At 72.5% G+C, this 56,119-nt stretch carries 53 protein-coding genes and 1 riboswitch (2 of these 54 only partly in view); of the genes, 30 read left to right on the top strand and 23 right to left on the bottom strand.

Annotated elements, in window-relative coordinates:
• The 6 genes from IF61_RS0106860 to IF61_RS0106885 form a co-directional block, all read left to right on the top strand.
• Window positions 1–94 carry the 3' portion of a GuaB1 family IMP dehydrogenase-related protein gene (locus tag IF61_RS0106860; RefSeq protein WP_030365348.1) on the top strand. The gene continues 1,349 nt to the left of window position 1, outside the view, so only the last 94 of its 1,443 coding nucleotides appear in the window; the start codon falls outside the window, past its left edge; its stop codon occupies window positions 92–94.
• A 332-nt stretch (window positions 95–426) separates the two neighbouring features.
• Complete coding sequence (locus IF61_RS0106865) at window positions 427–2,205, top strand: amino acid permease (protein ID WP_245684429.1); 1,779 nt, start codon at window positions 427–429, stop codon at window positions 2,203–2,205.
• A 193-nt stretch (window positions 2,206–2,398) separates the two neighbouring features.
• Entirely contained in the window at window positions 2,399–2,854 is a 456-nt protein-coding gene (locus IF61_RS0106870; RefSeq protein WP_030365350.1) for an Lrp/AsnC family transcriptional regulator, read from the top strand.
• Between the two features lie 8 nt (window positions 2,855–2,862).
• Window positions 2,863–3,813, top strand: a complete 951-nt coding sequence (locus IF61_RS0106875) for a LysR family transcriptional regulator (protein WP_078660010.1) — start codon at window positions 2,863–2,865, stop codon at window positions 3,811–3,813.
• A gap of 428 nt (window positions 3,814–4,241) precedes the next feature.
• Entirely contained in the window at window positions 4,242–5,051 is an 810-nt protein-coding gene (locus IF61_RS0106880; RefSeq protein ID WP_030365352.1) for a carbon-nitrogen hydrolase family protein, read from the top strand.
• 62 nt (window positions 5,052–5,113) lie between these two features.
• Window positions 5,114–6,814, top strand: a complete 1,701-nt coding sequence (locus tag IF61_RS0106885) for a flavin monoamine oxidase family protein (RefSeq protein WP_030365353.1) — start codon at window positions 5,114–5,116, stop codon at window positions 6,812–6,814.
• 46 nt (window positions 6,815–6,860) lie between these two features.
• Here the strand turns inward: IF61_RS0106885 and IF61_RS0106890 are convergent, their stop codons facing one another.
• The 12 genes from IF61_RS0106890 to ribD all read right to left on the bottom strand — a co-directional run bounded on the left by IF61_RS0106890 (window position 6,861) and on the right by ribD (window position 17,168).
• Complete coding sequence (locus tag IF61_RS0106890; RefSeq protein WP_030365354.1) at window positions 6,861–7,553, bottom strand: DUF5995 family protein; 693 nt, start codon at window positions 7,551–7,553, stop codon at window positions 6,861–6,863.
• Window positions 7,550–8,281, bottom strand: a complete 732-nt coding sequence (locus tag IF61_RS0106895) for a polysaccharide deacetylase family protein (protein WP_245684430.1) — start codon at window positions 8,279–8,281, stop codon at window positions 7,550–7,552. Before IF61_RS0106895 ends, IF61_RS0106890 begins: the two co-directional genes overlap by 4 nt.
• Window positions 8,282–8,456: 175 nt before the next feature.
• Window positions 8,457–9,572, bottom strand: coding sequence for a hemolysin family protein (locus IF61_RS0106900; protein ID WP_030365356.1), 1,116 nt, complete (start codon window positions 9,570–9,572; stop codon window positions 8,457–8,459).
• Window positions 9,569–10,906 carry a hemolysin family protein gene (locus tag IF61_RS0106905; protein WP_211264836.1) on the bottom strand — a complete coding sequence of 446 codons (1,338 nt, stop codon included), beginning with the start codon at window positions 10,904–10,906 and terminating at the stop codon, window positions 9,569–9,571. The genes IF61_RS0106900 and IF61_RS0106905 overlap by 4 nt, the downstream gene beginning before the upstream one ends.
• 206 nt (window positions 10,907–11,112) lie before the next feature.
• Window positions 11,113–11,577 (bottom strand): PH domain-containing protein, encoded by a 465-nt coding sequence (locus tag IF61_RS0106910; protein WP_030365358.1) that lies wholly within the window; start codon window positions 11,575–11,577, stop codon window positions 11,113–11,115.
• Between the two features lie 36 nt (window positions 11,578–11,613).
• Entirely contained in the window at window positions 11,614–12,462 is an 849-nt protein-coding gene (gene hisG / locus IF61_RS0106915; RefSeq protein WP_030365359.1) for an ATP phosphoribosyltransferase, read from the bottom strand.
• Window positions 12,463–12,538: 76 nt separating this feature from the next.
• Window positions 12,539–12,808, bottom strand: a complete 270-nt coding sequence (locus IF61_RS0106920; protein ID WP_030365360.1) for a phosphoribosyl-ATP diphosphatase — start codon at window positions 12,806–12,808, stop codon at window positions 12,539–12,541.
• 34 nt (window positions 12,809–12,842) lie between these two features.
• Window positions 12,843–13,328, bottom strand: a complete 486-nt coding sequence (gene ribH / locus IF61_RS0106925) for a 6,7-dimethyl-8-ribityllumazine synthase (protein ID WP_030365361.1) — start codon at window positions 13,326–13,328, stop codon at window positions 12,843–12,845.
• A 43-nt stretch (window positions 13,329–13,371) separates the two neighbouring features.
• On the bottom strand, window positions 13,372–14,685 hold the full coding sequence (locus IF61_RS0106930) for a bifunctional 3,4-dihydroxy-2-butanone-4-phosphate synthase/GTP cyclohydrolase II (RefSeq protein WP_030365362.1): 1,314 nt from the start codon (window positions 14,683–14,685) through the stop codon (window positions 13,372–13,374).
• 91 nt (window positions 14,686–14,776) lie between these two features.
• Window positions 14,777–15,430, bottom strand: coding sequence for a nicotinamide mononucleotide transporter family protein (locus IF61_RS0106935; RefSeq protein WP_030365363.1), 654 nt, complete (start codon window positions 15,428–15,430; stop codon window positions 14,777–14,779).
• Window positions 15,427–16,047: a riboflavin synthase gene (locus IF61_RS0106940; RefSeq protein WP_030365364.1), complete on the bottom strand. Its 621-nt coding sequence runs from the start codon at window positions 16,045–16,047 to the stop codon at window positions 15,427–15,429. Before IF61_RS0106940 ends, IF61_RS0106935 begins: the two co-directional genes overlap by 4 nt.
• A 2-nt stretch (window positions 16,048–16,049) precedes the next feature.
• Window positions 16,050–17,168, bottom strand: a complete 1,119-nt coding sequence (gene ribD / locus IF61_RS0106945; protein WP_030365365.1) for a bifunctional diaminohydroxyphosphoribosylaminopyrimidine deaminase/5-amino-6-(5-phosphoribosylamino)uracil reductase RibD — start codon at window positions 17,166–17,168, stop codon at window positions 16,050–16,052.
• A gap of 163 nt (window positions 17,169–17,331) precedes the next feature.
• A riboswitch (FMN riboswitch) is annotated at window positions 17,332–17,462 on the bottom strand.
• Between the two features lie 341 nt (window positions 17,463–17,803).
• On the opposite strand from ribD, the gene IF61_RS0106950 reads away from it, so the two are divergent.
• Both IF61_RS0106950 and IF61_RS0106955 read left to right on the top strand, forming a co-directional pair.
• Window positions 17,804–20,188: a chitinase C-terminal domain-containing protein gene (locus IF61_RS0106950; protein ID WP_483855228.1), complete on the top strand. Its 2,385-nt coding sequence runs from the start codon at window positions 17,804–17,806 to the stop codon at window positions 20,186–20,188.
• A gap of 73 nt (window positions 20,189–20,261) precedes the next feature.
• The gene (locus tag IF61_RS0106955; protein WP_030365367.1) at window positions 20,262–21,479 is read left to right on the top strand and encodes an MFS transporter; all 1,218 of its coding nucleotides are present in this window, start codon (window positions 20,262–20,264) and stop codon (window positions 21,477–21,479) included.
• Window positions 21,480–21,808: 329 nt separating this feature from the next.
• Here IF61_RS0106955 and IF61_RS33950 read toward each other — a convergent pair whose 3' ends face one another.
• Window positions 21,809–22,279: a hypothetical protein gene (locus IF61_RS33950; RefSeq protein WP_030365368.1), complete on the bottom strand. Its 471-nt coding sequence runs from the start codon at window positions 22,277–22,279 to the stop codon at window positions 21,809–21,811.
• Window positions 22,280–22,501: 222 nt separating this feature from the next.
• Between IF61_RS33950 and IF61_RS0106965 the strand changes: the two genes are divergently transcribed.
• Window positions 22,502–23,923, top strand: a complete 1,422-nt coding sequence (locus IF61_RS0106965) for a uracil-xanthine permease family protein (RefSeq protein WP_030365369.1) — start codon at window positions 22,502–22,504, stop codon at window positions 23,921–23,923.
• A 177-nt stretch (window positions 23,924–24,100) separates the two neighbouring features.
• Here the strand turns inward: IF61_RS0106965 and IF61_RS0106970 are convergent, their stop codons facing one another.
• Entirely contained in the window at window positions 24,101–26,026 is a 1,926-nt protein-coding gene (locus tag IF61_RS0106970) for an AAA family ATPase (protein ID WP_030365370.1), read from the bottom strand.
• Window positions 26,027–26,519: 493 nt separating this feature from the next.
• The gene (locus IF61_RS0106975) at window positions 26,520–27,146 is read right to left on the bottom strand and encodes a uridine kinase family protein (RefSeq protein ID WP_052392456.1); all 627 of its coding nucleotides are present in this window, start codon (window positions 27,144–27,146) and stop codon (window positions 26,520–26,522) included.
• Window positions 27,147–27,334: 188 nt separating this feature from the next.
• Between IF61_RS0106975 and IF61_RS0106980 the strand changes: the two genes are divergently transcribed.
• From IF61_RS0106980 to IF61_RS0106995, 4 genes are all read left to right on the top strand, one after another.
• Window positions 27,335–28,732 carry a peptidase C39 family protein gene (locus tag IF61_RS0106980; protein ID WP_030365372.1) on the top strand — a complete coding sequence of 466 codons (1,398 nt, stop codon included), beginning with the start codon at window positions 27,335–27,337 and terminating at the stop codon, window positions 28,730–28,732.
• A 70-nt stretch (window positions 28,733–28,802) separates the two neighbouring features.
• Window positions 28,803–29,447 carry a GNAT family N-acetyltransferase gene (locus IF61_RS0106985; RefSeq protein ID WP_052392457.1) on the top strand — a complete coding sequence of 215 codons (645 nt, stop codon included), beginning with the start codon at window positions 28,803–28,805 and terminating at the stop codon, window positions 29,445–29,447.
• Between the two features lie 237 nt (window positions 29,448–29,684).
• Complete coding sequence (locus IF61_RS0106990; RefSeq protein WP_030365374.1) at window positions 29,685–30,509, top strand: SAM-dependent methyltransferase; 825 nt, start codon at window positions 29,685–29,687, stop codon at window positions 30,507–30,509.
• A gap of 407 nt (window positions 30,510–30,916) precedes the next feature.
• Window positions 30,917–33,088, top strand: a complete 2,172-nt coding sequence (locus IF61_RS0106995) for a putative bifunctional diguanylate cyclase/phosphodiesterase (protein WP_030365375.1) — start codon at window positions 30,917–30,919, stop codon at window positions 33,086–33,088.
• Here IF61_RS0106995 and IF61_RS0107000 read toward each other — a convergent pair.
• Window positions 33,025–33,504 (bottom strand): DUF779 domain-containing protein, encoded by a 480-nt coding sequence (locus IF61_RS0107000; protein ID WP_078660012.1) that lies wholly within the window; start codon window positions 33,502–33,504, stop codon window positions 33,025–33,027. The genes IF61_RS0106995 and IF61_RS0107000 overlap by 64 nt on opposite strands.
• Before the next feature lie 212 nt (window positions 33,505–33,716).
• Here IF61_RS0107000 and IF61_RS0107005 point away from each other — a divergent pair, with 212 nt between their 5' ends.
• Window positions 33,717–34,391: a GGDEF domain-containing protein gene (locus tag IF61_RS0107005; protein ID WP_078660013.1), complete on the top strand. Its 675-nt coding sequence runs from the start codon at window positions 33,717–33,719 to the stop codon at window positions 34,389–34,391.
• A 113-nt stretch (window positions 34,392–34,504) separates the two neighbouring features.
• Window positions 34,505–36,049: an outer membrane protein assembly factor BamB family protein gene (locus IF61_RS0107010; RefSeq protein ID WP_030365378.1), complete on the top strand. Its 1,545-nt coding sequence runs from the start codon at window positions 34,505–34,507 to the stop codon at window positions 36,047–36,049.
• Window positions 36,050–36,080: 31 nt separating this feature from the next.
• Here the strand turns inward: IF61_RS0107010 and IF61_RS0107015 are convergent, their stop codons facing one another.
• Window positions 36,081–36,425, bottom strand: a complete 345-nt coding sequence (locus tag IF61_RS0107015) for a branched-chain amino acid transporter permease (RefSeq protein WP_030365379.1) — start codon at window positions 36,423–36,425, stop codon at window positions 36,081–36,083.
• Window positions 36,418–37,164 (bottom strand): AzlC family ABC transporter permease, encoded by a 747-nt coding sequence (locus IF61_RS0107020; protein ID WP_107042991.1) that lies wholly within the window; start codon window positions 37,162–37,164, stop codon window positions 36,418–36,420. The genes IF61_RS0107015 and IF61_RS0107020 overlap by 8 nt, the downstream gene beginning before the upstream one ends.
• An 80-nt stretch (window positions 37,165–37,244) precedes the next feature.
• Between IF61_RS0107020 and IF61_RS0107025 the strand changes: the two genes are divergently transcribed.
• Window positions 37,245–37,685 carry an Lrp/AsnC family transcriptional regulator gene (locus IF61_RS0107025; RefSeq protein ID WP_030365381.1) on the top strand — a complete coding sequence of 147 codons (441 nt, stop codon included), beginning with the start codon at window positions 37,245–37,247 and terminating at the stop codon, window positions 37,683–37,685.
• A gap of 7 nt (window positions 37,686–37,692) precedes the next feature.
• Here IF61_RS0107025 and IF61_RS0107030 read toward each other — a convergent pair whose 3' ends face one another.
• Both IF61_RS0107030 and IF61_RS0107035 read right to left on the bottom strand, forming a co-directional pair.
• Entirely contained in the window at window positions 37,693–38,142 is a 450-nt protein-coding gene (locus IF61_RS0107030) for a GNAT family N-acetyltransferase (protein WP_078660014.1), read from the bottom strand.
• Entirely contained in the window at window positions 38,142–38,909 is a 768-nt protein-coding gene (locus IF61_RS0107035) for a 2OG-Fe dioxygenase family protein (RefSeq protein WP_052392459.1), read from the bottom strand. Before IF61_RS0107035 ends, IF61_RS0107030 begins: the two co-directional genes overlap by 1 nt.
• 631 nt (window positions 38,910–39,540) lie before the next feature.
• On the opposite strand from IF61_RS0107035, the gene IF61_RS0107040 reads away from it, so the two are divergent.
• From IF61_RS0107040 to IF61_RS0107105, 14 genes are all read left to right on the top strand, one after another.
• Complete coding sequence (locus tag IF61_RS0107040) at window positions 39,541–41,217, top strand: 2-isopropylmalate synthase (RefSeq protein WP_052392460.1); 1,677 nt, start codon at window positions 39,541–39,543, stop codon at window positions 41,215–41,217.
• Window positions 41,214–41,747, top strand: coding sequence for a MaoC family dehydratase (locus tag IF61_RS0107045; protein ID WP_030365385.1), 534 nt, complete (start codon window positions 41,214–41,216; stop codon window positions 41,745–41,747). Before IF61_RS0107040 ends, IF61_RS0107045 begins: the two co-directional genes overlap by 4 nt.
• 14 nt (window positions 41,748–41,761) lie before the next feature.
• Window positions 41,762–42,715, top strand: coding sequence for an isopenicillin N synthase family dioxygenase (locus IF61_RS0107050; protein ID WP_030365386.1), 954 nt, complete (start codon window positions 41,762–41,764; stop codon window positions 42,713–42,715).
• Complete coding sequence (locus IF61_RS0107055; protein WP_030365387.1) at window positions 42,712–43,560, top strand: HpcH/HpaI aldolase/citrate lyase family protein; 849 nt, start codon at window positions 42,712–42,714, stop codon at window positions 43,558–43,560. The genes IF61_RS0107050 and IF61_RS0107055 overlap by 4 nt, the downstream gene beginning before the upstream one ends.
• A 61-nt stretch (window positions 43,561–43,621) precedes the next feature.
• The gene (locus IF61_RS0107060; protein WP_078660028.1) at window positions 43,622–44,551 is read left to right on the top strand and encodes a hypothetical protein; all 930 of its coding nucleotides are present in this window, start codon (window positions 43,622–43,624) and stop codon (window positions 44,549–44,551) included.
• 8 nt (window positions 44,552–44,559) lie between these two features.
• On the top strand, window positions 44,560–45,519 hold the full coding sequence (locus tag IF61_RS0107065; protein WP_052392461.1) for an alpha/beta hydrolase: 960 nt from the start codon (window positions 44,560–44,562) through the stop codon (window positions 45,517–45,519).
• Complete coding sequence (locus IF61_RS0107070) at window positions 45,516–46,781, top strand: aminotransferase class I/II-fold pyridoxal phosphate-dependent enzyme (protein ID WP_030365390.1); 1,266 nt, start codon at window positions 45,516–45,518, stop codon at window positions 46,779–46,781. The genes IF61_RS0107065 and IF61_RS0107070 overlap by 4 nt, the downstream gene beginning before the upstream one ends.
• A complete protein-coding gene (locus tag IF61_RS33205; RefSeq protein WP_245684431.1) occupies window positions 46,778–47,770 on the top strand; it encodes an ornithine cyclodeaminase family protein in 993 nt (330 codons plus the stop codon). Before IF61_RS0107070 ends, IF61_RS33205 begins: the two co-directional genes overlap by 4 nt.
• A 35-nt stretch (window positions 47,771–47,805) precedes the next feature.
• Window positions 47,806–49,314 carry an aminopeptidase P family protein gene (locus IF61_RS0107080; protein WP_043188068.1) on the top strand — a complete coding sequence of 503 codons (1,509 nt, stop codon included), beginning with the start codon at window positions 47,806–47,808 and terminating at the stop codon, window positions 49,312–49,314.
• Entirely contained in the window at window positions 49,304–49,573 is a 270-nt protein-coding gene (locus IF61_RS0107085; RefSeq protein WP_030365393.1) for a hypothetical protein, read from the top strand. The genes IF61_RS0107080 and IF61_RS0107085 overlap by 11 nt, the downstream gene beginning before the upstream one ends.
• Window position 49,574: 1 nt before the next feature.
• Entirely contained in the window at window positions 49,575–51,026 is a 1,452-nt protein-coding gene (locus IF61_RS0107090; protein WP_078660015.1) for an amidase, read from the top strand.
• Window positions 51,023–51,850 carry a class I SAM-dependent methyltransferase gene (locus IF61_RS0107095; RefSeq protein ID WP_030365395.1) on the top strand — a complete coding sequence of 276 codons (828 nt, stop codon included), beginning with the start codon at window positions 51,023–51,025 and terminating at the stop codon, window positions 51,848–51,850. The genes IF61_RS0107090 and IF61_RS0107095 overlap by 4 nt, the downstream gene beginning before the upstream one ends.
• Entirely contained in the window at window positions 51,847–53,343 is a 1,497-nt protein-coding gene (locus tag IF61_RS0107100; protein ID WP_030365396.1) for an MFS transporter, read from the top strand. The genes IF61_RS0107095 and IF61_RS0107100 overlap by 4 nt, the downstream gene beginning before the upstream one ends.
• Window positions 53,344–53,348: 5 nt before the next feature.
• On the top strand, window positions 53,349–54,605 hold the full coding sequence (locus IF61_RS0107105) for a hypothetical protein (RefSeq protein ID WP_157848548.1): 1,257 nt from the start codon (window positions 53,349–53,351) through the stop codon (window positions 54,603–54,605).
• A gap of 25 nt (window positions 54,606–54,630) precedes the next feature.
• On the opposite strand, the gene IF61_RS0107110 is transcribed toward IF61_RS0107105, so the two are convergent.
• From IF61_RS0107110 to IF61_RS0107120, 3 genes are all read right to left on the bottom strand, one after another.
• On the bottom strand, window positions 54,631–54,882 hold the full coding sequence (locus IF61_RS0107110) for a hypothetical protein (RefSeq protein WP_157848549.1): 252 nt from the start codon (window positions 54,880–54,882) through the stop codon (window positions 54,631–54,633).
• Between the two features lie 11 nt (window positions 54,883–54,893).
• Window positions 54,894–55,931, bottom strand: coding sequence for a hypothetical protein (locus IF61_RS0107115; RefSeq protein WP_030365399.1), 1,038 nt, complete (start codon window positions 55,929–55,931; stop codon window positions 54,894–54,896).
• Window positions 55,932–55,995: 64 nt separating this feature from the next.
• Window positions 55,996–56,119: the end of a hypothetical protein gene (locus IF61_RS0107120; RefSeq protein ID WP_157848550.1), read on the bottom strand. The gene runs 254 nt beyond the window's last position; the window shows 124 of its 378 coding nt (coding positions 255–378); the start codon falls outside the window, past its right edge; its stop codon occupies window positions 55,996–55,998.

Raw genomic sequence — 56,119 nt, forward strand, 5'->3', positions numbered from 1 at the left:
CTCCCTGGCCGAGTTCGCCGAGCGTGCCGTCGTCGGCGTCCAGAGCGCCGCCGGCTACGCCGAGGGCAAGCCGCTGCACGCCAGCTGGCAGTAATCCTCAACCCCTGAGAGGGGCGTGACCCGGTTCGCCGGGTCACGCCCCTTTTTTGCTGCCCCTGTACCGATTCATAACGCGACGTGCAACGATCACCCGTTTCGGAACCCCGGACGCAATGATCAGCCGGGCATACGCAAGAATGGTGCATTACGAGCGTGGGCCCTGACCTCGTAGGGTCTGCGCAGAACGTGGAGTGGCGGGTACCGCTTGCTCGGCGGTACCCCCTCGCTACGGGTTTGCTCTGTCATGCCCGCGTGCCCCGGTGCCGCCGTGGGCCGCCGCTTCCTGACCGGCATCCCCCGACCGGCAGTCATGAACGGAGCACCCCCGTGTTGGACCAAGGCACCGCGCCCCCCGTCACCGGTGACAAGCGGCGCACCCCGCCGCAGGCCGCCGGCTTCGGCGCCCGCCTGATGCGCCGCAAGCCCGTCGAGCGACTGGTCGCCGAGGGCGGCCAGGGCGAGGGCGGCACCCTGCGCCGTTCGCTCGGCATGTGGCAGCTGACCATGATCAGCATCGGCGCCACCCTCGGCACCGGCATCTTCGTCGTGCTCGGCGAGGCCGTTCCCGACGCCGGCCCGGCCGTCGTGATCTCCTTCGTGCTCGCCGGTGTCACGGCGCTGTTCTCGGCCCTGTCCTACGCCGAGCTGGCCGGCACCATCCCGGTCTCCGGATCCTCGTACTCCTACGCCTACGCCACCCTGGGCGAGGTCATCGCCTGGGTCTGCGGCTGGTGCCTGATCCTGGAGTACGGCGTCTCCGTCGCGGCCGTGGCCGTCGGCTGGGGGCAGTACCTCAACGAGCTCCTCGACGGCACCATCGGCGTCACCATCCCGGCCGCCCTGGCCAACCCGCCCGGCACCGACGGCGGCATCTTCAACCTGCCCGCCCTGCTCGTCGTGCTGCTGTGCATGGCCTTCCTGATCGGCGGCGCCAAGGAGAGCGCCCGCGCCAACACGATCATGGTCGGCGTGAAGATCGTGGCCCTGCTGCTCTTCTGCGCCGTGGCCTTCACCGGCATCCGCGCCGGCAACTACACGCCCTTCATGCCGCTCGGCCTCGGCGGCGTCAGCGCCGCGGGCGCCACGCTCTTCTTCTCGTACATCGGCTTCGACGCCGCCTCTACCGCCGGTGAGGAGGCCAAGAACCCGAAGAAGGACCTGCCCAAGGCGATCATGCTGTCGCTGCTGATCGTCACGGTGCTGTACGTGCTGGTCGCCGCCGTCGCGGTCGGCGCCATGCCGTGGGGCGACTTCCAGGGCTCCGAGGCCGCCCTCGCCGGGATCATGAAGGACGTCACCGGCCAGAGCTTCTGGGCCGTCCTGCTCGCCGCCGGCGCCGTCATCGCCATCGCCAGCGTCGTCCTCACCGTCCTCTACGGGCAGACCCGCATCCTCTTCGCGATGTCCCGCGACGGCCTGGTCCCCAAGGCCTTCGCCAAGGTCAACCGCAAGGGCGTGCCGCTGGCCAACACCGTGATCGTCTCGCTGTTCTGCGGCGTCCTGGCCGCCGCGATCCCGCTCGGCCAGCTCGCCGACGCCACCAGCATCGGCACGCTCTTCGCCTTCGCCCTGGTGAACGTCGCCGTCATCGTGCTGCGCTTCACCCGCCCCGACATGCACCGCAGCTTCCGGGTGCCGTTCTCGGGCGTGCGCGTCCAGCTGGGCGGGACGCAGGTGCCGCTCGGCCTGATCTTCCCGGTCCTGGGCTTCGCGATGTGCGTCTACATGATGCTCAGCCTCGACGTCATCACCTGGGAGGTCTTCGGCGGCTGGATGCTCGTCGGCCTGGTGATCTACTTCGCCTACGGCATGCGCCGCTCGCGCCTGGCCACCGACGGGCCCGCCGGGGTCGCCCTGGTGAAGGAGCCGGTGACCGAGAAGGCAGGCGCCAAGACGGGCGCCAAGGGAGGCGTGAAGGCGGGCGTCAAGGCCGGAGCGAAGACCGGCGCCAAGGCCGGGGCTCAGACGGCCAAGAAGGCCGCCGCCCCGGCGGCGAAGGCGGCGAAGGCCGGGAACGCGGCCGGGTCCGGGGCCGCACCCCGCACGAAGGCCACCGGCAAGGGCCGGCCGCAGCCGCGGAAGAAGTCGCGCGGCAAGAAGAAGTGACCTCCCGCCCGTCACTCCCGTGATCCTGCCCGCCGGGTACGCCGTCCGCGGACCCGGCGGGCAGGACGGGATCAGCGCACCGCCTCCGGCTACCGGGGGCGGTGCGCTGCGTTCGGGTCGGGAACACGGCCGGGGACGTGATCTACTGCTCATAGAAGCAGCTGGTTACCCGTAGAAAAGTGATCCACCCGCCGTGCGATTGAATGAGCTCGACGAACGCATCGTGCATGCCCTGGCCGAGGACGCCAGGCGCTCCTACGCCGACATCGGCGCGGAGGTCGGCCTGTCCGCGCCGGCAGTGAAGCGGCGCGTGGACAGGCTGCGCGCCGAGGGCGCCATCACCGGTTTCACCGTCCGCGTGGACCCCGCTGCCCTCGGCTGGGAGACGGAAGGCTTCATCGAGATCTACTGCCGCCGCAACACCTCGCCCGAGGCGATCCACCGCGGCCTGTCGCGCTACCCCGAAGTGGCCTCGGCGTCCACCGTCACCGGCGAGGCGGACGCCCTCGTGCAGGTCTTCGCCTCCGACATGCGCCACTTCGAGCGCGTGCTGGAGCGCATCGCCGGAGAGCCGTTCGTCGAGCGCACCAAGTCGGTGCTCGTCCTCTCCCCGCTGCTGCGCCGCTTCAGCTCCGGCGCGCCCTCCTGAGCCCCGCCGTGCCCGAAGAAGCGCCCCGGAGACCCGGACCGGGATCGCCGGCCGGGCAGCTGGCCAAGGCCGACCTGAACCTGCTCGTGGCCCTCGACGCCCTCCTCGACGAGGAGAGCGTCACGGCCGCCGCCGACCGCCTCGGCCTGTCCGGCCCCGCCATGAGCCGCACCCTCGGCCGCATCCGCCGGGCCCTGGGCGACCCCGTGCTCGTCCGGGCCGGCCGCCACATGGTGCCCACGCCGCGCGCCCTCGCCATGCGGGCCGAGGTGCGGCGCGTCCTCGCCGACGCCCGCGCCCTCTTCACCACCCCGGCCCCCTGCGACCCGGCCGCCCTGGAGCGCGCCTTCACCCTCAGCGCCCACGACAGCCAGGTGCTGGCCTTCGGCGCCCCGCTCCTCGGCCGCGCCGCCCGCGAGGCCCCCGGCGTCACCCTCCGCTTCCTCACCGAGGGCGCCACCGGCGTCCCCTCCCTGCGCGACGGCACCCTCGACCTGGAGATCGGCGTCATCGACCGCAGCGAACCCGAGATACGCGTCGAACCCCTCCTGACGGACCGCATGGTCGGCGTCGCCCGGCCCGGCCACCCGCTCCTCGACGGGCCCGTCACCGCGCGCCGGTACGCCGCCGCCGGCCATCTCCTCGACTCCCGGCGCGGCCGCCTCTCCGGGCCCGTCGACGAGGCCCTAGCCGCGCACGGGCTGCGCCGCCGGGTCGTCGGCACGGCCCCCACCTTCGCCTCGGCCCTGTTCGTCATCGCGGGCAGCGACGCCGTCGGGCTCGTCCCGGAGCGGGCCGCCCGGCCGGCCGCGACCGCCCTCGGGCTCGTGACCTTCGAGGTCCCCCTCGACCTCCCGCCCCTGCACTTCTCCATGGCCTGGCACCCCCGCCAGGAGGAGGACAGCGGGCATCGCTGGCTGCGGGACGTCGTGCGCGACGTCGCCTGCGGCACGGCTTGAGCCCCCACGGCTCACGGTAGGGCTGCGCCGCGGGGGCTGATCGCCGTGGCGGCGGATGGTGAAGGGCGGAGCCCACGGTCCGGGCGCCGGCGCACGTGCGCCGGGCCGCGCACCCTCTTCCGCCGCAGCGGTCCGCCACCCCCGCGGCGCAGCCCGGCGGTGCCGGACCCGCCTCGGCGCTCCGTCCCCCGGAAGCGGCCCCGACGGCCCCCGCCGTACCCCCCAGTAAGGACCACGCAACGAATCGCGCCGAAACGACAGAAAGGCGCAACGAATCGCTCACCCTCGCGCAACGGACGCGCCTTGTCCGGTCAGGACGGCGACCCGTACCGTCAAGGCGTCTTAACGCACGTCCCCGCAAGGGCAACCCGCACGCCCCCCGCAGGGGCACCCGCACCGCCCCCTCCGACCAGGTGAAGTGAGGCCGCATGACGCCGTCGCGTATCGCGCTGTACCAGGGCCCCGCCGGCGTTCCCTCCTCCACCTCGGACAGCCTCGCCGCCCTCGACGGCGCCGCCCGCCGGGCCGCCGCCGCAGGCGCCCGGCTGCTGCTCACCAACGAGCTGTTCCTCACCGGCTACGCCCTCGGCGCCTCGGTCGCCGACCGCGCCGAGACGGCCGACGGCCCCGGCGCCCGCGCCGTCGCGCGGATCGCCGCCGAGCACGGCCTGGCCGTCGCCTACGGCTACCCCGAGCGCGACGCGGACGACCCGGCCACGGTCTACAACGCGCTGCAGCTCGTCGCCCCCGACGGCGCCCGGCTCGCGAACTACCGCAAGACCCACCTCTTCGGCGCGTACGAGACCGCGCAGTTCCGGCCCGGCAGCGACGCCGTCGTGCAGGCGGATTTCGACGGCCTCCGCCTCGGCCTGCTGATCTGCTACGACGTCGAGTTCCCCGAGCCCGTGCGGGCCCACGCCCTGGCCGGCACCGAGCTGCTGCTCGCGCCGACCGCGCTGATGCGCCCGTACGAGATCGTGCCGCAGAGCGTGATCCCGGTGCGCGCCTGGGAGAGCCAGCTGTACATCGCCTACGCCAACCGCTGCGGCGACGAGGGGGACTTCTCCTTCGCCGGCCTCAGCTGCCTCGCCGCCCCCGACGGGACCGTACGGGCGCGGGCCGGCCACGGCGAGGACCTGATCACCGCCGACGTGGACCCGGCGCTGCTGAAGGCCTCGCGCGCCGAGAACACCTACCTGAGCGACCGGCGGCCGGAGCTGTACACCTCGCTCGTCTGACCCCCCACCCCGCCCCGCGTCACAGAGCCGCAAACCCCCACTTCCGCAGGAGAGTTCAGCCGATGACGTCCATGGTGCCCACCGCCGCCCACGACGAGCCGTCGGAGCCGGTCCTGCCGCCGATCACGATGGTCGGCCCGGACTTCCCGTTCCCCTACGACGACTTCCTCGCCCACCCCGCGGGACTGGGCCAGATACCGGCGACCGAGCACGGCACCGAGGTCGCCGTCATCGGCGGCGGCCTGTCGGGCATCATCGCCGCGTACGAGCTGATGAAGATGGGCCTCAAGCCCGTCGTCTACGAGGCCGACAAGATCGGCGGCCGGCTGCGCACCGTCGGCTTCGAGGGCTGCGACCCCTCGCTGACCGCCGAGATGGGCGCGATGCGCTTCCCCCCGAGCTCCACGGCGCTCCAGTACTACATCGACCTGGTCGGCCTGGAGACGAAGCCGTTCCCCAACCCGCTGGCCCCCGACACCCCGTCGACCGTCGTCGACCTCAAGGGCGAGTCGCACTACGCGAAGACCATCGACGACCTGCCGCCGGTCTACCGCGAGGTCGCCGAAGCCTGGAGCGCCTGCCTGGAGGAGGGCGCGGACTTCTCCGACATGAACCGCGCCCTGCGCGAGCGCGACGTGCCGCGCATCCGGGAGATCTGGGCGAAGCTGGTCGAGAAGCTCGACAACCAGACCTTCTACGGTTTCCTGTGCGAGTCGGAGGCGTTCAAGTCCTTCCGGCACCGTGAGATCTTCGGCCAGGTCGGCTTCGGCACGGGCGGCTGGGACACCGACTTCCCCAACTCCATCCTGGAGATCCTGCGCGTCGTCTACACCGAGGCGGACGACCACCACCGCGGCATCGTCGGCGGCAGCCAGCAGCTCCCGGTGCGGCTGTGGGAGCGCGAGCCGCAGAAGATCATCCACTGGGCGCCGGGCACCTCGCTGTCCTCGCTGCACGGCGGCGACCCGCGCCCGGCCGTGACCCGCCTGCACCGCACGGCCGGCAACGGCATCACGGTCACCGACGAGACCGGCGACATCCGCACGTACAAGGCGGCGGTCTTCACCGCCCAGTCGTGGATGCTGCTGTCGAAGATCGCCTGCGACGACTCGCTGTTCCCCATCGACCACTGGACGGCGATGGAGCGCACCCACTACATGGAGTCTTCCAAGCTGTTCGTGCCGGTGGATCGGCCGTTCTGGCTGGACAAGGACGAGGAGACGGGCCGGGACGTCATGTCGATGACGCTGACCGACCGGATGACGCGCGGCACCTACCTCCTGGACGACGGGCCGGACAAGCCGGCCGTCATCTGCCTCTCGTACACCTGGTGCGACGACAGCCTCAAGTGGCTGCCGCTGTCGGCGAACGAGCGCCTGGAGGTCATGCTGAAGTCGCTCGGCGAGATCTACCCCAAGGTCGACATCCGGAAGCACATCATCGGCAACCCGGTCACCGTCTCCTGGGAGAACGAGCCCTACTTCATGGGCGCGTTCAAGGCGAACCTGCCGGGCCACTACCGCTACCAGCGGCGCCTGTTCACCCACTTCATGCAGGACCGCCTGCCGGAGGACAAGCGCGGGCTCTTCCTCGCCGGCGACGACATCTCCTGGACGGCGGGCTGGGCCGAGGGCGCCGTGCAGACCGCGCTCAACGCCGTGTGGGGCGTGATGCACCAGTTCGGCGGCGCGACCGACGCGACGAACCCGGGCCCCGGCGACCGCTACGACGAGCTCGCGCCGGTCGAGCTCCCGGAGGACTGAGGTCCTCCACCCCCGACCGAGGCCCCCGGCCCCCCAGCCGGGGGCCTCACCCCAGCGGCGTGAGCAGGCAGCGCCCCACCAGCCCGATGCCCGCGTCGATCCGCTCCGTCAGGTCCTCGGCGACGTCGGGCAGGCCGCGCACCGCCCACAGTGCGCGGAAGGACGCCCACGCCCCGCGCCGCGCCGCCTGCAGGGACCACGAACCCACCAGGTGCGTCAGCGGATCGGCGACGTCCAGCAGGTCCGGGCCGGGCATGAGGTCCTCGCGGATCCGCTCCTCCATGGCGACCAGCAGGCCGCCCACCCGGTCGAAGTCCGCCTCCAGCGCGTACGGCTGGAGACGCAGCGCCCGGCACGTGTCGACGAGGGCCAGCGCGAGGTCGTGCCCGATGTGGGCGTTGATGCCCGCGAGCGCGAACTGCAGCGGCCGGACGGCCGGGTGGCCGCGCAGCTGGAACAGCGGCTGCCAGCACGCCGGCGGCCGGCGGCCCGCCGCCACGTGGTCGACGGCGGCCAGATAGCGGGCCGCGAACCGCACGGCGAGCTCCGTGGCCGCCGCGCCCTCCCGGAACCCTCCGGCCTCCGCCTGCTCCCCGACCCGCTGCGTGACCGTCATATACACGCGGTTGAAGACATGCACCCCGTCCCGCGGGGGGAGCGCTCCGTCCAGCATCCGCATCTGCGCCAGCACGTCCTCGATCCCGGCCGGCGCCGCGGGCTTCGCCCAAGTCAGCGTCATACACACAGAGTGACACGTGAATACGCAGAGTAGGGGGCCGGGTGCGGTAGTTGACCGGAACGGATGAACGGGCAGGGCCTCCCGGCATATGCCCTCCCGGCGTACGCGCGCAGGTCCGCGAAGCCGTACCCCCGTGCCCGCGCCCCCGCGACGATCCGCGGAAGCGCGAGCGCGTCGAGCACCGGACCGCCGTCGTCGCTGCCCACGTGCATCTGGATGACGGCGCCCGGCGTCAGGGCGTCCAGGGCCCGCCGGACGGCCTCGTCGGCCGTCATGCCGCGCGAAGCGCCGAGATATCCCTTGGTGTCGGCCGTGAACTCCAGGTCCGCGAAGCCCAGTGCGTTGACCGCCTCGATCCCGCGGGGCGTGGTCTCGCTGTAGGGGAAGCGGAAGAACGGCAACGGCTCCGTGCGCCCCGCCGCGCGGATCGCCCGGTCCGCCCGCAGCACCTCCGCGGCCGCCTCCCCGGGGTCCAGCCGCTCGAAGTGCGGGTGGCTGTACGAATGGTTCCCGAGCCCGAACCCCTGCGCGGCCATTGCCCGCACCGCCCCCGGATGCCGCTCGGCGAAGTCCCCGGTCGGGAAGAACGCCGCCGGCACCCCTTCCCGCCGCAGCGTCGCCAGGACGTCCCCGATCCCGGCCTCGTCCCACGCCGCGTTGAACGTCAGCGCGACGACGGGCCGGGTCTCCGGCAGGACCTTGACCTTCCTGCCGAAGAGCTCGCTCACGGGGCGTGGTTCCGCCCCGTGAGCCGGGCGCGCCGGCGCCCCCGGAAGGAGCGCCGCAAGGGCGAGCAGGGCCGCCGCGCAACCGAGCAGTCCGCGCGGAACGGGGCCGGTGAAAGGTCTCATACCGGCTCAACGCGGGTGCCGGCCGGGCGATACGGCGGCGGCCGGCGGACCCTCAGCCCGCCATGACCTCGGCCTCCTGCTCCTCCGGGACGCGCGGGTCCGTCAGCCGGCCGCGCGGAGCCGCCGAGGGCACCGGAGTGCGGCGGTGCGCCGGGTCGCGGACCTCGCCCACCAGCTTCTCCAGCACGTCCTCCAGCGCCACCAGGCCCAGCACCCGCCCCGACGCGTCCGTGACCGCGGCCAGATGGGAGGCGGCCCGGCGCATCACGGTCAGGGCGTCGTCCAGCGGCAGCTCGGCCCGTACGGTCTCGACCCGCCGCCAGACCCGCTGCGGCACCGCACGCTCGCGGTCCTCCAGGTCCAGGACGTCCTTGACGTGCAGGTAGCCCATGACCGCGCCGCCCGCCGCGCACACCGGGAAACGGGAGTAGCCGGTCCGCACCGTCAGCTCCTCGATCTGCCGGGGCGTGACGGACGGGGCGACCGTGACCAGCGACGCCGGGTCGAGGAGGACGTCGGTGACCGGGCGGCTGCCCAGCTCCAGCGCGTCCTCCAGGCGCTCCTGCTCGGCCCGCTCCAGCAGGCCCGCCTGGCGCGAGTCCGCCACCAGGTGCGTCAGCTGCTCGCTGGTGAACACGGCCTCCACCTCGTCCTTGGGCTCGACGCGGAAGAGCCGCAGCACGCCGTGCGCGCACGCGCCCAGCAGTCGGGTGACCGGCCGGCAGACCCGTGCAAAGGCCACCAGCCCCGGCCCCAGCCACAGCGCCGCCCGGTCGGGCGCCGACATGGCCAGGTTCTTCGGCACCATCTCGCCGATCACCAGGTGCAGGAAGACCACGACCGCGAGCGCGATGACGTACCCCAGCGGGTGGATCAGCCCCGCGGGCATCCGCACCGCCTCGAACACCGGCTCCAGCAGCGCCGCCACCGTCGGCTCGGCGACCGCGCCGAGCGTCAGCGAGCAGACCGTGATGCCGAACTGGGCGGCCGCCATCATCTGCGGCAGGTTCTCCAGGCCGGTCAGGACCGTACGGGCCCGCCCCGAGCCCTCGGCCGCCTTCGGCTCGATCTGGCTGCGGCGCACGGACACCAGCGCGAACTCGGCGCCCACGAAGAAGCCGTTGGCGAGCACCAGCAGCGCCGCGAAGAGGAGTTGCAGCACGCTCATCGCGCCTCACCCCTGACCGCGAGGGCGCGCGCGAAGCGCACCCGCTCGGCCCGGTGGTGGGCGACCCGGCGCACCGAGATCCGCCACCCGGGCAGCTCGGCGGTGTCGCCCGCCGCCGGGATGCGGCCCAGCAGGTCCGCGACGAGACCGGCCACGGTCTCGTACGGCCCGTCCGGCGCCTCCAGGCCTATGCGGCGCAGCGCGTCGAGCCGGCAGCCGCCGTCGGCCTCCCACGCGGGCCGCCCGTCCTCGCAGGCCACGGGGGCCAGTCCGGGCCGGTCGGCGTCCTCGGCGTCGTGCTCGTCGCGGACCTCGCCGACGAGCTCCTCGACGATGTCCTCCAGGGTCACCACCCCCGCCGTGCCGCCGTACTCGTCGACGACCACGGCTATCGGCTGCTCGCTGCGCAGCTGCTCCAGCAGCGGCTGCACCGGCAGCGTCTCCGGCACGAGCACCGGAGGGACGGAGATCCGCCCGACCGGCGTGCGCAGCCGCTCGCCGGACGGGACCGCCAGGGCGGCCTTGAGGTGGACCATGCCGACGATGTCGTCCAGGCGCTCCCGGTAGACCGGGAAGCGCGAGAGCCCCGTGGCACGGGTGAGGTTGAGGACGTCCTCGGCGGTCGCCGAGGACTGCAGCGCGCTGACCTTCACGCGGGGCGTCATCACGTGCTGCGCGGTGAGGTCGCCGAGGGAGAGGGTGCGGACGAACAGGTCCGCGGTGTCCTGCTCCAGGGCGCCGGCGCGCGCTGAGTGCCGGGCCAGGGAGACGAGTTCGCCGGGGGTGCGGGCGGAGGCGAGCTCCTCGGCGGGCTCGACGCCGAGCGCCCGGACGAGCCGGTTGGCGACCGCGTTCAGCAGGGTGATCACGGGCCGGAAGAAGTGGGCGAAGGCGTGCTGCGGCCCGGCGACGAACCGCGCGACCTGCAAGGGCCGGGAGACCGCCCAGTTCTTGGGCACCAGCTCGCCGATGACCATCTGCACCGCGGACGCCACCAGCATGCCGGTCACGACCGCGGCGCCCGGCGCGGCCCCGGCGGGCAGGCCCGCCGTGGCCAGCGGCCCGGTGAGCAGCCGGCCCAGGGCGGGCTCGGCCAGCATGCCGACGACCAAGGAGGTGATGGTGATGCCGAGTTGGGTCCCGGAGAGCTGGAAGGAGAGCTCGCGCAGGGAGGCGACGACGGTGCGGGCCCGGCGGTCGCCGCCGGCCGCGGCCCGTTCGGCCTCCGGCTTCTCGACGGTCACCAGGCCGAACTCGGCGGCGACGAAGAAGCCGTTCGCCAGGATGAGGAGGAGTGCTGCCGCGAGCAGCAGCAGGGACACGGTGATGCTCATGCCGCCGCCTCCGCGAAGTGGGCGGCGGCGCGGGTACTACAGGACGATCCGTCCATTGCCGGAGGGAGTCACTCCTCGGGTCGCAGGTGTCCCGCGGGCCGGGCTGGTGCCACGGCCGGTTCCTCGTGCGGGACGGGGCACGTGTGTGCCCGTGGCACCAGAGTAATCAAGGAACCGCGCCCACCGCCGGGCCTGCCTGCCGCCGGTCAGGTGGTGGAGTGCCCCGTGCCGTGCTCCTCCACCAGGGCCCGCAGCGCCCGGGCCTGGGCGATGGCCTGCTCCTTGGCGATGCCGGGCTGGATCCCCATGGCCGGCAGGGTCGTGCCGTCGGCCAGGTCGAGCTGGACCCAGGCGTCGCCCGGGCGCAGCGTGACGCGGACGACCTGGGCCCACTCCAGCCGCCGTTTGGTGGTCAGGTTCACCACCGTGACCCCGTCCTGAGCGGCGATCACCTTGGGCCGGCTGAGCAGCCCGAGGAACGCGAAGACCAGCAGGCCGGTGCCGATGAAGGAGGCCCGGTCCCCGGCCGTCGCCGCGTCGAGCAGGAAGGACACCGCCGTGAGGACGACGAGCAGGGCGGTGCCCAGGCTCATCAGCACGACCCGGGTGCGGGTCGGGCGGAAGGTGACCGGGAGCGCGGGCGGGCCGGACGGGGTTACGGGCGTGGACACGTCGCTGGTGGCTCTCGCTGGGTGGGGCCGGGCCGGTCAGAGGCGGCAGGCGTGGATGTTGGTGGTGAGGATGGCGCGGGCGCCCAGCTCGTACAGCTCGTCCATGATGCGCTGGGCGTCGCTGGACGGGACCATCGAACGGACGGCGACCCAGCCCTCGTGGTGCAGCGGGGAGACGGTCGGCGACTCCAGGCCGGGGGTGAGGGCGACGGCGCGCTCCACGTGCTCGACGCGGATGTCGTAGTCCATCATCACGTAGCGGCGGGCGACGAGGACGCCCTGCATGCGGCGGAGGAACTGCTGGACCTTCGGATCGCCGGCCGGCGCGCCGGAGCGGCGGATGACGACGGCCTCGGACTCCAGGATCGGCTCGCCGATGATCTCCAGGCCCGCGTTGCGCAGGGTGGTGCCGGTCTCGACGACGTCCGCGATGATCTGGGCGACGCCGAGCTGGATGGCCGTCTCGACGGCGCCGTCGAGGTGGACGACGGAGGCGTCCACGCCGTTGTCGGCGAGGTGCTTGGTGACCAGGCCGGAGAAGGACGTGGCCACCGTCATGCCGCCGAACTCGCTCACGTCCTTGGCCGTGCCCGGCCGGGTGGCGTAGCGGAAGGTGGACCCGGCGAAGCCGAGCTGCATGATCTCCTCGGCCTGCGAGCCCGAGTCCAGCAGCAGGTCACGGCCGGTGATGCCGATGTCGAGCTTGCCGGAGCCCACGTAGACGGCGATGTCGCGGGGGCGGAGGAAGAAGAACTCGACGTCGTTGGCCGAGTCGACCAGCACGAGCTCCCTGCGGTCCTTGCGCTGGCGGTAGCCGGCCTCATGGAGCATCGCCGACGCAGGCTCGGAGAGAGAACCCTTGTTGGGAACGGCGATGCGCAGCATGAGGTCGGTTTCCTTCGTGCGTTGAGGATGTGGTGCAGGGGATGTGCGGGGTGGTGCGGTACTGCGGTGGTGCTGATCAGAGGTGGGCGTAGACGTCGTCCAGGGAGATCCCGCGGGCGACCATCATCACCTGAACGTGGTACAGCAGCTGGGAGATCTCCTCGGCGGTGGCGTCGGCGCCCTCGTACTCGGCGGCCATCCACACCTCGGCGGCCTCCTCGACCACCTTCTTGCCGATGGCATGGACGCCCTTGCCCACCAGCTCGGCGGTGCGGGAGACGGCGGGATCGCCGGTGGCCTTCTGCTGGAGCTCGGAGAAGAGCTCCTCGAACGTCTTCTTGGACATGGTGCGTCCTACCCTACGGGGTCCGCCCCCGCCGTCAGTGCCAGGGCTCGGACACCGAGCGGAGGAGCACCGCGGTGGCGACCGCGGCGGTCACGGCCTCGTGGCCCTTGTCCTCGTTCGAGCCCTCCAGACCGGCCCGGTCCAGGGCCTGTGCGTCGTCGTCACACGTGAGGACGCCGAAGCCCACCGGGACCCCGGTGTCCACGGCCACCTGAGTGAGGCCCTGGGTGACGCCCTGGCACACGTAGTCGAAGTGGGGCGTGCCGCCGCGGATGACGACGCCGAGGGCGACGATCGCGTGGTAGCCGCGGCTCGCGAGGACCTTGGCGGCGACCGGCAGCTCCCAGCTGCCGGGGACCCGCAGCAGCGTGGGCTCGTCGATGCCGAGGTCGTGCAGTGCGCGCAGGGCGCCGTCGACCAGGCCGTCCATGACCTTCTCGTGCCACTGCGCGGCGATCACGGCCACTCGCAGGTCCTGGCAGTTCTTCACACTCAGCTCGGGGGCGCCCTTGCCGCTCACGTTCTCGTCTCCTCGGTCGGTGTGGTGATCGGTCGGTGTGGTGTCACTGGTTGCCGCAGGCGGCCACGGGCCCGCCGTCCAGCCAGGGCAGGTCGTGGCCCATGCGGTCCCGCTTCGTGCGCAGGTACCGCAGATTGTGCTCCCCGGCCTGGACGGGCACGGGCTCCCGGCCGGTGACGGTCAGGCCGTGGCGGACCAGGGCCGCGCTCTTGTCGGGGTTGTTGGTCATCAGGCGCAGCGAGCGGACCCCCAGGTCGGCGAGGATCTCCGCGCCCGCCGCGTAGTCCCGGCCGTCCGCGGGCAGGCCCAGCTCCAGGTTGGCGTCCAGCGTGTCGCGGCCGTCCTCCTGCAGCTCGTAGGCGCGCAGCTTCGGCAGCAGGCCGATGCCGCGGCCCTCGTGCCCGCGCAGGTAGAGGACGACGCCTCCCTCGGCGGCGATACGCTCCATGGACGCCTGCAGCTGCGGGCCGCAGTCGCAGCGCAGCGAGCCGAACACGTCGCCCGTGAGGCACTCGGAGTGGACGCGCACCAGCACGTCCTCGCCGTTGCCCAGGTCACCGGCCACCAGAGCGATGTGCTCGACGCCGTCGGCCACCGAACGGTAGCCGTGGGCGCGGAAGTCGCCGAAGGCGGTGGGCAGCCGCGTCACGGCCTCGCGGCGCACGGCGGGCACCGCGGGGTCCCCGGGCGCCCCGGGGGCCGCCGCCTCCGCGGCGCGGCGGTGGGCGATCAGGTCCTCGATGGAGATGATCGCGAGGCCGTGCTTGCGGGCGAACGGGACCAGCTCCGGCAGCCGCAGCATCGCGCCGTCCTCGCCGGCGATCTCCACGATCGCGGCGGCGGGCCGCAGGCCGGCCATCCGGGCCAGGTCGACGCCGGCCTCGGTGTGGCCGTTGCGGACCAGGACGCCACCGGGCTTGGCGCGCAGCGGGAAGACGTGCCCCGGACGGACGAAGTCGCCCGGGACGGCCGCCGGGTCGGCGAGCAGCCGGATGGTGGTGGCCCGGTCCGCGGCGGAGATGCCCGTGTCCGTGCCGTGCGCGCGGGAGGCGTCGACCGAGACGGTGAAGGCGGTGCGCATCGACTCGGTGTTGTCCGCGACCATCTGCGGCAGGTCGAGCCGCTCGACCTCCTCCTCCTCCAGCGGTACGCAGATCAGCCCGCGGCACTCGCTCATCATGAAGGCGACGATCTCGGTGGTGACCTTCTCCGCGGCGACGACGAGGTCGCCCTCGTTCTCGCGGTTCTCGTCGTCCACGACGACGACGGGCCGGCCGGCGGCGATGTCGGCGACGGCGCGCTCGACGGAGTCGAGGACGAGCTCGCCGAGCGGGGTGAAGCTGTCGAGGACGGTCATGCCCCTGCTCCCTTGTTCGCTTCTCCGCCCGGACGGCGCAGAGGTGCGGGTGTCGTTGTCGGCTGCAGCCCGGTGGCCGCCCGCGCGTCGCTCACGAAAGTGCTCCTTCCAGGGCGGCGGCAGTGCTCGTACGCGAGCGCAGCCACCAGTCGCGCATGCCCCACAGGACGAGGGCGAGGTAGAAGACGTAGACGAGGCCGGAGAAGGCGAGACCGCTGCTGAACGCGAGCGGGACGCCCACGACGTCGACCAGCAGCCAGGCCACCCAGAACTCGATCAGCCCGCGGGCCTGGGCCACCATCGCGGCGAGCGTGCCGACGAAGATGTACGCGTCCGGCCAGGGGTTCCAGGACAGCTCCGGCACGGCCGTGAACAGGCCGCCCACGGCGAGGGTGCCGAGCGCCGTGCCGGCCAGCAGCGCCGCGCGCTCGCGCCAGGTGGCGAAGCGGACGGCGATGGAGCCGTCCTGCGCCTCCTGCCTGCCGCGGTGCCACTGCCGCCAGCCCCACACGGCCACGCCGATGACGAGGAGCTGCTTGCCGACCCCGCCGCTGAGGTGCGCGGAGGCGTACGCGGCGACGAGGACGACGCCCGAGAGGAACTGCACGGGCCAGGTCCATATGGAGCGCCGCCAGCCGAGGGCGAGGGCGGCGAGCCCGATGCTGTTGCCGATCAGGTCGGACCAGATGACGTGCTGCCCGAAGACGCTGAACGCCTCGGCGGTGAGCCAGTCCAGGGCGCTCATGCGACGGGACCCCCGGCCGCGCCCGCGCCCGCGCCGCCGAGCAGCCGCTCGACGTACTTGGCGAGGACGTCCACCTCCAGGTTGACGAGGTCGCCGGGCTGCTTGATGCCGAGCGTCGTCAGTTCGAGGGTGGTGGGGATGAGGCTGACGGTGAAGAAGTCGTCCCCGGCCTCGACCACGGTGAGGCTGATGCCGTCGACGGTGATGGAGCCCTTGTCGACGACGTAGCGGGCGAGCCCCGCCGGCAGGCCGATCTTCACGATCTCCCAGCGCTCGCCGGGGATCCGCTCCAGCACCGTGCCCGTGCCGTCGACGTGGCCCTGGACGAGGTGGCCGCCGAGGCGCCCGCCGAGCGCCATGGGGCGTTCGAGGTTGACGCGCGAGCCCGGGACGAGAGCGCCGAGGCTGGAACGCTTGAGGGACTCGGCCATCACGTCCGCGGTGAACTCGCCGCCGGCGGTTTCCACGACGGTGAGGCACACGCCGTTGACGGCGATCGAGTCGCCGTGCTTGGCGTCCTCGGTGACGATCGGGCCGCGGAGCCGGAAGAGGGAGCTGTCGCCGAGGTTCTCGACGGAGACGACCTCGCCCAGTTCTTCGACGATTCCGGTGAACACTGTCAGTTCTCCTCAGGGGCGGTGGCGGGAGCGGTGGGGACTGCGGTGATCCGCAGGTCGGGCCCGAGCCGGGCGACGTCGGTCACCTCTAGGCGCAGGGCCCCGGCGATGGTGCCGACGCCGGCGTCGCCGAGGGCGGCCGGCCCGGCACCGAGCAGGGCGGGAGCGAGATAGCCGACGACGCGGTCGACGGCGCCTGCCGCGAGGAACGAGCCGGCGAGGGCGGGACCGCCTTCGAGCAGGACGGAGCGGACGCCGCGCCCGTACAGCTCGGCGAGCAGCGCGGGCACGTCCAGCCCGCCGCGGCCGGCCCCGGCGCGCGGCAGGCGGACGACGTCCACGCCCGGCAGGTGGCCGGTGTCCGCGTCCTCGCCGACGGCGATCAGGGTCGGCGCCGCGTTGTCGAGGACCCGCGCACCGGGCTTGACGGAGGCACGGGTGTCGACGACGACGCGCAGCGGCTGCACCGCGCCGTCGCGGTCCCGGGCGGCGAGGTGCGGGTCGTCGGTGCGCAGGGTGCCGGAGCCGACCACGACCGCGTCGGCCTCGGCGCGCAGCCGGTGGACGTCGGCGCGGGAGGCGGCCGAGGTGATCCAGCGGCTGGTGCCGTCGGCGGCCGCGCTGCGCCCGTCGAGCGTGGCGGCGTACTTCCACAGCACGAAGGGGCGCCCGCGGCGGACCGAGGTGAGCCAGGCGGCGTTGCCGGCGGCGGCCTCGTCTTCGAGGAGGCCGCCCTCGGTGGCGACACCGGCGGCGGCCAGGGTGGCCGCGCCGCCGGTGGCGGTGTCCGTGGGGTCGGCGACGGCGTAGACGACGCGGCCGATGCCGGCGTCGACGAGGGCCTGCGCGCAGGGGCCCGTGCGGCCGGTGTGGTTGCAGGGTTCGAGGGTGACGACGGCGGTGCCGCCGCGCACGTCGTGGCCCGCGGCGGAGGCCGCGGCGAGGGCTTCGACCTCGGCGTGCGGCCCGCCGGCCCGGCGGTGCCAGCCCTCGCCGAGGACGGTGCCCTGCGGGCCGAGGATCACACAGCCGACGACGGGGTTGGGGCTCGTCGCGCCAAGGGCGCGAGCGGCGAGCGCAACGGCGCGTCGCATCGCGTCTGCTTCGGTCGCGGTGGCCACCGGGTCCTCCTGCCTCTTCGGGCACGGACTCCGGGGCTGTCGTACGGGACGACGAAGAAGCGGGTACATCGCAACGGGGGACACCACGGCCCCTGACGGAGCCGTACGGGAGGGGCGCCCGATGAGGGGCCGCCGCCTGCGACGGTGTGCCGATGCGTGCCCGCCGCGCACTGCCTCCCATCCGGACTTTAACCGTCGGTCCAGGAATTTCACCTGGTCAACCGGCCGCTGGCTGCGGACGGGTCGCGGACTATAACCGCCGGTTCGGAATTTCACCGACCCCGGAGTGCGCTGCGTATCAGTAATTTCAGGTCATGCTACATGCGGCCGGCCGGCGGCTTCTCAAAACCGCTGGTCGACGGGACGAGCGTACGCCGGGCGGCGGCGCGGTGTCCACGGCGATGTGACGCACTGGGCACCGGCCGCGAGGGCCCGTGCGGGCGGCCGCGACGGAGTCTCGGACTCCAGTTCCCGGACTTGGTCCGTACCTGTTGACGCACTGGTCTAGTCCTCTTAACCTCTGCCACACCTCCGAGGAGTACGGCCCGGCGGTGGGCGCACACCGGCGGGCCACAGCACGACGTACGCACCCCCCGCCGCCCGGCCGTGCCGGGCCCCCACTGGAGGACCTGATCGTGTTGTTCCGAGAGAAGCCCGCCCGGGAGCCACTGTCCCGGGCGAGATCCTGTACCGGCTCCCGCACCCGCCGCGGGATCACCCTCGCCGCGGCCGGCACCGCCCTGGCCGGGCTGCTGATCGGCACCGTCACAGCGGCCACGTCGCACGCCGAGGACAACACCGGCTGCCGCCCCGACGGCCTCTACGCCACCCCCGGCACCGACGTCCCCTACTGCTCGGTCTACGACTCCGCCGGCCGCGAGAAGATGGGCGCCGGCCACCAGCGCCGCGTCATCGGCTACTTCACCGGCTGGCGCACCGGCAAGGACGGCACCCCCGCCTACCTCGTCCCCGACATCCCCTGGGACAAGGTCACCCACCTCAACTACGCCTTCGCGCACGTCGGCCCCGACGACAAGATCTCCGTCGGGGCGGACGGCCCGGGCAACCCCGCGACCGGCATGACCTGGCCCGGCACCGCCGGAGCCGAGATGGACCCGGCCCTGCCGTACAAGGGCCACTTCAACCTCCTGACCACGTACAAGAAGCAGCACCCGGACGTGAAGACCCTCATCTCCATCGGCGGCTGGGCCGAGACCGGCGGCTACCTCGACGAGAACGGCAAACGCGTCGACTCCGGCGGCTTCTACAAAACGGCCACGAACGCCGACGGCTCGGTCAACCAGGCCGGCATCGACACCTTCGCGGATTCCACCGTCGCCTTCCTCAGGAAATACGGATTCAACGGCGCCGACATCGACTACGAGTACCCGACGTCGATGAAGGACGCCGGAAACCCCAAGGACTGGGCCCTCGCCAACGCCCGCCGAGGCGGCCTCAACAAGGGCTACGCGGCCCTCATGAAGACGCTCCGGGAAAAGCTCGACCGGGCCGGGGCGGCCGACGGAAAGCACTACCTCCTCTCCGTCGCCGCGCCTTCCTCCGGATATCTGCTGCGCGGCATGGAGACCTATCAGGCCACGCAGTACCTGGACTACGTGAACGTGATGTCGTACGACCTGCACGGCGCCTGGAACGAATTCGTCGGGCCCAACGCCGCGCTCTACGACGACGGAAAGGACGCCGAACTCGCCAAATGGGGCGTCTACACCACTCCCCAGTACGGCGGCACCGGCTACCTCAACGGCGACTGGGCGTACCACTACTTCCGCGGCGCCCTGCCCCCGGGCCGCATCAACCTCGGCCTGCCCTACTACACGCGCGGCTGGAAGAACGTCACCGGCGGCACGAACGGCCTGTGGGGCACCGCGAAGACCACCGCGTGCCCGGCCGGGTCCGGCCTCACCACCTGCGGCGACGGCGCCGTCGGCATCGACAACCTCTGGCACGACAAGGACGACGACGGCAAGGAGTCCCCGGCCGGCTCCAACCCGATGTGGCACGCCAAGAACCTGGAGAAGGGCGTCGTCGGGGACTACGCCGCTAAGTACGGCTTCCCGGCCGGCACCAAGCTGACCGGCACCTACGCCCGCAACTACGACGCGACGCTCACCGCGCCCTGGCTCTGGAACGCCGAGAAGAAGGTCTTCCTCTCCACCGAGGACGAGCAGTCGGTCAAGGCCAAGGCCCAGTACGTCGTCGACAAGGGCCTCGGTGGCACCATGATCTGGGAACTCGCCGGCGACTACGGCTGGAACGCCGCCAAGGGCCAGTACGAGCCCGGCAGCACGCTCACCACCGCGATGGACGACGCGTTCAAGGCGGCACCCGCCTACGGGGCCCGGCGCGCGACGACCGAGCTGCCCGCACAGGCCCTCGACATCGACGTGAGCCTCACGAACTTCCCGCTCGGCGACAGCAACTACCCGATCAACCCGAAGATCCGCATCACGAACCGGACCAAGACCACCCTCCCCGGCGGCACGGAATTCCAGTTCGACTACGGAAATTCCGCGCCCGGCAATGCCAAGGACCAGTCGGGCTGGGGACTGAAGGTCATCCGCAGCGACCACACCGCCGGCAACAACATCGGCGGCCTCAAGGGCGACTACAACCGGGTCTCCGTGCAGCTCCCGGCCTCCCAGCCGCTCGCCCCCGGCGCCTCGGCGGACCTCGACTACGTCTACTACCTGCCCGCGGCGACCCCCTCGAACTGGAGCGTGACCTTCGGCGGGAAGACGTACGCCCTCGCCGGCGACCTGGCCCGCGGCACGACCGTCGTCGACCCCGGCGGCACCACCCCCACCCCGACGGGCACCCCCACCGGCAAACCGACCGGCGGCGCCTGCACCGCACCGCAGTGGGACAAGGCGGCCGTCTACAACGGCGGCGCCACCGTCTCCTGGAAGTCCCGCTCCTGGAAGGCCAAGTGGTGGACCCAGGGCGACGAGCCCGGCACCACCGGCGAATGGGGGGTGTGGCAGGACCAGGGCGCCTGCTGAGTCCCGGGCCGTAAGGCGACCGGGCCCGCGCGGGGTCGACCCGCGCGGGCCCGGTCCGGAAGGATGTCGGCCCATGGGCGCCGGAGAACGGGACACGGGCCGCACCGACGAGGGCCGGCTGCGCCGGGCACGGTTCGCCGTGGCCGCGGTGTTCGCCGTGCACGGCGCGGTCACCGGCAGCTTCGCCACCCGCATCCCCTGGATCCAGAGCCACCTGGACCTCGGCTCCGGTGCGCTGGGCCTCGCGCTCGTCCTCCCCGCCATCGGCTCCTCGTGCGCCATGCCGCTCGCGGGCCGCATCAGCCACCGCCTCGGCTCCCGGGCGGCGCTCCGCGTGCTCATCGTGCTGTGGTGCGCCTCCGTGGCGCTGCCCGCCCTGGCGCCGGGGCTGCCCGCGCTCTGCGGGGCGCTCGCCGTCTACGGCGCGACGTCCGGCATGGCGGACGTCGCCATGAACGCACTCGGCGTGGAGACCGAGGAGCGGCTGGGCCGCTCGGTCATGTCGGGCCTGCACGGGATGTGGAGCGCGGGCACGCTCGTGGGATCGGCCGCCGGCACGGCCGCCGCGCACGCGGACCTCGACGCCCGGATCCACCTGGGCGCCGCGGCCGCCGTGCTGGCCGTGCTGGGCGCGGCGGCCTGCCACGGGGTCCTCGACCTGCGCGCCGCCGGCGACGAGCGCCCGCCTCCCCGGTTCGCGCTGCCGCCGCGCGCGGCGCTGGTCATCGGCGTCGTGGGCTTCTGCGCGGTCTTCGCCGAGGGCGCGAGCCTGGACTGGTCGGCGGTCTACCTCCGGGACGTCGCGGGTTCCGACCCGGGTGTGGCCGCGGCCTGCACCGCGGCCTTCACGTGCACGATGGCCCTCGCCCGGTTCGCGGGCGACCCGGCCGTGCGGCGCTTCGGGCCCGTACGGACCGTGCGCGCGAGCGGGGTGCTGGCCGCGGCCGGCGGGCTGCTGGTGGTCACGGCGCAGGGCGCGCCGTCCGCCATCGCCGGGTTCGCCCTCATCGGCGTGGGCGTCGCCGTCGTCGTCCCGCTGGCCTTCGCGGCGGCGGGGCGCAGCGGGCCGGCGCCGAGCCAGGCCATCGCGGGTGTCGCGACGATCACCTACACCTCGGGGCTCGTCGCCCCGGCGGCCATCGGCCAGATCGCGGAGGCCAGTTCGCTCGTCACGTCGTTCGGCCTGGTGACCGCCCTGGCGGTGGGACTGGTGGCGGGGGCGGGGGTGCTGCGCGTCCCGGAGCGGACGGCGGCGGCGGCCCCCCTGCCGGCGCCGTCGGCATCCGAGTGACGACAGGACCCGGCGCCGCCGGACTCCCTGTCGCGGTGTCGCGCCATTGCGGCCGCTGTCGCCGGGGCTCTGTGACGCCGGTGGCCCCGCCACGGACTCCGGACGCCCGGCAGGAGGAGCCGTCCAGCCGGGAAGCCGCCCGGTCGACAGGCATGTCCGCCGCGACGGCGATGTGCCGCGACGGCGAGGGTCCGGCGGAATGTGCAGCCACCGCACCCCGTACGTTCGCCGCCACCTGCCCGGAGGGCAGAACGCCGGAACGGGCCGGGCGGCGGACCACGAGGGTCCGTCGCCACAGCCCGTGCCGTGGTTGTGCTGTGCTGCTGTGGTTAGAGGATGCCGCCGAGGATGCCCCAGCCGCCGCCCCAGCCGCCACCCCAGCCGCCCCAGCCGCCGTGGTGGCCCCAGCCGCAGCTGCGGTTGCAGTCGTCCCAGCCCCAGCCGCCGTGGCCGCCGCGGTGGTGGCCCCAGCCGCCGCCCCAGCCGCCGCCCCAGCTCCAGTCGTCCCAGCCCCAGCCGCAGTCGTCGTCGCAGTCGCGGTGGTGGCCCCAGCTGCCGTGGTGGTCGTGGCCTCGGCCGTGGTGGTCGCGGCCGTGGTCGCAGTCACGGTCGCGGCCGTGGTCGCGCCCGTGGTCGCGGCCGTGGTCGCGGCCGTGGTCATCATCGTCGCGGTCGTGGTCGTGGTCCCAGGCCTGGACCGCCGGCGTGGCCGGGGCGGCCTGCGCCACCCCGGCGGCCGGGACGATGGCGACTGCGGCGATGATGGCAGCGGCCGCTGCGCGGCCGGCGAGCTTACGCATATGTGTCTCCTGAGTTGCAGGAATCGGACAATGACACCGATACCGTGTGGAGACCTGAGAAAAGCATGAGAAGCCGGTCATACAGTCCTACGGGCGATGGATTGCGCCGGTTGCAGCAAACCCCCGCGGCGGCGGACGGGTCCGGGTGGACCGGAGCACCGTCCGGCCCGGCTTAGCATGAACCGGATCATCACCCCCCCACACGACCTTTCGGGAGCTTCCATGGGCCTCGGCGTGCGCTGGACCCTGCACGGTGACGGGCGCACCCCCGCCCCTGGGGCCGTCGTCCGGCCCGACGAGCGGCTCTCGTGGCCGCGCACCGCCGGCCTCGGCGCGCAGCACGTGGTCGCGATGTTCGGCGCCTCGTTCGTCGCCCCGGTCCTCATGGGCCTGGACCCGAACCTCGCGATCATGATGTCGGGCGTCGCCACGATCCTGTTCCTCCTCGCGACCCGCGGCCGGGTACCCAGCTACCTGGGGTGCAGTCTCTCCTTCGTCGGCGTCGCCGCGATCATCCGGGCGCAGGGCGGCGGCAGCGCGGCCGTCACCGGCGCGATCTTCGTGGTCGGCGGGGCGCTCCTGCTGAGCGGCCTGGTCGTACAGAAGTTCGGGGCGCGCATCATCCACGCGGCGATGCCGCCGGTGGTCACCGGCGCCGTGGTCATGCTGATCGGCTTCAACCTGGCCCCGGTCACGGCGCGTACGTACTGGCCGCAGGACCAGTGGACGGCGCTGCTGACGATGCTCTTCACCGGCCTGGCCGTGGTGTGCCTGCGCGGCTTCTGGTCGCGCGTCGCGATCTTCCTCGGCCTGGTCTTCGGCTACGCGATCTCGTGGCTGTTCGACCGCCTCTTCGGGAAGATCCACTCGGTGAACGGCGGCCCGGAGGCCGTCGACCACTGGCGCCTCGATCTGTCCGGCGTCTCGAAGGCCGACTGGATCGGCCTGCCGTCGCTGCACGCGCCGAGCTTCGGCTGGTCCGCCGCCCTGGTGGCGCTGCCCGTCGTCATCGCGCTGATCGCCGAGAACGCGGGTCACGTCAAGGCCGTCGGCGAGATGACCGGCGACCGGCTGGACGACCAGCTCGGCACGGCGATCTCCGCGGACGGCTTCGCGACCATGCTCTCCACCGCCGTCGGCGGCCCCGCCAACACCACGTACTCCGAGAACATCGGCGTCATGGCGGCCACCCGCGTCTACTCCACCGCCGCTTACTGGGCCGCGGCCGGCTTCGCCCTCCTCTTCGGCGTCTGCCCGAAGTTCGGCGCCGTCGTCGCCGCGATCCCCGGCGGCGTGCTCGGCGGCATCACCGTCATCCTCTACGGCATGATCGGCCTGCTCGGCGCGCAGATCTGGGTCCACAACAAGGTCGACCTGCGCAATCCGCTGAACCTGGTGCCCGTCGCGGCCGGCGTCATCATCGGCATCGGCGGCGTCAGCCTGAAGATCAGCGCCAACTTCGAGCTCAGCGGCATCGCCCTGGGCACGATCGTCGTCCTCTCCGGCTACCACGTCCTGCGCGCCCTGGCCCCGGCCCACCTCAAGACGCAGGAGCCCCTGCTGGACGAGGGGACGAGCAGCTACGACCCGGAGGCGGAGTCCGCTGCCGGGTCCGCTGCCGCGGGGGAGAAGGGCGCCGGGTAAGGCGGGTTCGGCACCGCCGGTCTGCGCCGTCGTGGTTCCAGGCCGTCGCGGCGGGAGAGAGGTGCCGGCCGCCACGGCGACAAAAGTGCCCCGGCGCGACGGCCGTGAAAAATCCCGCCGCCACGGTGGCCCGCCCCGGCGGCGAGGGTCCGGCGGAACCGAACGCGGCCGCAACCGTCACGTGGAGGACGGATCCTGCGGGTCGCGAGACCCGTCCCGCCGCGTGCCCCAGCCCGGCCCCGACAGCACCTCCCCGTAGGCCTGCATCAGGTCCGGCAGCCGCAGCGTGGCCAGGTCGTCGCGCGTCGGCGTGCCGGGATAGCCCGACAGCCGCAGATCGCGGTAGGCGCAGCTCTTCTCGTACAGAGTGCGCAGGAAGCGGCCGTTGCCCAGCTCGTCGATCCAGCCCTGGGCGACCACGTGGGAGCTGATGCTGCGCAGCTCCTCCAGGGCCTCCTCGTCCCAGCTGTCGCCGTTCTCCGCGGCCAGCACCTCGCCGATGCTGGTGAGTTCGGCGGGGCGGTAGCTGGGGAAGTCGACGCGGGTGGTGAAGCGGGAGCCGAGGCCGGGGTTGGTGGCCAGCAGCCGGTCCATGCCCTCGGGGTAGCCGGCAAGGATCACCACCAGGCGGTCGCGGTTGTCCTCGGCGCGCTTGAGGAGCACCTGCAGTGCCTCGTCGCCGTAGGCGTCGCCCTTGGTGTAGCCGGAGTTGGAGAGGCTGTAGGCCTCGTCCACGAAGAGCACCCCGCCGAGCGCGGAGTCGATCAGCTCGTTGGCCTTGACCGCGGTCTGGCCCAGGAACTCGCCGACGAGGTCGGCGCGCTGGGCCTCCACCAGGTGTTCCCCGCCGAGCAGCCCCAGGGCGTAGAAGACCCGGCCGAGGATGCGGGCGACGGTGGTCTTGCCGGTGCCCGAGGGGCCGGAGAAGACGAAGTGCCGTTTGGGGGGCTGTACGGGCAGGCCCTGGACGGCCCGCAGCCGGGCCATGTGCAACTGCGCGGAGAGCGCCCGCACCTGCCGTTTGACCGGTTCGAGGCCGACCATCCGCTCCAGCTCGGCGAGGGCCTTGGCGAGCAGGACGGGGTCGGAGGGGCCGGCCACGGCCTTCCCGGTGGGCTGGGCGGGGACCCGGATCTTCCTGCGCGCGTCGTCGGGCCCGGCGTCCGCCTGCGCGGTGCCGGCGGGCCCCGGGTCCGTGCCGGTGAGCACGTCACGGCCGTCGAGGACGTCCGGGGCGTCGGCCGCCGCGTCGGCGGAGACGGCGGGCGGGGGAGGGGCGGCCGGCTCCTCGCCGGGCCCGCCCAGCGGCACCGGCGACAGGCCCAGCTCCTGGTCCAGGCCGTCCCCGTCGGCGATGGCGGTGAGCCGTGCCGAGGTGTCCATGAACGCCGGGTCCACGCGGTGCACGGCGCGGTACAGGGGGAGCGCGGCGGCGCTGCGGCCGGTGCCCTCGTGGGCGCGCGCGAGCCAGTAGCGCAGCTCCTTGCGCTGGGGCTGCTCGCTGCGGCAGCGCATCAGCGCGGCGGCCAGCAGCGGCTCGGCCTGCCCGTACATCTCCAGCCGCACCCGGGCCATGCCGCCGAACAGGCCGGCCTCGATGCCGAGCAGCGGATCGTCCAGCAGCGGCTCGGTGTGCCGCAGCAACTGCTCCCAGTCCTTGACCAGATAGGCGCGGCACGCGTGCAGGAAGCGGGCCTGGGGGTCGGTCTCGACGGGCGGGCAGCCGGCCAGCGCGCGGTCCAGCTCGGGCACGTGCCGGCCGTCGAGCCAGTGCGAGGCGTGCGCGAGGAGCAGGTCGCGGCCGGTCTCCAGCACGGGCTGGACCCACCAGCCCAGCCAGTACCAGGAGTTCAGGGTGCGCCGGTGGCGCGTGCGCTGCTCGCCGAAGCGGTCCCGGTGGCGGTGCATGCGCAGCAGTGCGGTCGTGGTGTCGGCGCGCAGCGCGTGCAGGCCCAGCCAAGCGTCGGCCATGCCGGGATCCGCCCGGACCGCCGCCCGGAACTCCTCCTCGGCCTGTGCGTACGCGCCCATGGTGTAGGCGTCGACGGCGCGCAGCCAGGCGAGATCGGCCGGGGCGGGTGGGCCCTGCATGCCGAAATCCATCACGTCCCCCACAAACCGTGCCCCCGTAGCGTGCTGCCCGGCGAGTGCCGGGCGCGCCTTGCCGAACCGCTGTGCTGTGGACGGGAGTTGACCAGTGTGTGCCAGTGCACCCGCCGATAGGTGCACCGAGTCGCATCGTACCTGCGCTGTTGGTCCAGGCCGAAGGGTGCCGCACCGCGGTTCGCGGCGGACGGGGGCGGGAAGCGGCGGGAAAGACGTTCTCGGAGGCGCGCCGGAAGGCTTCGCGGGATGGTCACCCAGGGTGAGGGGCTCGGTGGAGCAAAGGGCGCAAAAGGATACTTCCGGTGGGGTACGAAGCCCCCGATCACGGGGGAACAACCGGGGGCTTCGCGTCCGCGGGCGGCCTCCAGCGGCCGCACAATGAGAACGTAAGTCCTGTACGCCCCGTCGGTCAAGCGGAGTTGGCGTAAGTGCCGGGGATCCGGCCGGGATACCGGCCGGGCCGCCCGAAGTCGTTCACGGAGCGTGATGATCAGGGCCGTTCGGGGCCCGTTCGCGCCGTCCCGTGCGGCCCCGGCAGCACCTCGTATCCCCCTTCCCGCTGAAGAATCAGCAGTTCTGCGTACGGGCGCGTCGGATCGGCGGCGAAATGCTTGTGCTCCGCCCGCATCCAGCCGTCCCAGAAATCGGACAGCTCTGCGCCGTCACGGAGTTGACCCCTTTCCCAGGAGTGCTCAGGAGGCAACTCCATCCACAGCAGACATGCGAGGTGGGGGCGCAGCGCCCGGCGGCCCGCCCCGACGCCCTCCACGAGTACGACCGGCTCCGGCGCGGCCTCCCGTTCCCCGGCGAATCGCCGCGCCACCCAGTCGTACGCGCGAAAGCGCGCCGTCTCCCCGCGGGACAGGGGGACGAGTACCTGCTCGCGCAGCCGGTCCGTCCACGCGAACAGCTCCTCGTGCGTCGCGAAGTCGTCCAGATGCAGTACGGGCGCCCCGCCCAGCGCCGCCGCGAGCCGGCCGCTGAACGTGCTCTTCCCCGAGCCGGCGTGCCCGTCCACGGCCACCAGCCGTACGGGGCCCAGGGACGGAGGGAGCGTCAGCAGCCAGGGAGCGAGGTCGTCGAAGGAGGCGGGGCCGTGGGGGAGGGGAGCGCGCACCGGACCACCCTATGGCGGGACACGGGGGGAGTCGTGTTGACGGCGTGCCGGTCCGGGCGGCCCTCCAACGGCCCCATCCCCCCGGCACCCGGTATCGGGACCGGCCGTACGGGGAATCACTGGCACGCACCGGCGCGCGGCGGACCCGTGCGCGCGCCCCATCCGCAGACGACTGGGGGACCAGCGCCATGTCCAGCAGCATGCCCAGCAGACCCACGCCCCGCCGCTCCGTGCTCGCCGCCGCCCTGGGCGCCGCGGCGGCCACGTCCTTCGCGGCCGCCGCCTCTTCCCGCTCCCTCGCCTTCGCCTCCTCCGGAGCCGCGGCCCCCTCCCGAGCGGGCGCCGCGCCCGTCGACTACCACGCCTGGACCTCCCGCGGCGACTGGCAGCGGGGCACCGCCGACGGCACCCGCCCCGCAGGCGGCCGGCGTCCGGGCCTGGTCGTCGACCGCCCGGCCGGCACCCTGGAGCACACCGACCCGCACACCGGCGCCAAGGCCACCTGGGAGTACGCCACCTGGACGTCCCCGCTCCACGCCCCGCCCGCCCCCGCGAGCGAGGTCATCGCGTCCTGGAACGCCCACGCGCCCGCCGGCACCTGGCTCCAGACCGAGGTACGCGGCAGGTACACGGACGGCGCCCGCACCCCCTGGTACGTCATGGGCCGCTGGACGGCCGGCGACGCCTCCGGCGACATCCGCCGCACCTCCGTCGACGGCCAGGGCGACGGCCGCAGCAGCGTCTCCACCGACACGCTCGCCGTCGACAAGCCCGCCACCGGACTGCGCATCGACGCGTACGAACTGCGCCTGACCCTCTTCCGCAGGCCCGGCACCCGCCTCACCCCCACCGTGTGGCGGCTCGGCGTGATGGGCTCCGACATCCCCGACCGCTTCACCGTGCCCGCCTCCGCGCCGGGGTCCGGCGCCGGGCTCGAACTGCACGTGCCGCGCTACTCGCAGGAGATCCACAAGGGGCAGTACCCGGAGTACGACAACGGCGGCGAGGCGTGGTGCAGCCCGACCTCCTCGCAGATGGTCCTGGAGTACTGGGGCCGCAAGCCCACGGCCGCGGACCTCGCCTGGGTCAACCGCGACTATGCGGACCCGCAGGTCTGCCACGCCGCCCGCTTCACCTACGACCACCAGTACAAGGGGTGCGGCAACTGGCCCTTCAACGCGGCCTACGCGGCGACGTACCGCGACATGCAGGCGGTCATCACCCGGCTGCGCTCGCTCGGCGACGCCGAGAAGCTGATCCGCGCGCGGATCCCCGTCATCACCTCCCAGTCCTTCCTCGCCTCCGAGCTCGACGGCGCCGGCTACGGCACCGCCGGCCACCTGATGTGCGTCGTCGGCTTCACCGCGCAGGGCGACGTGGTCGCCAACGACCCGAACAGCCCCTCGAACGCCGCGGTCCGGCGGGTCTACAAGCGCCGGCAGTTCGAGAACATCTGGCTGCGGACCAAGCGCCACAACGCCCAGGGCGAGGTCAGGAGCGGTTCGGGCGGGGTCTGTTACCTCTACTTCCCGGCGGAGCCGGAGGAGCGGCAGCGCCGGGTGCTGCGGGAGCTGGGGATCCGCTGACGCGCAGAGTGCGCACCTCCGTACGATCGGCGCGAACAGACGTGTGTGTCGCCCCCGTACGGAAGGAACCATGACTGTGCATCAGACAACCGCAGCCGCCGTCGTACCGGAGATCCGCCGGGCCCGGCCGGAGGAGCGGGACGCGATCAGCCTGCTGCTCGGCGAGGCCTTCATGGAGGACCCGGTCAGCTGCTGGGTGTTCCCGGACGAGGGGCACCGGCGCGCCGTCCACCCCGGCTTCTTCGGGGTGTTCCTGGACGCGGCGCTGCGGGCGGGGTGGGTCGACGTGACGGACGACCTCTCGGCGGCGGCGCTGTGGATACCGGTGCGCGTGGAGGAGTCCGGCGGGGACGGCCACGGCGGTGCGGACGACGGCGGGATCGGCGAGCAGCTGGCGCAGGCGGCCCCCGGCAACGACCGGGCGCGGATCGTCGGCGAGCTGACGGGCGCGGCGCACCCCGGGGACCGCTCGCACTACTACCTGCCGAACATCGTCGCCGCGCCCGGGCGGCGCGGCGAGGGCCGGGGGCGCGCGCTCCTCGCGCCCGTCCTCGACCGGTGCGACCGCGAGGGCGTGCCCGCCTACCTGGAGGCGAGCAACGCCCGGAGCAAGGCGCTGTACGAGCGCCTCGGCTTCGCCTTCACCGGTACGCCCATCGACCTGCCGGACGGCGGGCCGCGGATGTGGCCCATGTGGCGCGAGCCGCGGGGCTGACGCGCGCGTCCGGCGGCTGTCCGGGGGCGCCCCGTCGCCCCCGGACAGCCGCCGGTGCGGGGCTGCATCGGTGCATATTTCCCCTCATGGGCATTTATTGGCATGATCGACGCCGTGCGGACGAGGGCGGATGACAGCTGCATGCGGATGGCTGATTTCCGCTTGACGCTTCCATTCGAACGAATGATCAGTAGCCTCTGCTCACAGGTCCCCGAGACGAGCTGGAGCAACAGACTGATGGAGCGCCCCACCTGGGTTCCCCCGGGCATCGACCCCTCCGTGCCGAGCGTGTCCCGGATCTACGACTACTACCTGGGCGGCTCGCACAACTTCGAGGTCGACCGGGAGGCCGCCCGGCGGGCCATGGAGGCCTATCCCGGGCTGCCGAAGATCATGCAGTCCAATCGGGCCTTCATGCGGCGCGCCGTCCGCCACGCCGTGCGCGAGGGCGTCACCCAGTTCCTCGACATCGGCTCGGGCATCCCGACCTTCGGCAACGTCCACGAGATCGCGCAGGCCGCGGACCCGCGCTCGCACGTCGTCTACGTCGACCACGACCCCGTGGCCGTCGCCCACGGCCGGGCCGTGCTGCAGGGCGACCCGCGCACCGCCGTCCTGCCCGCGGACCTCCGCAAGCCCCATGACATCCTGACCAGTGACGAGGTCGGCAGGCTCCTCGACCTGGACCGGCCGGTCGCACTGCTGCTCGTGGCCGTCCTCCACTTCGTGGAGGATCAGGACGACCCCTGGGCGGCGGTGGCCGAGCTGCGCGACGCGCTCGCGCCGGGGAGCCTGCTCGTCCTCACGCACGCGACGACCGACACCGGTCCGATCAAGCCGGAGGAGGGGCAGGGAGTGGAGGGCGTCTACCGCAACGTGGGCTCGCCGCTGCTCATGCGCACGCACCGGGACGTGGCACGCTTCTTCGACGGCTTCGAGCTGGCCGAGCCCGGGCTCGTGGCCATGCCGGACTGGCGGCCCGACCCGGCGGACGCCCCCGCAGCGGCGGACGAGGACCCCGCCATGTACGTCGGCTTCGCGGGCGTGGGGCGCAAACCATGACCTCGACGCCGCACGGCGGGAAGCCGAGCGGATCCGGAGACGGAACACCGGGTTCGATTACCGGCGGTCCCACCCGGGCAGAAGTCACAGGGCCTCACAGGGGGAGTGAGGCCGGAACCGACGGTACAAGCGGAACCAGAAACGGAATCAGAAGCGGAAGCGGAACCGAGGTCGGGGTGGGGATCGGGAGTTCGGACGTGGTTCCGGGCACGAGGCGGCCGGGGGCGCGTAACGCCCACGCACACATGGCGCGGGACACGGAGTCGCCACCGGAACCGACCGGCCCGGCCGGGGCCGTTCCCCGGGGCTCCGGGCCGGCAGGCCCCGCGGGCTCGGAGCGCGCCGGACGCGCAGGGGCGGCGCGGACCGCGGCCCCGGCCTCCGGGCCGGCAGGCTCTGATGCGGCCGTGCCCGCCGGTGCCGGTGGCGCCGCGCCCGCCGCCGTCGTCCCCCCGCCGGGAGGCGACGCCGCACTGCGCCGCTTCGCCGCCGTCTGGAGCCGGGCCGTCTACCCGGCGACGGCCACTTCCATGACCCGCGCCGAGTTCGAGGAGCACCTCGTCCCGCTCGCCGGCCGGCTCCGCGCCACACTGCGCTCGGAGCCCTTCGACCCGGCCCCCGCCGCCGAGGTCGGCGCCGCGATCGTCCGCGCGCACTGCACCGAACCCGACGCCCTCTCCCCGCTCCTGGGCGCCATCGACGCGTACCTCCTGCTCTACTGCCCGCCGGGCCGCCACCTGACGGACGAGGAGGCCCGGGCCCGCTGCGCCCGCCTGCAGCACACCGTCGCCGCCGGCTTCGCCGGCGCGCTGCGCGAGCGGACCCTCGCCGAGCAGGAGGCCCTCTCCCGCGCCGCCCTCGCCGCGCAGGCCGAGACCGAGCGGGCGCTGCACACCAGCGAGGAGCGCTTCCGCGCCGTGTTCGAGGGCGCGGCCATAGGGGTCGGCATCGCGGACGTCGAGGGCCGCATCATGGACGTCAACGAGGCGCTCAGCCGGATGTTCGGCACCCGCCCCGCCGAGGTCACCGGCCGCAACGTGGGCGAGATGGTCCACCCCGACGACTCGCCCGACGTGTGGGGCCTCTACAGCGAGCTCGTCCGCGGCGAGCGCGACTACTACCGCGTCGAGAAGGCCTACTACCGCGGCGACGGCAGCGTCCTGTGGACCGACCTGTCCGTCGCGCTCCTGCGCGACGCCCACGGCCGCCCCCAGTACCAGCTGGCCCTCATGGAGGACATCACCGAACGCCGCCTGCTGCACGAGCAGCTGCGGTACGAGGCCACGCACGACGCCCTCACCGGCCTGCCCAACCGCACCATGTTCTTCGAGCGCCTCGACCGCGCCCTCGCCCCCGGCGGCGACCGCTTCGGCGTCTGCTACCTCGACCTCGACGGCTTCAAGGCCGTCAACGACAGCCTGGGCCACGCCGTGGGCGACCGGCTGCTCGTCGCCGTCGCCGAGCGGCTGCGCACCTGCACCGGCGCCCCCGCGGAGCTCGTCGCCCGCCTCGGCGGCGACGAGTTCGTGGCCCTGCTCACCGGCCCCGCCGCGCAGAGCGACGCCACCGCCCTCGCCCGCCGCATGCTGGCCGCCCTCGCCGAACCCGTCCGCCTCGACGGCCGGGACCTGTCCGTACGGGCCAGCATCGGCATCGTGGACGGCGCGGCCGGCGAGTGCGGCCCCGCGGAGGTGCTCCGCAGCGCCGACATCACCATGTACCGCGCCAAGGCCGCGGGCGGGAACCGCTACGAACTGGCCGACGCCGACTCCGACGCCCGCGTCATCGCCCGGCACAGCCTCACCAACTGCCTGCCGGCGGCGCTCGACAACGGCGAGTTCTTCATCGAGTACCAGCCGCTCGTCCGGCTCCACGACGGCACGGTGCGCGGCGCCGAGGCGCTCGTGCGCTGGCTGCACCCCGTCCACGGCGTGCTGGGCCCCGACCAGTTCATCCCCCTCGCCGAGAGCACCGGGCTCATCGTGCCCCTCGGCCGCTGGGTGCTGCAGGAGGCCGCGCGGCAGGCCCGCGCCTGGCGCGCCGAGGGCACCTGCGAGGGCCCCCTGCGCGTCAACGTCAACCTCTCGCCGTCACAGCTGCGCCACCCCGCCCTCGTCGCCGACACCGTCGCCGTCCTCGACAGCTGCGGCCTGGACCCGTCGGCCCTGTGCCTGGAGGTCACCGAGAACGCCCTCATCGGCGCCGACGAGGAGGAGCTGCGGCCGCTGCGCCAGCTCGCCGACCTGGGCGTGGACATCGCCCTCGACGACTTCGGCACCGGCTACTCCAACCTCTCCTACCTGCGCCGGCTGCCCGTCAGCACGCTCAAGCTGGACCGCTCCTTCACCCGCGGCATGCAGCGCGCGCCCGCGGACCCGGTCGACGTGAAGATCGTCGAGGGAATCGTCTCGCTCGCCCACACCCTCGACCTGTCGGTGACGGTCGAAGGCGTGGAGACGGGCACGCAGGCGGAGCACCTGCGGGTGCTCGGCTGCGACACGGCGCAGGGCTGGTACTACGCGCGGCCGGGCCCGCCGGAGCGGCTGCACACGCTGTCGCTGGTGGACGCGGCGTCCTGACGCGCAGGACCGCGGGCGCCCGCGCCCTCGCCGAGGAGCCGCGCCTCGTCGTCCGTCAGCAGCCGTGACCGCAGCAGGAAGCGCAGCCCCTCCGGCGCCTCCAGGGAGAAGCCGCTGCCGCGGCCGGGCACCACGTCCACGGTGAGGTGCGTGTGGCGCCAGCGCTCGAACTGGTCCGCGGACATCCAGAAGCCGACCGGCTCCGCGACGCCCTCCGCCACCAGCTCCGCGAGGAGCACGTCCGAGGCGCCCGTACGGAATTCGCCCGCGGGGTAGCACATCGGCGAACTGCCGTCGCAGCAGCCGCCGGACTGATGGAACATCAGGGGGCCGTGGCGCTCGCGGAGGAGGCGCAGGAGGCGCGCGGCGCCGGGGGTGAGGGCGACGCGTGAGACGCGGGTCGGCTGCGGGCTCACGGTGGATCTCCTTCCCGTAGGACGACACGGACTGCGACTGCACAGCCTGCCGGGGACGGCAGTCACCCGCCAGAGGCGAACCGGGGGAAACGGGGGATCTCCAGCATGACCGGACCCACCCACCGGCCCGCTCGCGCCCCACCGCGACGGCGTTGCTGACGTCCACGGCGAGGGAAGCGACGGGCCGCCACTTACGTTCCGGAAGGTGCCCGATGAACCTCCTGCTCCAGGCCTTACCGATAGCCGCCCCGACGCTCGGATGGGCCGCCCACGCCCTCGTCCTCGCCCGCCGTCTGCGCACCGCCCGCACCGACCCGCTCACCGGCCTCATGCGCCGTGAGGAGTTCACCCACCGGGCGCAGCGGGCCGTGAAGCGGCCGCACGCCGCCGTCCTGCTGCTCGACCTCAACGGCTTCAAGCAGATCAACGACACGCACGGGCACGCCGTCGGCGACCAGGTCATCGCGGCCGTCGGCCGGCGCCTGTCCGTCTGGTGCCGGGAACGGGGCGGGTTCGCGGCGCGGCTGGGCGGTGACGAGTTCACCGCCGTGGTGCGCCTCGCGCCGGACGCCGACCTGGACTCGGAGCTGACGTACAGCCTCTCCGCGCGCCTCTCGGCGCCCCTGGAGACCGGCAGCGTCACGCTCTCCCCGCGCGCCTCCATCGGCGTCTGCCGCACCAGCCACCGGCCCGGTGCGGAGCTGCCGGACCTGCTGCGGGGCGCGGACGAAGCGATGTACACCGCCAAACGCCTCGGCCAGCACTGGCGCCCCGCCGGGCCCGTGGACGTCTACCGCACCACCAACGGCCGCCGCGAAGGCCGCGCGGGCACCCGCCCCGGCGCGCACCTGACGCTGCTCGCGCCGATGCGCAGGAACGCGTCGTAGGCGGCCCGGCCTCCACCGCACCCGGCGCCCGCACCCCGCCCGGCGGGCCGCCGGGAAACCCGACTTGGTATGACTGTTCCTTTATTGGTGGAGAAAAGGAGATCCGAAGCCGGATGGACGAGCCTCCGAAGCAGAAGGACATGAGCGCGGACACGAGCGCGGACTCGGGTACGGGCAGGGGCGCGGGCACGAGCACGGGTGCGGACGACTTCGTCATTGCGCCGCCAGTTCCGCCGGTGCCGCAGATACCGGCGGTACCACGGATGCCGGCGGCACCGCCGGTGCCGATGGGCGCACCGCCACCCCTGCCCCCCGCCTCCCCGAGGCGCACGGGACGGATCGTCCTCGCGGTGGCGCTCGTGGTGCTCCTCGTCGCGTCGCTGGGCGCGGGCGTCTGGATGTTCACGGCCTCCAAGAAGGCGGTGCGCGCCGGCGGGAGCCGGAGCATGTCGTGGAGCCTGCCGTACACCCGGTCCGGGCTCGAACACCCCAGGATGATCCGTGGCTTGTGGTTCACCGACGAGGCCGTGGTCAAGGCGCTCCCGGACCGTGTCGTCGGGCTCGACCCGAAGCGCGGCAAGCAGCTGTGGGAGGCCCCCACGCCGGGTCCGGGCAGCGTCATGTGCCAGGCGTCGACCGACTCGACGGGGAACGTCGCGGTCCTGGCCCGCGGTTCGGGGGAGGAGTGCCACACCTTCTACGCCGTCGACCTGACCTCCGGCAAGACCCTCTGGGAGCACTCCCTCGAACCCGACGAGTGGGCACCCGACAACACGCCCCGGATCGCCCGCAGCGGTGACGTGGTGGTCGTCTCAGCCAACAGCAGGCTCACCACGGCGTTCCGCGTGAGCGACGGCAAGCAGCTGTGGAAGGACGGCGACAAGGGCCTGTACGAGGGCGCTGACGACAAGGACACCTGCCGGGGCCAGGGTCACACCGGCGGCAAGCAGCTGGTCCGCATCCGGCGCTGCCTCGTCGGAAGTGCCGACACGGCCTCGTACGCGGAGGCCGTCGACCCCGCGACGGGCCGCGCGAAGTGGCGTCACCGGCTGGGCGAGCACGGCACGAGCGGCCAGATCCTCGCCACCTCGCCGATCGTCGTCGACGACCCCGGCAAGCCCTACGCGAGCACGCGCCTGACCGTCCTCGGGGACGACGGAGCCGTCCGCACCCGCCTCGAAGGCGACGCCAAGCGCCGCTTCGCCCTCTCGGGGAGCGACGGCAGCGCGCCCGCCTCCGACGTCCAGGTCAAGGGCGACAAGCTGGTCATGACCCTGGACGCGGAGGAGGACGACTCTGACGACAACAACCGCATGGCGGCCTGGTCCCTGACCACCGGAAAGCGCCTGTGGGAGAAGCGGGCCGCCGGATACCTGCAGACGTTCCACCTGGTGGCCTCGGAGTCGGACGACATCCTCGCCTACGCCGCGGGCAACATCCACGACGCGGCCACCCTGGTGCGCTTCGACGCGGACACCGGCGCCCGGACCGTGGTCCGCCGCTACCGCCCCACCCCCTCGACGGCCTGGATCGGCTCCGACCCGTACCCCGTCACCCACGGTCGCACGCTCTACCTCTCGGCCGGCTACGTGACGGAGGAGCCGGGAACCGGCATCAAGCCCCGGCAGAAGTCCCTGATCGCCCTCCCCGCTTCCTGAACTCCGGGCGGCCGGGCCGGACTCCGGGCGGTCAGGCGGGGAAGACCAGGTTCACCAGCAGCACGTAGACCGCGGTCCCGCCGATGATGCTGAGGACCAGATTGCGCTTCCACAGGTGCAGGCCCGCGGTCGCCAGGAGGCCCAGCGCCTCGGGAGTGCCGTGCGGCGCACTGGTCAGGGAGACGTCGCGCAGGCTGTACGTGACCAGGATGACCAGGATGCCGACGGGCATGTACCGGTTGAGGAAGTCGATGACGTCGGCCACCAGGGCGGAGCTGCGCAGCGTCTTCAGGACGGCGAAGGGCAGCGCGCGCAGCATGAAGGTGACCGCGAGCATCGTCGCCAGGGCGGCGATCATGTGGATGGCGCTAGGCACGGGACTGCTCCTTCCCCCGGTGCATCAGGTAGCGGACGACCAGGGTGGCCGCGAACAGGCTCATGGCGACGACGAGCATCTGACCGGGCGCGACGGCCAGGGCGAGCAGGGCGCAGCCCAGGGCCAGGAGCGGCGAGGGGATGTCGCGCCCGGCGCGGAAGGTGTCGATGGCGAGGGCCGTGAACAGGGCGGCCATGCAGAATTCGAGACCGGCCAGGTCGAGGGAGATCAGGGCGCCGAAAAGGGCGCCGGTGATGCCGCCGAGCACCCAGTAGGACTGCAGGAGGACCTGGATCCACAGGATGCGCCCGCTGGTCAGCGATTCGGCCGGCCGGGTGGCGGTCAGGGCGTAGGCCTCGTCGGTCAGTGCGTACATGCTGTAGGTCTTCGCGGCCTTTCCCCTGACGCGGTGCAGGGGGAAGGCCGGGCCGTAGAAGACGTGCCGGAAATTCACCAGGAACGCGGTGACGGCCAGCTGCGGCAGCGACGTCATGGAAAGGATGAGGGCGAGGGCGGGGAACTCCAGCGATGCGGAGTAGATCATCAGGGAGAACACCGGGGCCCACCACCATTCGAGCCCGGACTGGATGACCAGCAGGCCGAAGGCGAAGCCGAGCGGGACCATGCCGATTCCCACGGAAATGGTGTCTCTCAGTGCGCCGGCGAGATTCCCCGTCCCCTCGTCCGGGGCCGCGTTGCCGGTGTGCACCTGCCGTATGTCAGGCGACGTCGTGTCCATGCGGGCAATATTAGTGCGGATCGGGCGCAGTTTGATTGCCAACTCTTGCTGTCAGGTGATGCGTTGGGCATGATTCCTGCATGGACGATCTGGATCGCGCAATCATCATGCACCTGCAGCAGGACGGTCGCCTGACACACAGCCAACTCGCGGAGCGGATCGGCCTGACCCCTTCCCCGGTGCTGCGACGGGTCAAGCGGCTGGAGCAGGACGGTGTGATCACCGGCTACCGGGCGCGCATCGACCCCGTCGCCGCGGGCCGGAGCTTCGAGGTGATGGTCACCGCGGAGCTCCGGGTCAACAACCGGGAGAACGTCGAGGCGTTCGAGGAGCGGGTGGCCTCCTTCGATGAGGTCGTCGAGTGCCGGCGCCTCTTCGGGCTGCCCGACTACCTCATCTGGGTCGCCGTCGCCGACCTGGAGTCCTTCGAGCGCTTCCTGACGGCGAAGCTGATGGACCTGCCGGCCGTCGCCCGGGTCAGCTCCCACTTCACCATGCGCGTGGTGAAGCCCCGCGCGTAGGCGCCGGCTACAGGTCGCGCTCCAGCGTGCTCTCGCCCGCGGTGGGCGAGAAGCCCGAGGCGGACCACAGCCGCACCGCGGCCTCGTTGTCGTCGTGGACGAAGAGGAAGACCCTGCGCACCCCGCGCTCGCGGAACGCCGAGAGCGTGTCCGCGACCAGCTTCCGGGCGAGCTGCGAGCGGCGGTGCTCGGGGGCGACCACGGCGTGGCTGATCGTGCCGCGCACGCCGAAGCTGCCCGCGATGACGGCGGCGACGACGCGGCCCGCGGTGTCCCGCATCACCCGGCAGATGTCGGAGGCCTGGGCCAGGTGCTGCCCGAGCAGGCGGTCGTCCTCCCACTCGCAGTAGGCAGTCTGCGGTGCCGCGCGCAGCAGGCCGATGACATCCGGGATGTCACCGGTCGTCATCGGGTGCGAGGCCGTTTCGACGGTCTCGCGCACTGCCGTGGCGCTCATCAGACCACGGTCTCGTAGGGCGAGCCGGGCAGCGAGAAGGAGATGGCGAGCACGTCCCGCTGTCCCTGCCGGTCGCTCGGTGCGCTGATCGGCGTGACGTGGTGCTTCATCTTCCGGTCCTCGAAGATCAGCGTGTCCAGCGGGTCGAGGAAGGTGGCCTTCGCCAGCGGCTCCTCCTCCCAGGTGAAGACGGTGCTCTCGCCGCCGTCGATGTCGATACGGCCGATCAGGTGCAGGCCGGCGAAGGGGTAGCCGTCCGAGTGGATGCCCTCGGGCACGACCTCGTAGGTCTTGCCGGCGTTGACCACGATGCGGATCTGGTGGATCTGGCAGATCCATTTCCGCGAGCGGTACTCCTCCTCGATCGGCAGGCTGTCGAAGTCGTACTCCACCAGCGCCTTGAAGAGCGGGTTCCGGGCGATGGCGGGCTCGACGTCGCCGAAGTGGCGCTCCAGGCCGCCGACGAACGCGTTCATCTCCTCGCTCTGCAGGTACGCGACGTGGCTGCGCGGGGTCAATTCCCCGGTGGCGGGCACGTAATCGAAGTCGCTGTAGCGGCGGGTGCGGGTGGCGAGCTCGCCGCCGCCGAAGTGCGGGTCGATGTCCAGCCGGTCCCACGACGCCGCCATCTCGGCGAAGGCTCCGGAGAGCTCGCCGGACAGCCGGAGCTTTCCGGCGGGAATCAGTGCGTACCGCTGCTCGCGCAGTTCTTCGCGGCAGTCGACACCGATCCGCGCAATGGACTCGGGAACGCTGCTATTCGACATGACAGTCCTCCCCCGGCGTTGCCCCGCCGGTGGTCATTGAGGGATTCCCTCTCCTGCATGGGCAAGATCACGGTAGGGGCGGGCCCTCGGACGCCAACAAGATCGTGTCCGTATATTGAGACATGAGGAAAGTGGAATAAACGCGGATGTCCCTTTATGTCCACCGGCGTTTGTGACACTGTATTGGCCGGAGTGGCTTGGATCACATGCGCTGAAGAATCGGTTCCGCTTTCGTATCGCGAAAAATTCCGGGCGGTGCCGGAGTGTTAAGTACTGGGCAAACGCCGCACTGCTGATCCCTTGACAGTGCTGAACCGCTGTCGATACGTTCGCTGGGGAGCGAGGGAATTCACCCCCAACGGGGCGCAATAGTGCGCAGGGTATGGGGCCTCGCCGCCGTCGCTGTACGGGGGAATCTTTTCTTCTGCCGGTCCGGGCTGCCCGTTCTATGGCCCGGAGTCCCGGCCTTTCCCCTTCTGTTCGTCTGCCCGGGTGGTGCAAGAGCCCGGGAGAGTTCCATTGTTCGTGAACAGCGCACAGGTATGCCGAGGGGGAATTTATGAGGGCGTCGTCGTCTGCCGTCGGCCGGCCGGCCGGCCAACCCTGGTGGAATACCCAGCAGCCTTCCGGAATGCCGGTCCACCGTTACCGGCGCGCCGCACCGCAGGAACTGCCGGGGCCCGGCACTCCACGCCCGTGGCTCGACCGGCCCCTCGACCGGGCGCCGTTGTGGAGCTCGGTCGACCTGCGGGACGGCAACCAGGCACTGGCCAACCCGATGGACGGCAAACGCAAGCGGACGATGTTCGACCTGCTGGTCCGCCTGGGTCTGAAGGACATCGAGGTCGGCTATCCCTCCGCCGCGGAAACCGAGTTCGAGTTCGTCCGCCACCTCGTCACCGGCGGCCACATCCCCGACGACGTCACCATCTCGGTCTTCACCGCGGCCCGCCCGGACGCCATCGACCGCACCTTCGAGGCGATCCGCGGCGCGGACCGCGCCGTGGTCCACCTCTGCCACGCCACGGCGTGCCTGTGGCGCGAGGTCGTCTTCCGGATGACGCCGTCCGAGGTGATGAAGCTGGCCCGCGACGGCGCGGAGCGCATGGTGCGGCTGGCCGACCGGGCCGGCGGCGACATCCGCTTCGAGTACTCGCCCGAGACGTTCAACGTCACCGAGCCCGGCTTCGCCCTGGAGATCGCGAACACCGTCGCCGAGATCGTCGACGCGACGCCGGAACGGCCGCTGACGCTGAACCTGCCCAGCACCGTCGAGATGCACGCGCCGGACGTCTTCGCCGACCAGATCGCGTGGATGGACCGCCACCTCGACCGGCGGGACGCGATCATCCTGTCGGTCCACCCGCACAACGACCGCGGCACCGCGGTCGCCGCCGCCGAGTACGCGCTGGCCGCGGGCGCCGACCGCGTCGAGGGGACGCTCTTCGGCAACGGCGAGCGCACCGGCAACGTGGACCTGATCACCCTCGCGCTGAACCTCTTCAGCCGCGGCATCGACCCGCAGCTCGACCTCTCCGACCTCCCGGCGGTCCGCCGGACCGTCGAGGAGTGCACCGAGATGGCGGTCCCGCCCCGCCACCCCTACGCCGGCGACCTCGTCTTCACCGCCTTCTCCGGCACCCACCAGGACGCCATCGCCAAGGGCCTCGCCCACCTGCGCGACCAGGCCGCGTCGGCCGGCCGCGCGCCCGCGGAACTGCCGTGGGACGTGCCGTACCTGCCGGTCGACCCGCAGGACATCGGCCGGAGCTACGAGGCGATCATCCGCGTCAACAGCCAGTCGGGCAAGGGCGGTATCGCGTACGTCCTGCGCAGCGGCTGGGGCCTCGACCTGCCCGTCGAGCTGCGCGTCGAGTTCGCCGCGGCGGTCCAGCAGGTCACCAACGCGACCGGCGCCGAGCTGGGACCGCAGCGCATCTGGGACGCCTTCCGCGCCCAGTACTGCGACCCGGGCGCCTGGGCCGGCTTCACGGCGCCCGGCGCGGCCACCGGCAGCGCCCCCGGCGACGCGGCGGACGCCCTGCTGGCCGCGGCCCGCGAGCGCGGCGTGTACGCCGAGACGGACCGGCTGGACCACGACGGCGCCGGGCCCGCCACCGGCGCCGCGCACGCCTGCTACGCCCGGATCCTCGTCGAGGACCGGCCCGTGTGGGGCGTCGGCCTGGGCGGGACGGACCAAGGCGCCGCCGTGAACGCGGTGTTGTCGGCCCTGCACCGCAGCGGGGCCCGCCCCCAGGACAGCGCGCCCGAGCCGCAGCCGGCCGGGCCCAAGGAAGGAACCCGATGAGCGACCAGGCGCTGCCGGCCTACGTCGAGCTGGAGCCCGGCCGGTTCCGCGAGGACACGGGCCTGGCCTACGAGGACTACGTCGTCGGCCACGTCTTCGAGCACCGCCCCGGCCGCACGATCACCACGACGGACAACATCTGGAGCTCGCTGCTCTGCCTCAACCTGCACCCGCTCCACATCGACGACGTCTACGCCTCGGGGACGCAGTTCAAGAAGCTGCTCGTGTCCAGCCTGGTGACGTTCGGGATCGTGAACGGCATGACGGTCAAGACCATCAGCCAGCGGGCCGTCGCCAACCTCGGCTGGGACAAGGTGCGGCTCAGCGCCCCCGTCTTCGTAGGGGACACCCTCTACGCCGAGACCACGATCACCGGCAAGCGGCCGTCCTCCTCCCGGCCCGGCGAGGGCATCGTCACCGTCCACACCGTGGGCCGCAACCAGGACGGGGTCCAGGTCATCGAGTTCGACCGCACCGTCCTGGCGGCCATGCGCCAACCGGGCACCCCGGCCACCGACCCCCAGTCCTGAGACAGGAGACGCCCATGACCGTCCTACCGGTGATCAACCTGGAAGACGCCCTCGACGGGAACGAGGAGAAGGTCGCCGACGAGATCTCCCGGGCCTGCACCGAGGTCGGCTTCTTCATCGTCCGCGGCCACGGAATCGACAAGAAGGTCTTCGACGACGCCTACGAGCTCTCCCTCGGCTTCTTCGGCCGGCCCGCGGCCGAGAAGGACGCCCTGCCGATGCGCACGAGCACGGCCCGCGGCGACAACGACTACAGCCCCTACGGCTACAGCGCGCTGCTGTCGGAGAACGCCTACGCCTACACCGGCAAGCAGGGCATGCCCGCCGACTACGTCGAGAAGTTCAGCGCCGGGCGCCTCGTCCTCGACGACGCCGAGGACCTGCCCTTCCCCGCCGACGCGTCCGGGAGCGCGCTGCGCGCCGCGCTGAAGGCCTACTTCGCCGCCTGCGAGACCGTCTCCGCGCGGGTGACCGAGCTGCTGACCATCGCCCTGGAACTGCCGCGCGACTTCTTCGCCACCCGCACGGACCGCTCCAACGACTCGCTGCGCTCGCAGTACTACCCGGGCGTGCAGCGGGAGTTCCTCAACGACCAGGGCATGGGCGAGCACACCGACGGCACGCTCATCACCCTGCTCACCGAGGACGGCCCCGGCCTCCAGCTGCGCGACCTGTCCGGCAACTGGATCGACGTGGACGTCCCCGAGCGCGACCACTTCATCGTCAACATCGGCGACCTCATGGCGCGCTGGTCCAACGACGAGTACGTCTCGACGCCGCACCGCGTGCGGCTCGTGGACCGCCCGCGCCAGTCGATCGTCTTCTTCAAGCTGGCCAACGACGACGCGGTCATCGAGGCCTTCCCGAAGTTCACCCGGGAGCGCCCCGCCAAGTACGAGCCCATCCGCTACGAGACGTTCTCGCTGCAGAAGATGGACGCGCTCTTCGGACGGGAGGCCCGCTCGTGAAGGTCGACCCGTGCCTGTTCTACGTGCCCGCGTCACGCGTGGACACCCTGCTCAAGAACGTGCCCCGGGACTCGATCGCGCTCGTCCTCGACCTGGAGGACTCCGTCCCCAAGGACGCCAAGCCCACCGCCCGCGAGCAGCTCGGCACCGTCGACCTGACCGGGACGGGGCTCACCGGCGTCTCCATGCGCATCAACAGCATCGAGACCCCGGACGGCCTGCTCGACATCCAGACCATCCTGGCCCTCGGCGGGCGGATCGGCGGCCTCCCCCTGCAGACGGTGCTGGTGCCCAAGGTCGCCTCCGGCCGCGACGTCGCCATCTACCGGTCGCTGCTGTCCCGCCTGGACGACCCGCCCGAGATCTGCAGCTTCATCGAGACCCTGGACGCCGTCGAGAACGCCTTCGACATCGCCGCGGCCAGCGAGGGACTCTGCTTCGGGCAGGCCGACCTGGTCGCGGAGATGTGGGCCCAGGACGAGGCCTACCTCGCCCACGCCCGGTCCCGGATGTGCGTGGCCGCCTCCCGCTACGGCCTGCCGGTCATCGACACCAACTCCTTCGAGCTGTGGGACATGGACCTGGTCCGGGCCCAGTGCGAGGCCTCGAAGCAGTGCGGCTTCACCGGCAAGGCCGCCATCCACCCCAAGCAGGTCGACACGATCGTCGGGACGTTCAGCGTCCCCGCGGCGGAGCTGGACGACTACCGGCAGACGATCAAGGACTACGAGGCGAACGAACGCGGCTTCGCCGTCAGCAAGGACAGGGTGCTCGCGCCGCCCTTCGTCCTGCGGGCCCGGCGCATGCTCGAGCTGCACGACGGCATCGCCCGCCCGATCCGCTGACCCACCGAACCTACGCCGGCCCCGGCCCCGTACGGCCGGACCGGCACCCGTGGAGGACATTGTGAGCACCCCGATGACGGACGTCGCGAACCAGGCCATGGTCGACGTCTCCGCCTACCCCGTCGAGCTGGCCGGCGGCCGCTTCGCCGGCGTCCCCGACGAGCTCGTCGCCCGCCTGGTGGAGCTCGTCGCCGACGGCGCCGGCCTGGCCGTCTGCCACGGCGCGAGCGCCCTGCTCGCCCGGCACGGCCTGGACATCCGCAACGAGGCCGACGCCGCCGCCGTACGCGACTACCTCGAGGCCGTCTTCCGCGCCTTCGCCACCGCGGTCGACCCCTCCACGTACTCGCCGCTGCCCATGGGCTACGACCAGGTCGCCAGCATGGACGTGGACGGCTTCAACAAGAACACCAGCTTCACGCCCAACTCCGACCACACCGAGTCGCGCGAGTTCCTGACCACCAAGTGCGTCCACTTCGACTCCGCCACGACGTTCATCGGCAACGTCTACGGCCCCTACACGAACATCGACGGCGGCCTGCCGATCGTCTGCGACACCCGCGCGTACTGCCGCGAGAACGGTGTCGACCCGGCCGACCTGATCGAGCTCATGCCGCACAGCTACAACGTCGCGGTCAGGCAGGAGCACACCGAGGCCGTCCTCGCCCGCCACGCCGTCGCCCTGGACGTCGACCTCAAGGGCGACATGGTCATGGTCGTCCTCAACAACGAGGTTGACGGCGGCCTGGCCCACGCCGGCTCGACGCCGCGCCTCGCCGACCCGGCACAGCCCGGAAAGCGGCCGCTGCGCCACATCGAGCTGCAGTTCACCGACGGCGAGAACCTCAACAACTGGTACCGCCACTACCGCCTGGACATCCCCGAGGTGAAGGTCAAGGTGCCGGACCTGGACACCCCGGACCACAACCGCTACCACCGTGGTGTGGACACCGCCCTCGCGGCCCAGAGCCCCGCCGCGTCCGGCAAGTGAGGCACGTCATGTCACTGCTGAACCGGCCGGACGCCCCGGCCATGAGCGCCGCCGACGAGGCCGAACTGGCGGCGCTGCTCGACCTGCTGGACGCCGACGAGTGGCCCGAGGACCTCTTCGAGGGCCGCGTGTTCTACGACCAGTGGGGCACCCCGGTGGCGGCGGACGTCCGGGTCACCGAGCGCGACGCGGGCGGCGTGCCCGCCTACGTGCTCACCCCGCCGGACGCCGACCCCGCGCGGATCGGGATCTGGCTGCACGGCGGCGGCTACGTGTTCGGCTCGCAGACCAGCCACGGCAGCATGGTCGCCGAAGCCGCGCGCAGCGCCGGCTGCGCCTTCCTGCACCCGCAGTACCGCAGGGCCCCGGAGCACAAGTTCCCGGCGCCCGTCGAGGACGCCGTGGCCGTCTACGCGGCCCTGCTGGACGAGGGACGGGCCCCCGAGTCGATCGTCATGGCCGGCGACTCCGCCGGCGGCGGCCTGCTGCTCGCCGCGCTGCTCGCCGCCCGCGACCGCGGGCTGCCGATGCCCGCGGCTGCCGCCGTCGTCTCGCCCTGGACGGACCTGGCCGGCACGGGGGAGACCTTCACGACGAAGGAGGACATCGACCCGCTCCTGTCCCGGTCGGTGGTCGACGACGTCGCCGGGGCCTACCTCGACGGAACCGCCCCCGAGACCCCGTACGCCTCCCCGCACTACGGCGACCCCCACGGCTTCCCGCCGGTGCTGATCCAGGTCGGCGAGCGGGAGATGCTGCACAGCGACTCCGAGCGGTTCGCCGCCAAGCTGGCCGCCGCCGGCTCCCCGGTCACCATCGAGGTCTGGCCGGGCATGGTCCACGTCTGGCACCTGCACCACTCGCGCCTGGCCAAGGCCCGCGAGGCGCTCGCGCGCCTGGGCGCCTTCCTGCGCGAGCCCGGCACGGCCGCGCCCCGCGAGGGCGCACGGAACGAGGGAAACTCATGAGCGACGACACCGTGACCGGCCCGGAGGCCGAGACGGTGATGGGACCGCACCGGTTCCGGAACAACCAGCGCATGGTCCCGGCCGGCGAGGCGGCGTGGAAGCTCGCCGGGGACAACGGGATGCTCGACATCCGCGTCGACGCCACGAACGGCCAGAACCGGCTGCGCGACGTCCGCACCGGGCACGAGTTCCTGAACCTCTCCTCCTGCTCCTACCTCGGCCTGAACAGCCACCCGACCGTCGTCGAGGCAGGCGTCGCGGCCCTGCGCGAGGAGCAGATCACCGGGCTGGCCATGGCCGAGTTCCGGATCCGCCTGGAGGCCGCGCACCGCCTGGAGGAGGAGCTCGCCGGCCTGTTCGGCGGGCCCGTGCTGCCGTCGATCTCCTGCGGCGTGACCAGCGCCGCCGTGCTGCCCCTGCTGGCCTCGGGACACCTCACCGGCAGCGAGCCGCTGGTCATGGTCTTCGACCGGTTCGCGCACTTCTCGATGAACTTCGTCAAGCCGGTCGTCGCCGACGAGACGATGGTGCTGACCAGCCCGCACAACGACATGCAGTTCCTCGAGGACGTGTGCCGGAAGTACCCGCGCGTGGCCTACGTGTGCGAGGGCGCGTACTCCACCGGCGGCCTCGCCGACCTGGAGGGCATCAAGTCCCTGCAGGAGAAGTACGGCATGTACGTCTACCTGGACGACTCGCACGCCCTCTCCACACAGGGCCCGAACGGCGAGGGCTACGCCCGCTCGGTCTTCCGCGAGCTCGACGAACGCACCATGATCGTCGCCTCGACCGCCAAGGCCTTCGGCAGCACCGGCGGCATCGCCATGCTCGGCTCGTCCAGTGTCTTCGACTTCCTCTACCGCTCCGGCCCGATGGGCTGGTCCCAGGGGATGCGCACCGGCGCCATCGGCACGACCCTGGGCAGCATCGCCGTCCACCGCTCCCCGGAGCTCGGCGTGCGCCAGCGCCAACTGGCCGAGAACATCGCGACCTTCGACCGGCGCATGAAGGGCCGCGACGTCCGCGGCACCGGATCGCACATCAAGTTCGTCACGGTCGGCGAGAACGAGAAGGCGGTGCGGCTCTCCACCGAGCTCTACCGGCGCGGCTACTACTGCTCGGCGATGTTCTTCCCGGTCGTCCCGCGCGGCCAGGCCGGCGTCCGGCTGATGCTCCGCGGCGACATGACCACCACGATGACGGAGGACTTCGTCACCGTCCTCGAAGACGTACTGGACGACGTGCTGGACGGGCCGGCATGACGGACTGCATGCGGATGACGGGCCGCGCGACGGCGACCGGAGCCCCGGGAACTTCCCCCGAGCCGTCCGCGGCGCTCGTCCGGTCCCTGGCCGGGGCCATGCGCGACGCGCTGCGCAGCGGCGCCGTCGGCCGGATGCTGGTCCCGCCGCGGGAGACCGTCGAGGACGCGGCGGGCGCGAAGTTCATCTCGATGCCCGCCGTGTCCCCCGACCACGACCTCTACGTCAACAAGGTCGCGACGATCGTGGCGTCCCCCGTACCCGGCCGCCGCTCGACCGTCACCTCGGTCGTGCCGGTGTTCGCCGCCTCCACCGGGCGCTTCCTCGGCACGCTGGACGGCGACACCGTCACCAACCTCAAGTGCGCGGCCGTGACGGCGCTGGTGACGGACCGGTGCGCCGCGCCCGGCAGCCGCGTCCTCGGCATCATCGGCTCCGGCGTCCAGGCGCGCCAGCAGTTCCTCGGCGTGTCCGCGGTGCGCGACCTCGCCGAGGTCCGGGTCTGGTCCCGCGACCCGGCCCGCGCCGCGGCCTTCGCCCGCGACATCGAGGAGACCGCGGCCGCCGCAGGCCAAAAGGTCGGCGTCGTCGTGGCCGGGTCGGCCGAGCACGCCGCCCGGGGCGCCGACATCCTGTCCACGGCGACCACTTCGGTCCGCCCGCTGCCGATCCCGGCCGGGCTGCCCGCCCACGTGCACATCAACTGCATGGGGGCGCACACCACCGCGTCGCGCGAGGTGTCCGCCGAGCTGCTCCGCAGCAACGTCGTGATCGTCGAGGACCTGCGCACCGCGATCGCCGAGGCCGGCGAGAGCCACGCCGGGGCGATCGAGCTCGACGCCCTCTTCGCCCCGGGCGCCGGGGAGTTCACTAGGCAGGGGACGATCTTCGCCTCGACCGGGTGCGCGTATCTTGATTTGATCACTTGTGCCCATCTGGCAGGGCGCGACGACTTCGAGGGTTTCCGGCTGACGGGTGCTGCCCCGTGACCGCCGGTACGCCCCCGACCAAGGGAGGGAAACGCATGGCAAGCAAGGCCAACACGGCGAACATCGGGCGCGAGGAGATCTCGGGCGCCCACGACGCGCGGATCCCGCAGAAGTTCCTCGACCTGATGGCGACCGGCTGGCGCGCGGAGGAGGACCTCGACCTCACCCCCGTCCCGCAGGTCAAGCACCTCGCCCGCCGCCGGGCCCAGCTGTCCGCGGCCTTCCCGGGCGACACCCTCGTGATCCCCACGGGCAGCCACCGCTCGCGCACCTTCGGCGCCCCCTACGAGTTCCGGGCCGGCAGCGACTTCCTGTGGCTGACGGGCGATCAGGAGCCGCACGCCGTCCTGGTCATGCACGCCACCGCCACCGGCCACGACGCCGTCCTCTACGTACAGCCCCGCCTGGACCACACGGCCGGCGTCCAGTACCTGGACCGCATGGACGGCGAGATCTGGCACGGCCGGCGCTTCTCCCCGGAGGAGAAGTCCGCCATCCTCGGCATCGCCACGCGCCCCCTGGGCGAACTGCCCGCGGTGCTCGCCTCGCTGGCGACCTCGGACCGCGTGCGCGTCCTGCGCGGCTACGACATCCACATCGACGGCGGGCTGGAGCGCGGCGCGCTGCCCGTCACGCCCGAGAACACCGAGCGCGACGCCATGCTCGCCAGCGTCCTCTCCGAGCTGCGGCTGGAGAAGGACGAGTGGGAGATCGCCCAGTTGCAGGAGGCGGTCGACGCCACCATCCTCGGCTTCGAGGACATCGCCCGCCGCCTGCGCCCCGACGCCCCGACGCCCGAGCGGTACATCGAGGGCATCATGACCTGGCGCGCGCGCATCGCCGGCAACAGCCTCGGCTACAGCTCCATCGCCGCCGGCGGCCCCCGCTCCACGATCCTGCACTGGTCGCACAACAACGCCGTCGTCGAGCCCGGCCAGATCCTGCTCATGGACATGGGCATCGAGAACAACAACGGCTACACCGCGGACGTCACCCGCGTCCTGCCGGTCTCCGGCACGTTCACCAAGGCCCAGCGCGACGTGTACGACATCGTGCACGCGTCGCGGACCGCGGGCCTCGCCAAGATGGCCCCCGGCGTCGCCTTCACCGAGATCCAGGCCACCTGCAACCGCGTGCTCGCCGAGGGCCTGAGCAGCCTCGGCATCCTCAAGGGCAGCGTGGAGGAGGCGATGGACCCGGCGTCGATCGCGTACCGCCGCTGGTCGCTGCACGGCTTCGGCCACATGCTCGGCCTGGACGTCCACGACTGCGGGCACGCCCGCCCCGAGTACTACGGCGGCGGCGTCCTGCGCGAGAACCACGTCCTGACCATGGAGCCCGGCCTCTACCTGCAGCCGCACGACGAGCTGGTGCCCGAGGAGCTGCGCGGCATCGGCGTGCGGATCGAGGACGACGTCCTGATCACCGCCACCGGCAACACCCTGCTGACCGCGGCGCTGCCGACCGAGTCGCACGAGGTCGAGTCCTGGCTCGCCGCCCAGCGCGAGGCGGGCCCGCGGGAGCCGGGCCTCGATGGCAACTGACGACACCGGCGCGGCGCTCGCGGCGGACCCTGCGGCAGCGGTGGACCCCGCTGCCGCGGTGCGGTCCGCCGCCGAGGCGGAGTTCGACGCCCTGACCGGCCGGCTGGGCATCGACGTCCCTGCCGACCTCAAGGGCGGCGTCCTGGCCGGCTACCGGGGGCTGCGGGACATGACCGTGCTGCTGCGCGGCGTGGACACCGGCCACCGTCCCGGCAGGGACCCCCGTACGGGCAACGACGAGGAGAGACCGGGTGCCTGACATGCCCTCGGCTCGGCAGGCCACGGCACTGCACGAGCTGTCCGTTCCCGAGGCGGGAGCGCTCCTGCGGTCGGGTGAGCTCACCTCGGTCGAGCTCACCCGGCACGCCCTCGACCGGATCGCCCGGCTCGACCCCGCGCTGCACGCCTTCATCCTGGTCACGGAGCGGACCGCACTGGAGCGGGCCGAAGCGGCCGACCGCGACCTGCGGGCCGGCACCGACCGCGGTCCGATGCACGGGATCCCGTACGCGCTGAAGGACATCTTCGACGCGGAAGGGGTCCCTACCACGAACGCCTCGTGGCTGCGGACCGGCGACGTGGCCCGTACGGACAGCACGGTGGAGCGCCGCCTGCGCGCCGGGGGCGCGGTCGGACTGGGCAAGCTGACCACCTTCGAGTTCGCGGTCGGCGGCCCCAGCTTCGACCTGCCCGTCCCGCCCGCCCGCAACCCGTGGAGCGAGGAGCACGTGCCCAGCGGCTCCTCGTCGGGTTCGGGCGCGGCGGTCGCCGCGGGGCTGACCCGCGTCACCATCGGCTCCGACACCAGCGGCTCCACCCGGGGCCCGGCGTTCCACTGCGGCGCGGTCGGCCTCAAGCCGACCTACGGGCGGGTGTCCGGCCACGGCGCCCAGACCCTGTCGCGGACGCTGGACCACTTCGGGCCGCTGACCTGGACCGTCGCCGACGCGGCCGCCGCGCTGCAGGTGGTCGCCGGCGCCGACCCGGCCGATCCGCGCACCGCGGGCGCCCCGGTGGACGACTGGACCGCGGCCCTGGGCCGCGGGGTCGCCGGGCTGCGCGTGGCCACCTCGCCGGGCTGGTACGCCGACGACCCCCTGACGATGCCGGAGATCACCACCGGCATCGAGCGGGCGCTCGGCGTGCTCGCCGGCCACGGCGCGGCCGTCGAAGAGGTCACGCTGCCGCCCTACGACGTGTTCAACGCGTGCGGCCGCGTCGTCTTCGCGGCGGAGGCGTTCGCGGTCCACCAGGACGACCTGCGCCGCAGCCCGCGCTCGTTCGGGCGCTACACGTACCAGCGGGTGATGCCCGGCGCCGGGATCGCGGCGGCCGACTACCTGCGCGCCATGGACGTACGGCAATGGCTGAAGCGGCAGCTCGACGAGACCGTGTTCGACCGCCACGACGTCCTGGTCACCGTGTGCGGCCAGACCACCGCGGCGCGCTGGAGCGACTTCCCCGAGAACTGGCCGCCGCCCAAGCTCGCCAACGACATGCAGACCATCCCCTTCAGCGTCACCGGCCATCCCGCGCTGTCGCTGCCGATCGGGTTCGCCGCGGACGGGCTGCCCATCGGCCTGCAGATCGTCGGGCGGGCGCACGACGAGGCCACCGTGTTCCGCGTGGCCGAGGTGCTGGAGGCGGAACTGGGAGAGCGGCACCGCCGTCCGCGGCTGCAGGACATCGACGACGCCGGGGGGAACTCATGAGTGCGGTAACTGAAGCGGCTTTGGCGACCGACTACGCGTCGGGCGCGCTCAGCAAGGACACACCGGAGGAGTTCGAGCGGCTGCAACTGCTCCAGGCGTGGGGCGATCCCGACACCCGCACCGTGCTGCGGAAGCTCGGGATCGGCCGCGACTGGCAGTGCCTGGAGATCGGGGCGGGCGCCGGCTCCGTCGCGCGCTGGACCGCCGACCAGTGCCCGGACGGCTCCGTCCTCGCGGTCGACATGGACACCCGGTACCTGGTCGACACCGACCGCCCCAACCTCGAATGGCGCACCGGCGACATCCGCGAACTGGACTTCGCACCCGGCTCGTTCGACCTGGTGCACTCGCGGTTCACCTTCTGCCACCTGCCCGAGCGCGAGCAACTGGTCGCCAGGGCCGTGCAGTGGCTGAAGCCCGGCGGCCGGCTCGCGCTCGGCGAGCCCCTGCTCATGCCGGCGGCGGGCTCGGTGCACGAGCCGGTACGCCGCTTCTTCGGCGCCCTGGAGACGGGCTGGGCCGCCCAGGGCTCCGACATGCACCGGTGGGCGCAGACGCTCCCGTCCCAGCTGGCGCGCGCCGGCCTGCGCGACGTCGAGGTCCTGACGCGGGCGAACCGCCTCGGCGAGCGCGGCCCCTACGGCGCGCTGGCCGCCGCCAACATCCGGCAGGAGGGCGCGTACCTCGTCAGCGCCGGCCTCCTGACCCAGGCCGACGTCGACGCGGTCACCGACCTGTGCGCGGACCCCGGCTTCACCGACATCCGCTCGATCACGGTCTACGCGTGGGGCCGCAAGCCCGCCGGGGCAGAGGGCGGGTCGTGACGGAGCCGGCGCCGGCAGGGGCCGCCCTCGGCGAGCCGGCGGCCGGCGACCGGGCGGGCTTCTCCCCGCTCGCCTGGCGCGCCGTCCTCGGCTGCATCATCGCTGCCGCCATGACCGTCCTGGACCTGGCCATGACCAGCACCGTGCTGGGCAGCATCCAGGAGACCATGGGCGAGCCGCTCGCCAAGGGCGCCCTGGTGATCTCGGCGTACGCCACCGCCGAGCTGATCACCCTCTCGCTGAGCGCCTTCCTGACCCGGGTGTTCCCCGCACGGACCTACCTCGTCCTGCTGGTGTGCCTGTTCGTGGCCGGCGCTCTGCTGTCCGCCTGCGCGTGGAGCTTCGAGAGCCTGCTCGTGGCGCGCGTCGTGCAGGGCGCGGCGAGCGGGGCGATCATGCCGTTCGCGTACTACGCGATCGTCGTGCTCCTGCCGGGCGACAAGCACCCGAAGGCGATCTCGACGTTCTCGATCTTGGTCACCGGCTCGTACGTCCTCGCCCCCGTCCTGTGCATCACCCTGGGGGAGTGGATCAGCTGGCGCGCGCTGTACTGCGTGGCCGCGCCCGTGGGCGCGCTCGGGCTGTGGCTCGCCCTGCCCGGGCTGCGGCACATGCGCACGGACGCCGCTCCGCTCGGCCGCAAGGTGAACGTCGTGGGCGCCGGGGCGGCCGTGGCCGGCCTGGGCTGCACCCAGTACGCACTGGACACCGGCCAGGAGCGCGGCTGGTTCTCCTCCGCGGTCGTGACCCTCGCCGTGGGCGCGGCGATCGTCGCCGCCGTCCTGTTCGTGGTGACGGAGCTGCGGAGCCGCCACCCGCTCGTCGACCTGCGGCTGCTGCGGCTGCGGCCGTTCCTGGCCGGCTGCGTGTTCAACGTCGTCGGCGGCGTGGCCGTGTACTCCAGCTACGTCCTGATCCCCGTCTACCTGACCACGCTCGGCTTCTCCGCCGCCGACATCGCCACCGTCTCGCTCTACGGCGGCACCGTCCAGCTCGCCATCGCGCTCGGCCTGCCGCTCCTCCTGCGCCGCATCGACACCTACCTCGTGTCGTGCACGGGCGCCCTCATGTTCGCGACGGCCGCGCTGCTGCCCTTCCTCGCCGGCTCCTCGCCGCCCTACGTCGTGATCGTCATCGCGCTGATGTGCCGCTCCGTCGGCTCCGGCCTGCTGCTCGCCGCGCTCGGCCTGATGGCCACCCGCGCGCTGAGCGCCCATCAGGCGGCGTCCGGCTCCCTGCTGTTCAACATGGCGCGCAGCCTGGGCGGATCGGTCGGTGCCGCGGGCTGCGCGGCGTTCCTGACGATCCGGGAGGCGTACCACGCGGCCGCCACCGGCTCGGACCGTGCGGACGACGCGGGCCGGAGCCTCGCCCTGCACGACGTGTTCGCCGTGGCGTTCGCGATCCTCCTGCTGCTCGCGCTCTCCCTGGCCGCCGGCTACGCACTCCGCCGGATCCAGGCCCGGCGAGCGTCCCTCACCACCGATGGGTGATCTCCGTGTTCGCTGAAGACAACCGGACGTTCCTCGCCGAGCAGTACGACGTACGCCGCTCGCCCGAGCACGCGCTCGCGGCGCGCGCCGGCAACCAGCTCCTGAGCGACGTGGGCATGAAGGTCCCCATGCTGCCGTGCCACTTCCGCATCGCCGCGGCGGAGCACGCGGCCCTGGAGCGGGCCACCCGCCTGCTGGCGGACGCCCAGGACAAGGTGCTCGCGCACCTCTGCGCCACCCTGACCGCCGACGAGCTCGTGGCCATGTTCGAGGTCCGGCCGGAGATGGCCGCCCACGTCGACTGGCCGGCGCTGCCCTCGTCGGGGCTGCGCATGCTGCGCGCCGACATCATCCCCACCGGCACCGGCTACTGGTTCTGCGAGCTCAACCACTTCTCCGGAGTCGGCGGGGGCGAGGCCTACCACGCCGCGCACCTGCACGCCGAGGTCCTCGGCCGGCCGGCGACCGGCATCTCCCCGTTCCGGCAGCTCGCCCTGCAGTACGTCACGGAGTGCCGGCGCGCCGGACTCACCCGCATCGTCGTCCTCGACACGCCGGGGCACCGGGCGCAGGGGTACGGGCAGCACCTGCTGCTGCAGCAGTACATCCGCCGCACGGCCCCCGACATCGAGCTCGCCTACCACGACGAACTCACGTATCCCGCGGAGTGGCTGGAGCCCGGCGAGGCCGGGCGCACCCTGATCCACCGCCTGGTCACGTTCGACGACACCACGGACAACGGCGCGTTCCTGGCCCGGCTGCGGGCCTGCGGGGCCACGCTCTCCTGCATGTTCGAAGCCGAACTGAAGATGCACCGCCGCTGGTTCGCCCTCCTCTGCGACCCGGCCCACCACCACCTGCTCACCGCGGAGGAACGGGCGGCCATCGACCAGTACGTGCCGCACACCGCTGTCGTCGGGCCCGGCGACGTCGACGCGATGGTCGCGGACAAGGACCGCCTGGTGTTCAAGCGCAGCTACCTCTACGGAGGCAAGGGCGTCCTGGCCGGTGACCAGCACACCGCGGACGAACTGCGCGACCTGCTCACCCGCGACGACGCCACCTGGTACGCCCAGCGCCGCGTCCACGCCTCGACCGTCGGCCTGCCGGGCCCGGACGGCTCCCCGGTGCCGTACCACCTCGTCCTCGGGATGTACCTCTACGGGGACCGGACGAGCGGGCTGGTGGTGCGGGGTGCGGCGGACTCACCGGTGGTGAACGGTTCGCGGAGCGCGGGGATGACGTGGGCGTTCGTGGTGTAGCGGAGGGGGCGCGCGCCGCTGTCGGCTACCCGCGTGACGGCGGCCTCCGGGAAGCGACCACGACATAGCCCACGGCGAGGGCGAGCCCCAGAACCCCGATCCCGACGAAGCCGAGGATTTCGAGGACTCCGGCGCCGGCGGAGATCCCCCCGACGGAGCCCACGACGCCGGCCATCGTGCCCAGGATCCCCATGATGAGGGTCCGGTGGTTCCCGAAGAGCACGTGGGAAACGGGCGGATTGCCACCCCGCCCGGCCGGAGTGTTTCGTCGCTGCATCGATCCGCGCCTCACTTCCAGTGCACCCGCCCGGGATCCTTCGGCGCCATGATCTTCGCATCAGGGCGCTCGGAGGCGTGCATGGCGGGGGTGTAGGAGAAGTCCAGGCCGGTCGCGACGACAGCTGCGGGGAATCCGAAGACTTTGCCGCCGAACTTTCCTGCCTTGTTCATCAGCGTGGGCTTGCGGTGCCGCCCGCCACCGCCGGAGGTCTCCATCAGCCAGGCCTCCATGCCCGCCGCGTAGGCCGGCGTGCCGCCGATGAAATACGTCTTCGCGCTCTCCCAGTCCCGCTTCTGGATGCTGTCGGCACTGTTCATCCAGGACCGGTAGCCGAGGAACTCGGCGGCGGGCTTGATCGTGCTGTTGCCGAACTTGCCGTCCGAAGCGTGCTGCATCTTGTACGCGATCTCCTGGTCGGAGAGCAGCTTGAGCGAGATCTTCTTGTCGCTCTCCCGGCCCTCCTGCCGCCGCATCCGCCGCGCGTCCGCGAGGCCGGTCGGAGCGGTGGGCAGAAAACCGATGTCGTAGCTCTGCTTCATGCTCCGCAGCGCCCAGCTCAGCGTCTCGTCGGTCTCCCGGGCGTCTTCGAGGGCCTGCCGCGTCCGCTCCTTGTAGGACCTGATGGAGGGCTCGTACGCCTTGCGCAGGTGCTCCAGGTCCTCGGGCTTCACCTTCGCGGTGTCCACATGGACGGAACCGTCGTCCGTGTTCAAGGACAGGTGCTCGTGGCCGGCCAGTTCCGTGGCGATGCCGTCGAGTTCCTTCTTCGCGGAACGGAACGACTCCAGGCAGCTGTTGAGGAAGTCGTGGACGCTGTGCGCTTCCTGCTCCGCATTCGCCAGCTGGAAGGACAGACCGGTGATGGCCGTGGATGCGGCCTGTGCCGACTCTCCCTGCCAGTCCGACTCCTGGAGTCCTTTGGCAACCTCGGTACGGAAGGTCCGGCCCGCGTCATGAACGCGCTTGGGCAGTTTCCCCCAGGCGCCCACCGCGGAAGAGAGCTTCTCCAGATTCACGTGCCTGAGGTCCCTGTAGGTCAAGGACATGGTGCGGTTGTTCCCCCTCGGACTCGGCTCGGACTCGGACTCGGACTGAGACTCGGGCTCGGGCTCAGATGATGTCGCCGGGCTTGTACGTGTAGCGGGTCTCCTGCAGGCCCTGCTTCACCTGCTTGTCCGTGTGCCCGAAGGAGCCGGCCGCCGCTCGCAGGGCCTTCGCCAGCCCTTCCTCGCCG

This window comes from Streptomyces roseoverticillatus (genome assembly GCF_000719265.1).
Classification (GTDB): Bacteria; Actinomycetota; Actinomycetes; order Streptomycetales; family Streptomycetaceae; genus Streptomyces; species Streptomyces roseoverticillatus.

What these genes read in the sequence shown, in the direction of transcription:
- IF61_RS0106880 (WP_030365352.1), top strand. Translation starts at nt 4,242, where the DNA reads ATGACGCCGTCGCGTATCGCGCTGTACCAGGGCCCCGCCGGCGTTCCC.
- IF61_RS0106885 (WP_030365353.1), top strand. Translation starts at nt 5,114, where the DNA reads ATGACGTCCATGGTGCCCACCGCCGCCCACGACGAGCCGTCGGAGCCG.
- IF61_RS0106890 (WP_030365354.1), bottom strand. Translation starts at nt 7,553, where the DNA reads ATGACGCTGACTTGGGCGAAGCCCGCGGCGCCGGCCGGGATCGAGGAC.
- IF61_RS0106900 (WP_030365356.1), bottom strand. Translation starts at nt 9,572, where the DNA reads ATGAGCGTGCTGCAACTCCTCTTCGCGGCGCTGCTGGTGCTCGCCAAC.
- IF61_RS0106905 (WP_211264836.1), bottom strand. Translation starts at nt 10,906, where the DNA reads ATGAGCATCACCGTGTCCCTGCTGCTGCTCGCGGCAGCACTCCTCCTC.
- hisG (WP_030365359.1), bottom strand. Translation starts at nt 12,462, where the DNA reads ATGCTGCGCATCGCCGTTCCCAACAAGGGTTCTCTCTCCGAGCCTGCG.
- IF61_RS0106920 (WP_030365360.1), bottom strand. Translation starts at nt 12,808, where the DNA reads ATGTCCAAGAAGACGTTCGAGGAGCTCTTCTCCGAGCTCCAGCAGAAG.
- IF61_RS0106930 (WP_030365362.1), bottom strand. Translation starts at nt 14,685, where the DNA reads ATGACCGTCCTCGACAGCTTCACCCCGCTCGGCGAGCTCGTCCTCGAC.
- IF61_RS0106935 (WP_030365363.1), bottom strand. Translation starts at nt 15,430, where the DNA reads ATGAGCGCCCTGGACTGGCTCACCGCCGAGGCGTTCAGCGTCTTCGGG.
- IF61_RS0106955 (WP_030365367.1), top strand. Translation starts at nt 20,262, where the DNA reads ATGGGCGCCGGAGAACGGGACACGGGCCGCACCGACGAGGGCCGGCTG.
- IF61_RS33950 (WP_030365368.1), bottom strand. Translation starts at nt 22,279, where the DNA reads ATGCGTAAGCTCGCCGGCCGCGCAGCGGCCGCTGCCATCATCGCCGCA.
- IF61_RS0106965 (WP_030365369.1), top strand. Translation starts at nt 22,502, where the DNA reads ATGGGCCTCGGCGTGCGCTGGACCCTGCACGGTGACGGGCGCACCCCC.
- IF61_RS0106970 (WP_030365370.1), bottom strand. Translation starts at nt 26,026, where the DNA reads ATGGATTTCGGCATGCAGGGCCCACCCGCCCCGGCCGATCTCGCCTGG.
- IF61_RS0106980 (WP_030365372.1), top strand. Translation starts at nt 27,335, where the DNA reads ATGTCCAGCAGCATGCCCAGCAGACCCACGCCCCGCCGCTCCGTGCTC.
- IF61_RS0106985 (WP_052392457.1), top strand. Translation starts at nt 28,803, where the DNA reads ATGACTGTGCATCAGACAACCGCAGCCGCCGTCGTACCGGAGATCCGC.
- IF61_RS0106990 (WP_030365374.1), top strand. Translation starts at nt 29,685, where the DNA reads ATGGAGCGCCCCACCTGGGTTCCCCCGGGCATCGACCCCTCCGTGCCG.
- IF61_RS0107005 (WP_078660013.1), top strand. Translation starts at nt 33,717, where the DNA reads ATGAACCTCCTGCTCCAGGCCTTACCGATAGCCGCCCCGACGCTCGGA.
- IF61_RS0107010 (WP_030365378.1), top strand. Translation starts at nt 34,505, where the DNA reads ATGGACGAGCCTCCGAAGCAGAAGGACATGAGCGCGGACACGAGCGCG.
- IF61_RS0107020 (WP_107042991.1), bottom strand. Translation starts at nt 37,164, where the DNA reads ATGGACACGACGTCGCCTGACATACGGCAGGTGCACACCGGCAACGCG.
- IF61_RS0107025 (WP_030365381.1), top strand. Translation starts at nt 37,245, where the DNA reads ATGGACGATCTGGATCGCGCAATCATCATGCACCTGCAGCAGGACGGT.
- IF61_RS0107030 (WP_078660014.1), bottom strand. Translation starts at nt 38,142, where the DNA reads ATGAGCGCCACGGCAGTGCGCGAGACCGTCGAAACGGCCTCGCACCCG.
- IF61_RS0107035 (WP_052392459.1), bottom strand. Translation starts at nt 38,909, where the DNA reads ATGTCGAATAGCAGCGTTCCCGAGTCCATTGCGCGGATCGGTGTCGAC.
- IF61_RS0107040 (WP_052392460.1), top strand. Translation starts at nt 39,541, where the DNA reads ATGCCGGTCCACCGTTACCGGCGCGCCGCACCGCAGGAACTGCCGGGG.
- IF61_RS0107045 (WP_030365385.1), top strand. Translation starts at nt 41,214, where the DNA reads ATGAGCGACCAGGCGCTGCCGGCCTACGTCGAGCTGGAGCCCGGCCGG.
- IF61_RS0107050 (WP_030365386.1), top strand. Translation starts at nt 41,762, where the DNA reads ATGACCGTCCTACCGGTGATCAACCTGGAAGACGCCCTCGACGGGAAC.
- IF61_RS0107065 (WP_052392461.1), top strand. Translation starts at nt 44,560, where the DNA reads ATGTCACTGCTGAACCGGCCGGACGCCCCGGCCATGAGCGCCGCCGAC.
- IF61_RS0107070 (WP_030365390.1), top strand. Translation starts at nt 45,516, where the DNA reads ATGAGCGACGACACCGTGACCGGCCCGGAGGCCGAGACGGTGATGGGA.
- IF61_RS33205 (WP_245684431.1), top strand. Translation starts at nt 46,778, where the DNA reads ATGACGGACTGCATGCGGATGACGGGCCGCGCGACGGCGACCGGAGCC.
- IF61_RS0107080 (WP_043188068.1), top strand. Translation starts at nt 47,806, where the DNA reads ATGGCAAGCAAGGCCAACACGGCGAACATCGGGCGCGAGGAGATCTCG.
- IF61_RS0107085 (WP_030365393.1), top strand. Translation starts at nt 49,304, where the DNA reads ATGGCAACTGACGACACCGGCGCGGCGCTCGCGGCGGACCCTGCGGCA.
- IF61_RS0107090 (WP_078660015.1), top strand. Translation starts at nt 49,575, where the DNA reads ATGCCCTCGGCTCGGCAGGCCACGGCACTGCACGAGCTGTCCGTTCCC.
- IF61_RS0107095 (WP_030365395.1), top strand. Translation starts at nt 51,023, where the DNA reads ATGAGTGCGGTAACTGAAGCGGCTTTGGCGACCGACTACGCGTCGGGC.
- IF61_RS0107110 (WP_157848549.1), bottom strand. Translation starts at nt 54,882, where the DNA reads ATGCAGCGACGAAACACTCCGGCCGGGCGGGGTGGCAATCCGCCCGTT.
- IF61_RS0107115 (WP_030365399.1), bottom strand. Translation starts at nt 55,931, where the DNA reads ATGTCCTTGACCTACAGGGACCTCAGGCACGTGAATCTGGAGAAGCTC.